The organism is Eubacterium sp. BL-380-WT-2B (genome assembly GCF_009696115.1).
GTDB lineage: Bacteria > Bacillota > Clostridia > Eubacteriales > Eubacteriaceae > Eubacterium > Eubacterium callanderi.
Genome location: NZ_VUMP01000004.1, coordinates 344,403 through 402,073, shown reverse-complemented (window position 1 = coordinate 402,073; position 57,671 = coordinate 344,403). Strand labels below are relative to the sequence as shown.

Annotated in this window: 44 protein-coding genes and 1 tRNA gene (2 of these 45 cut by a window edge); 4 read left to right on the top strand and 41 right to left on the bottom strand. The window is 49.2% G+C overall.

Going from position 1 to position 57,671, the window contains the following annotated elements; genetic code table 11:
* On the top strand, positions 1–1,513 hold the 3' portion of the coding sequence (locus FYJ53_RS10100) for a bifunctional UDP-sugar hydrolase/5'-nucleotidase (protein WP_148427656.1). Its footprint begins 398 nt before the window's first position; only the last 1,513 of its 1,911 coding nucleotides appear in the window; the start codon falls outside the window, past its left edge; the stop codon is at positions 1,511–1,513.
* 56 nt (positions 1,514–1,569) lie between these two features.
* Here the strand turns inward: FYJ53_RS10100 and FYJ53_RS10095 are convergent, their stop codons facing one another.
* From FYJ53_RS10095 to FYJ53_RS10080, 4 genes are all read right to left on the bottom strand, one after another.
* Positions 1,570–2,610 carry a DUF2804 domain-containing protein gene (locus tag FYJ53_RS10095; RefSeq protein WP_090410776.1) on the bottom strand — a complete coding sequence of 347 codons (1,041 nt, stop codon included), beginning with the start codon at positions 2,608–2,610 and terminating at the stop codon, positions 1,570–1,572.
* A gap of 135 nt (positions 2,611–2,745) precedes the next feature.
* Entirely contained in the window at positions 2,746–4,761 is a 2,016-nt protein-coding gene (locus FYJ53_RS10090; RefSeq protein WP_148427659.1) for a hypothetical protein, read from the bottom strand.
* A gap of 115 nt (positions 4,762–4,876) precedes the next feature.
* Positions 4,877–6,979 carry a hypothetical protein gene (locus FYJ53_RS10085; protein ID WP_148427661.1) on the bottom strand — a complete coding sequence of 701 codons (2,103 nt, stop codon included), beginning with the start codon at positions 6,977–6,979 and terminating at the stop codon, positions 4,877–4,879.
* Between the two features lie 527 nt (positions 6,980–7,506).
* The gene (locus tag FYJ53_RS10080; protein ID WP_154557293.1) at positions 7,507–13,182 is read right to left on the bottom strand and encodes an InlB B-repeat-containing protein; all 5,676 of its coding nucleotides are present in this window, start codon (positions 13,180–13,182) and stop codon (positions 7,507–7,509) included.
* Positions 13,183–13,811: 629 nt separating this feature from the next.
* Between FYJ53_RS10080 and FYJ53_RS10075 the strand changes: the two genes are divergently transcribed.
* Positions 13,812–14,636 carry a response regulator gene (locus FYJ53_RS10075; RefSeq protein WP_148427666.1) on the top strand — a complete coding sequence of 275 codons (825 nt, stop codon included), beginning with the start codon at positions 13,812–13,814 and terminating at the stop codon, positions 14,634–14,636.
* Between the two features lie 47 nt (positions 14,637–14,683).
* Here FYJ53_RS10075 and FYJ53_RS10070 read toward each other — a convergent pair whose 3' ends face one another.
* Together FYJ53_RS10070 and FYJ53_RS10065 are read right to left on the bottom strand one after the other, a co-directional pair.
* Positions 14,684–15,058, bottom strand: a complete 375-nt coding sequence (locus FYJ53_RS10070) for a PepSY domain-containing protein (RefSeq protein WP_148427668.1) — start codon at positions 15,056–15,058, stop codon at positions 14,684–14,686.
* Between the two features lie 95 nt (positions 15,059–15,153).
* On the bottom strand, positions 15,154–15,336 hold the full coding sequence (locus FYJ53_RS10065; protein ID WP_013379026.1) for a hypothetical protein: 183 nt from the start codon (positions 15,334–15,336) through the stop codon (positions 15,154–15,156).
* A 348-nt stretch (positions 15,337–15,684) separates the two neighbouring features.
* Here FYJ53_RS10065 and FYJ53_RS10060 point away from each other — a divergent pair, with 348 nt between their 5' ends.
* Complete coding sequence (locus FYJ53_RS10060) at positions 15,685–16,527, top strand: response regulator (RefSeq protein WP_090410770.1); 843 nt, start codon at positions 15,685–15,687, stop codon at positions 16,525–16,527.
* Positions 16,528–16,756: 229 nt separating this feature from the next.
* Here the strand turns inward: FYJ53_RS10060 and FYJ53_RS10055 are convergent, their stop codons facing one another.
* A complete protein-coding gene (locus FYJ53_RS10055) occupies positions 16,757–17,395 on the bottom strand; it encodes a hypothetical protein (RefSeq protein WP_148427670.1) in 639 nt (212 codons plus the stop codon).
* 1,000 nt (positions 17,396–18,395) lie between these two features.
* Between FYJ53_RS10055 and FYJ53_RS10050 the strand changes: the two genes are divergently transcribed.
* On the top strand, positions 18,396–19,232 hold the full coding sequence (locus FYJ53_RS10050; RefSeq protein WP_013379017.1) for a response regulator: 837 nt from the start codon (positions 18,396–18,398) through the stop codon (positions 19,230–19,232).
* A gap of 42 nt (positions 19,233–19,274) precedes the next feature.
* Here the strand turns inward: FYJ53_RS10050 and FYJ53_RS10045 are convergent, their stop codons facing one another.
* The 34 genes from FYJ53_RS10045 to gshAB form a co-directional block, all read right to left on the bottom strand.
* A complete protein-coding gene (locus FYJ53_RS10045) occupies positions 19,275–19,850 on the bottom strand; it encodes a hypothetical protein (protein WP_013379016.1) in 576 nt (191 codons plus the stop codon).
* Positions 19,851–19,879: 29 nt separating this feature from the next.
* Positions 19,880–21,754, bottom strand: coding sequence for a glycerophosphodiester phosphodiesterase (locus FYJ53_RS10040; protein ID WP_013379015.1), 1,875 nt, complete (start codon positions 21,752–21,754; stop codon positions 19,880–19,882).
* Between the two features lie 18 nt (positions 21,755–21,772).
* Entirely contained in the window at positions 21,773–22,702 is a 930-nt protein-coding gene (locus FYJ53_RS10035) for a polysaccharide deacetylase family protein (RefSeq protein WP_013379014.1), read from the bottom strand.
* 41 nt (positions 22,703–22,743) lie between these two features.
* Positions 22,744–23,241: a hypothetical protein gene (locus FYJ53_RS10030; protein ID WP_090410765.1), complete on the bottom strand. Its 498-nt coding sequence runs from the start codon at positions 23,239–23,241 to the stop codon at positions 22,744–22,746.
* Positions 23,242–23,255: 14 nt separating this feature from the next.
* The gene (locus tag FYJ53_RS10025; RefSeq protein WP_148427674.1) at positions 23,256–24,539 is read right to left on the bottom strand and encodes a hypothetical protein; all 1,284 of its coding nucleotides are present in this window, start codon (positions 24,537–24,539) and stop codon (positions 23,256–23,258) included.
* Between the two features lie 195 nt (positions 24,540–24,734).
* Entirely contained in the window at positions 24,735–27,887 is a 3,153-nt protein-coding gene (locus FYJ53_RS21485; RefSeq protein ID WP_154557292.1) for an Ig-like domain-containing protein, read from the bottom strand.
* A 159-nt stretch (positions 27,888–28,046) separates the two neighbouring features.
* On the bottom strand, positions 28,047–28,853 hold the full coding sequence (locus tag FYJ53_RS10015) for an alpha/beta hydrolase (protein ID WP_090410762.1): 807 nt from the start codon (positions 28,851–28,853) through the stop codon (positions 28,047–28,049).
* 176 nt (positions 28,854–29,029) lie between these two features.
* A complete protein-coding gene (locus FYJ53_RS10010; protein WP_148427677.1) occupies positions 29,030–29,182 on the bottom strand; it encodes a sodium:alanine symporter family protein in 153 nt (50 codons plus the stop codon).
* A gap of 185 nt (positions 29,183–29,367) precedes the next feature.
* Positions 29,368–30,690 carry a D-serine ammonia-lyase gene (locus tag FYJ53_RS10005; RefSeq protein ID WP_148427679.1) on the bottom strand — a complete coding sequence of 441 codons (1,323 nt, stop codon included), beginning with the start codon at positions 30,688–30,690 and terminating at the stop codon, positions 29,368–29,370.
* Between the two features lie 148 nt (positions 30,691–30,838).
* Complete coding sequence (locus FYJ53_RS10000) at positions 30,839–33,133, bottom strand: HAMP domain-containing sensor histidine kinase (RefSeq protein WP_148427681.1); 2,295 nt, start codon at positions 33,131–33,133, stop codon at positions 30,839–30,841.
* The gene (locus tag FYJ53_RS09995) at positions 33,099–33,794 is read right to left on the bottom strand and encodes a response regulator transcription factor (RefSeq protein WP_090410759.1); all 696 of its coding nucleotides are present in this window, start codon (positions 33,792–33,794) and stop codon (positions 33,099–33,101) included. Before FYJ53_RS09995 ends, FYJ53_RS10000 begins: the two co-directional genes overlap by 35 nt.
* Positions 33,795–34,417: 623 nt before the next feature.
* Positions 34,418–35,812, bottom strand: coding sequence for a serine hydrolase (locus tag FYJ53_RS09990; protein WP_148427683.1), 1,395 nt, complete (start codon positions 35,810–35,812; stop codon positions 34,418–34,420).
* Between the two features lie 126 nt (positions 35,813–35,938).
* Entirely contained in the window at positions 35,939–37,909 is a 1,971-nt protein-coding gene (locus FYJ53_RS09985; protein ID WP_090410757.1) for a sodium-translocating pyrophosphatase, read from the bottom strand.
* A 40-nt stretch (positions 37,910–37,949) separates the two neighbouring features.
* A complete protein-coding gene (gene secG, locus FYJ53_RS09980; RefSeq protein ID WP_013379001.1) occupies positions 37,950–38,180 on the bottom strand; it encodes a preprotein translocase subunit SecG in 231 nt (76 codons plus the stop codon).
* Positions 38,181–38,312: 132 nt separating this feature from the next.
* Complete coding sequence (gpmI, locus tag FYJ53_RS09975; protein WP_090410756.1) at positions 38,313–39,845, bottom strand: 2,3-bisphosphoglycerate-independent phosphoglycerate mutase; 1,533 nt, start codon at positions 39,843–39,845, stop codon at positions 38,313–38,315.
* Between the two features lie 122 nt (positions 39,846–39,967).
* Complete coding sequence (tpiA, locus tag FYJ53_RS09970) at positions 39,968–40,708, bottom strand: triose-phosphate isomerase (RefSeq protein WP_090410755.1); 741 nt, start codon at positions 40,706–40,708, stop codon at positions 39,968–39,970.
* 70 nt (positions 40,709–40,778) lie between these two features.
* On the bottom strand, positions 40,779–41,966 hold the full coding sequence (gene pgk / locus FYJ53_RS09965; protein WP_013378998.1) for a phosphoglycerate kinase: 1,188 nt from the start codon (positions 41,964–41,966) through the stop codon (positions 40,779–40,781).
* A gap of 123 nt (positions 41,967–42,089) precedes the next feature.
* Positions 42,090–43,103 (bottom strand): type I glyceraldehyde-3-phosphate dehydrogenase, encoded by a 1,014-nt coding sequence (gene gap, locus FYJ53_RS09960; RefSeq protein ID WP_090410753.1) that lies wholly within the window; start codon positions 43,101–43,103, stop codon positions 42,090–42,092.
* 28 nt (positions 43,104–43,131) lie between these two features.
* Positions 43,132–44,220, bottom strand: coding sequence for a sugar-binding transcriptional regulator (locus tag FYJ53_RS09955; RefSeq protein ID WP_227929794.1), 1,089 nt, complete (start codon positions 44,218–44,220; stop codon positions 43,132–43,134).
* 183 nt (positions 44,221–44,403) lie between these two features.
* Entirely contained in the window at positions 44,404–45,816 is a 1,413-nt protein-coding gene (gene rpoN, locus FYJ53_RS09950; RefSeq protein ID WP_090410751.1) for an RNA polymerase factor sigma-54, read from the bottom strand.
* A gap of 156 nt (positions 45,817–45,972) precedes the next feature.
* A tRNA-Leu gene (locus tag FYJ53_RS09945) sits at positions 45,973–46,059 on the bottom strand.
* A gap of 217 nt (positions 46,060–46,276) precedes the next feature.
* Positions 46,277–46,789, bottom strand: coding sequence for a shikimate kinase (locus tag FYJ53_RS09940; protein ID WP_090410750.1), 513 nt, complete (start codon positions 46,787–46,789; stop codon positions 46,277–46,279).
* Between the two features lies 1 nt (position 46,790).
* Complete coding sequence (gene aroD / locus FYJ53_RS09935) at positions 46,791–47,507, bottom strand: type I 3-dehydroquinate dehydratase (protein WP_148427685.1); 717 nt, start codon at positions 47,505–47,507, stop codon at positions 46,791–46,793.
* 80 nt (positions 47,508–47,587) lie between these two features.
* Complete coding sequence (locus FYJ53_RS09930; protein ID WP_090410748.1) at positions 47,588–47,980, bottom strand: hypothetical protein; 393 nt, start codon at positions 47,978–47,980, stop codon at positions 47,588–47,590.
* Positions 47,977–48,474: a type II secretion system protein J gene (locus FYJ53_RS09925; protein ID WP_180492732.1), complete on the bottom strand. Its 498-nt coding sequence runs from the start codon at positions 48,472–48,474 to the stop codon at positions 47,977–47,979. Before FYJ53_RS09925 ends, FYJ53_RS09930 begins: the two co-directional genes overlap by 4 nt.
* On the bottom strand, positions 48,452–48,817 hold the full coding sequence (locus FYJ53_RS09920) for a type II secretion system protein J (RefSeq protein WP_090410746.1): 366 nt from the start codon (positions 48,815–48,817) through the stop codon (positions 48,452–48,454). The genes FYJ53_RS09925 and FYJ53_RS09920 overlap by 23 nt, the downstream gene beginning before the upstream one ends.
* Complete coding sequence (locus FYJ53_RS09915; RefSeq protein WP_148427690.1) at positions 48,810–49,274, bottom strand: Tfp pilus assembly protein FimT/FimU; 465 nt, start codon at positions 49,272–49,274, stop codon at positions 48,810–48,812. Before FYJ53_RS09915 ends, FYJ53_RS09920 begins: the two co-directional genes overlap by 8 nt.
* A gap of 6 nt (positions 49,275–49,280) precedes the next feature.
* Positions 49,281–49,664, bottom strand: a complete 384-nt coding sequence (locus FYJ53_RS09910) for a competence type IV pilus major pilin ComGC (protein ID WP_090410744.1) — start codon at positions 49,662–49,664, stop codon at positions 49,281–49,283.
* Positions 49,665–49,677: 13 nt separating this feature from the next.
* Positions 49,678–50,760, bottom strand: a complete 1,083-nt coding sequence (locus FYJ53_RS09905) for a type II secretion system F family protein (RefSeq protein ID WP_187367893.1) — start codon at positions 50,758–50,760, stop codon at positions 49,678–49,680.
* A complete protein-coding gene (locus tag FYJ53_RS09900; protein WP_148427694.1) occupies positions 50,738–51,979 on the bottom strand; it encodes a GspE/PulE family protein in 1,242 nt (413 codons plus the stop codon). The genes FYJ53_RS09905 and FYJ53_RS09900 overlap by 23 nt, the downstream gene beginning before the upstream one ends.
* Positions 51,980–52,153: 174 nt before the next feature.
* Positions 52,154–54,031, bottom strand: coding sequence for a 1,4-alpha-glucan branching protein GlgB (glgB, locus tag FYJ53_RS09895; RefSeq protein WP_148427696.1), 1,878 nt, complete (start codon positions 54,029–54,031; stop codon positions 52,154–52,156).
* A gap of 144 nt (positions 54,032–54,175) precedes the next feature.
* Positions 54,176–55,027: a patatin family protein gene (locus tag FYJ53_RS09890; protein ID WP_013378984.1), complete on the bottom strand. Its 852-nt coding sequence runs from the start codon at positions 55,025–55,027 to the stop codon at positions 54,176–54,178.
* 2 nt (positions 55,028–55,029) lie between these two features.
* Positions 55,030–55,770, bottom strand: a complete 741-nt coding sequence (locus FYJ53_RS09885; protein ID WP_154557291.1) for an acyl-ACP thioesterase domain-containing protein — start codon at positions 55,768–55,770, stop codon at positions 55,030–55,032.
* A 41-nt stretch (positions 55,771–55,811) separates the two neighbouring features.
* On the bottom strand, positions 55,812–57,671 hold the 3' portion of the coding sequence (gene gshAB / locus FYJ53_RS09880) for a bifunctional glutamate--cysteine ligase GshA/glutathione synthetase GshB (protein WP_148427700.1). 456 nt of this gene lie beyond the right edge of the window; only the last 1,860 of its 2,316 coding nucleotides appear in the window; its start codon lies beyond the right edge, outside the window; the stop codon is at positions 55,812–55,814.

Genomic DNA, 57,671 nt, shown 5'->3' with positions numbered 1-57,671 from the left:
CGCCGCACTCCGCTCAGCCTCTAAAGCGCAGAAACGGCCAGCCATGCTCAACTCAAACATGGTCTTTGGCAATGATCCCGAATCAAAGGAGATCAAGAACGCCTTTGATGCCTATGGCAGCAGCGCCACAAAAATCATCGAGCGCGGCGGCCTGAAAATCGGGGTCTTTGGCATGCTCAGCCAGGTCGCCCAGGATTACACGGTCAATTACGCCCCTCTGAGCTTTGCCGATACTGCCGAAACCGCCCGGGACTGTGTGGACAGCCTGAAAGCACAGAACGCGGATGTCATTATCTGCCTGTCCCACGGCGGCACCAATCCGGATATTGAAAAGTCTGAAGACCAGCAGCTCGCAAAAGCCGTGCCCGATATTGATGTCATTGTCAGCGGACACACGCACACCACGCTGGATACGCCAATTACCGAGGGCAGCACCACCATTGTGGGCTGTGGCTGGCGCGGCGAGCACCTGGGTCTTCTGGACCTGAAACTTGAAGCTGACAACACCGTGAAGGTGGACAGCTACCAGCTGATTGAAAACAGTCGGGACGTGACCATGGATCCGGACATCGCATCGTCCATCAACACCAGCAAGGATGTTGTTCAGCAGGAATTTTTAACACCGCTCGGCAAGAGCTTTGACGCCACCGCGGCCGTCTCCGACCATAATTTCGCCACTGTGGATGATCTACTCGGGCACTTTGACAACTCCGATCTCGGCGATATTATCACCGACGCCTACCGCTACGGCGCTGCCCAGAACGGTGTGGACGCAGATATTTCCCTTGTCAACGCCGGCCTTGTCCGAGACACCATCTATAAAGGAAACCTGAGCGAATCAGGCGTTTATAATATCCTTTCGCTGGGCTCAGGCTCTGACGGGAGCGTCGGCTATTCACTGGTGGATTTTTATCTCTACGGCTCAGAGCTTAAGACATTGTGCCAGATTGACGTCTTCATGTATCCCATGATGCAGGAGGTTCAGTTCTCTTTTTCTGGTCTGCGCTACACCTACAATGACAGCCGTCTCCCGCTGGATAAGGTGACAGGGGTAGAAACCCAAAACGCTGACGGCGCCTGGACCCCCTTGGATGAGGACCGGCTGTACCGCGTGACCACCAGCCAGTATCTTGCCAACATGACCGGGCTCATTACTAAGATGTCCCATGGCATCATCACGCTGGCGCCCAGGGATAAGGATGGCAATCCGGTCTCAGACACCAATACACTGATTATCCATACACCAACCGGCACAGAAGCCAAGGAGTGGATCGCCCTGTCCGATTACATCCACTCCTTCCCGGTGGGCGAGAGCGGACTGCGGACCATTCCTGCCAGCTACAATATTGCCCGGGAAGTCAAAACGCCAGTGGATAAGACCCTCGTCACCTTCTTCGCAAACCCATCCTCCATCGCCCTGGCGGTTTACGGTATCATCGCCGGCCTTATTGTGTTGCTGATTGTCATTATTCTCCTTATACGCCGCCATCATATTAGAAAACACAGAGTCTGAGATTAAAAACGGAGAATTTTCAACCCGTATCACGGCGATACGGGTTCTCTTTTTCATCAGTACATATTGTGGATCACCTCGACTGCGCAGAGGAAATCTCTGATGTCGAGGACGGTGCCATCGTCCAGAGTCACCTTTCCGCTGAAGCAGCCAAACACCTGGTGCTGCACACTTCTGACGGCCAACAGGTTGATGTTGGCCTGACGGTCCATTCCGGGAATAAAGCTTCCCACGAAACGGCCATCATTTGAGGTCAGATACCAAGGCTCCATAAAAGCATAGCCGCCCTCATCGTTCCTGGGAATCATAAAGGTGACCTCGTCCAGCTTGTGGGCACGGTTGCGGTAAAAGACCATATTCTCGCTGGCACTGCTGCGGTCCGAAAAGCCATAGCCCAGGTTAAAGCCAAAGGGCTCGCCATCATGCCACCCGCTGCCCGTTCCCCAGTACCAGGTATTGTCATAGGTCCAGACGCCTCTTCCCCAGTCCAGCACACCCATGGCGCTGTCCGGCGTAAAACGGTGTTTTTCTTCTCCAAGTTTTACCCAGCCGCAGGCGGGCATACAGTTGATCTTCTGATTATAGTAAAAGGCCGTTGGCTTTTCAGCCCAGGGCGTCGCAATGCACATGGTATCCATATCCGGCTCGTAGAGCACAATATCCGCCTCCAATGCTTTCCCTTCCAAAAATTCAGGGAAACGGCAGTATATACGGCGTTTATTCTTCTCTGCCGTGTAGGACAACCGGATTTTGGGGTGCGTAACACCGCAGCTCCCTCTTCCCGAGCAGCAGCCTAACCCGTACTTTCCTCTTGGCAGCGGTTCCACAATGGTTTCGGTATGCTCTGTCCAATCCATATAATTCAGGAACGATACGCTGGCCATGCCCGCGTAGCCCAGATCCGACAGAGTAAAGGCCACGCCGGTCTGACCGTCACCGACCAGATAGTAATCCCATTCCTTGCGCCTGTACCAGGGCGCCGCAATACAATCACGGTTATAGTTCCACACCAGCTGCTTTGCCCAGCCCGGCTCTCCTATCCGCCCATTTGCGTTTAGCAAGGGCTGCTTCCTTGTCACTTCATGCTGTGTCCCCATGCCTGTCACCTCTTTTCTTGTAATCGACTTAATGATACACCACAAAACTTAAATCCAGGTTTTATCGTTATGGCCGGCGTCGCTTAATCAAACTAAAAGATCGGCGCAAAGTTGCACCGATCTTTTGATCTGTTTTTAATCTTTTTTTCGCTTTATCCCATAAATGACAGCGATGGCGGCCACTGCCAGACACAATCCTGACGCCATCATGACTGCGCGGTCCGGGCCGTTTTTCAAAAGCCCTGTCGACGGGCCATTTTTAACAGACGGTTGTGGTGTCGGGCCAGGTGTCGGGCCAGGCTTCGGGGTCGGGGACGGCGTTTCCACACCGATAACGACCGTCTTGGCCGGAGCGCTTGTATCCGCTTTGCTGTAAGGGGTTTCAAAAACCTGGTGCAGCTCCTTATTTACCTCGTCCGCTGCTCTTACCAGCAAACTGCCAGTGCTTAAGACCGTGTCCGCCGGCGTCCGGAATACAGCCTTGCCCGTAAGGCTGATCCGGTTTGCCTGGTAGGTCTTATCAAAACCAACAGCCACTTCAGAATCTCTCAGATACTGGCCCAATGCCAGCCCCTGGGTGGTGGTGGCGTTCACCTTGTTATCCGGGCCTGTCAGGTTAACCTTGAGGTGCTGAGCTCCAAGAGCAAAAGAGAAACTGTCCTTCTTCAACGAGTCGATGCTCGTATTGATGCTGGCGTCATCAACCGTCATAGTGTCATAGGCTATAACCCCCATGACGCTGCCATCCGCCCGCACATTCGCAGTCATATCTGAGCCATTTTTTAATGCCAGATTAGACGCTGTATTGTAGGCCAGAGCGTCAAGGCCATCCGGCATATTTATCTGAATATCCAACGCCGTATTGTCAAAAATATCAATTCCTTTTTTGTTGGTGCTGTTAATGCCCGAAATACTTCCCAGAGCCGTGCGGTCCGGGTTATCCCCCTTAGATGTCAGATTAATTTTAAGGCTGCTCCCAGCCGCGTACAGATGTTCCTGGCTTTCCTCACAGTTACCGGCTATTTCCAGCGCTGTGAGCGGCGCTAACCGCGTAGAGTCTTTCCCTACGTTGACTGTAATCTCCATGGCAGCTTGATTCATGAATAAGCCTCCCTGTATCCTCACCGCGGTAACCGAAGCAAAACCAGATCCCTCATCCTTTGGCGTAAGCTGCGCGATCAGGCTGCTGCCAGGCTCTAAAGACACGCTTCCCCCTACGTTTAGGGCGCTGTTGGTTCGATTGATATTCAGGGTTTTACCTGTTTTTAAGGTGAAATCATGGCACCGGATGCCTGTGCTCCACTCATCCGACGCTGTTCCCAATTCCATATTTGCGTCCATAATCAGATTACAGTTGGTTCCTCCGGTGCGGCCGCCCACATTAAAGCCAATTTCACCGCCCTTCAGGATCAGAGTATCACCCGTTACAGTGACGTCCGGCATATTATCCGAGGCAAAGTAAAGCATCGTGTTGACGCCATTGCCAACATCATCACTGTAATTAGTGGTCAGCGTATTTTTTCCAATGACTTTAATCGTCAAAGGTTTTGGCGTTTCTTCAAGATTGGTATAATTGAGACACCCCTGAAGATCTCCTACCAAAACAGGAACCTCCCGCTCTGCCAGATCGACATTATCCAGCGTAATAATAGTGCCATCCTCAGATAAGGACATGGCTCCACCGCCAAAATTCCTGGTCTGTCCCGGCGCTATGCCCTGCCCCGCTGCAATGACATAGTTTTTAATTTCCTCTACGTTATCTAAAGTCAGTGTTGCTTTATCGGATTCGTATATCTTTTCCGGATCGCTTTTATCCTTTACTAAACAGCGCACCTCCTGAGTGTTCATTGTAATGTTTGTGGCTGAGAATTTTAACACAGGTACTTTAGCGCCTTCACCCATATAATCACGCCAAAAACCTTCTCCATCCTGAAAATACTGCCATTGGTAGGTGTAATTTTCCGGATGGTCAACCCCTACTTCAAAAACGGCCTCATTTGGGATAGAAACCGAGATATCTGCCGGTTGTTTAATAATTGGCGAAGCAGCAGCGCTTTCCTCCGCGAAAACACCGGACGGCAGGGCCAGCAGCACGGCAAATATCAGGCTGAGAACCAAAAGCAATGGATTTTTAAAAATCAGCTTTTTCATTTTTTACTCCCTTCTGCTACAATATATTTACATATCATTATAACGAACCCGTATCCCAAAAAAGGACAACAAACAAGCCGCAAAATCTAAAATTAAGTTTTTATTCCCCAGTCCCCTACTGGCGCCTTTTTCTTACATAAACCACCACACCGATGATGATAGCCGCCGCGACGATCAGTCCTGCCGTCCAGTACAGTCCATTTCCGGCGCTCTGCAGGCCGGTGTTGGAGTTGTTATTGTGCGGGGTAGGTGTGGGGCCTGGGGTTGGGGCAGGCTTCACGGTAGGCGTTGGTGTTGGCTCTGGAGTTTCTGCTTTTTCGACGACAACTTCTGCCGCAGCTATGGTCTGTCCCTTGGGCAGAATGGTGCTGCCAGCCCAGGGTTCGGTAATACGTCCGACAACGCCACCGGCCGGGGTGGTGACTGCGTTTCCCTTTCCAATATTCAGAGTACTGTTTTCAAAGGCCAGCACAGCAATGCCGTCTTCTCCGGTGGTTGCAGCATGAACACGGCTGTCTCTGCTCAACGGGCTTATGTTGATATCATAGTAGCTGTAAATACCCAAGTCATTGGCTGTGGCGTTGACAGTGGCATCGCCGATGTTCAGGGTTCCGTTGGCGTATATGCTGCCCGCGTAAGCCTTTGGTGCGCGGGATTTATCCACACTGACGGCTTTGGCATTGACAATACAGCTGTCTCCAATGGTGACCGCACCAAATTCGGGCCGCCCCTCTTGGCCGGCGCTAAACAGTCCGTCTGCGTTAAGTCTGGCTTTCGGGTCAATGCTGAAACCGCTTCCCACCTGGACGTGGCTGTTTAGATCAAGTTGGCTGGCGCCGGAAAAGGCGGCGCTGCCTGTTGTAAACAAAGCGGTGCTGGCCTGCGGGGCATCATTTTCATCTGGCTCAGGAATATCCGCGTTGATCAATGCTCCAGCCCCGATGTCCAGCTGGCTCTTATTTTCAACGGTGAGGCCTGTCACCAGCTCATTATAAAACGGATTTTGCGCTACCGCCATTCCCATAGCATCCGCATACGGTTGGAGGCACTCTGCCTGAGCGTCAATACTCACGTCCGCTGCCCCTGTCTTCCCAATACTGGCATAAAAGGTATGGATCCCCCGGGCCAGCAGGCCTGTTTTTACCTTAATATCAAGACTGGCGCCTTTGTCAATATAACAGTCCGCCTGAGGCTTTTGCGCCATATAGCCTGAAGCCATAAGACCCACACCCAGCCGGCATCCGCTGATGTCCAGCTTCAGGCTGGCGTCGCTCAGGTTTAAAGCCGGCGACTGAAGGCCCACCAGGTAGCATAAAGCATCCTCATTATCTTTTTCTACCGGGTTAGAGGCTCTAACCGTAACATCCGCGTTATTGACAATGCTGATCACGCCGTCGGCATGGGTGCTGTTAACCTGGGGGACCCCCTGGAGACTTTTATCGAGATGGGCGCCGCCGCGCGTTCCATTGATCTGCTCGATGAGCGCCGCATCACCGCCGGTCTCTGGCGGACTGTGGGGATTTGCCCGGTCAAGGTAAACGGCAGCGTTGTCAATAGTCAGATCGCCGCCGACAGTGACGCACTGGTTGTTTCCATACACACTCAAGCTGCCTCCGTCCACAGTGCAGTTGCCGTATATGACGGCCAGGCCGACGCCGGCCCGTTTTTCATCACTTCCGATGGTAACCTGTCCGCTGTGCTGTGTGTAGCCATTATGGCATTGCATTGCATAGGATTCATTGGGAGATTCTGCAGATGCGCTGGGCACAAGGGTCAGCGCGCCGGTCCCGTTCATGACCAGGGAGTCTGTGTCGATGATCTGCACGTTCTCCTTGGTGGTATCTGCCTGAGCCATGAGGCTTCCCTCTCCGGTGAGGGTCAGCGCGCCGCCGCAGTAGATGGCTTTTTTATCGTCTCTGTCAGGAACCAGTCTGTTTTCCCCAGTCAGTTTAACGGTAAGCGCCTTATCGGACAGAATGACGGCTACGATGCTGTCATCCCCGGTTACTGTAAGGTTAGCACCGCTCAAGGTAAGAACATTGGCAGCCTTGTCATAGCTCCAGCCCTCTCCCGAGGGCGTCTCATTGGCATTGACCCCTCCCACATACAATCGGCTTTCCTCGGCCCGGGCGCTGTGGGGCGCCCACATTCCCATAAAAAGCAATAGGGACAGAACCATCATAAATGTGATTCCCATCTGAATTTTCTGTGTTTTCATATACACTCCTTTCAACCGCTTTTACCGCGGTTCACTCACTGTTTCACGAGGTCACCGAGCTTCCGACGAAGCTCCGGGTGTTTTCTTTCATAAGAAACCTCCTGTTATAATGATTATACCGGACAAAGAACAACAAAAGGACAACAAGCACGTCCTATAGGTAAAAAATAATGACATTCTGGTTTAAAACGTAATTCTCGCAAAAATACATTTCTGAAAATTTAAGGCTTTAAAAAAATGCTTCACTCTATTGCCCGTGGCTTTCTCTGGTACCTGCCATCAAACCAGTCCCCGGATTTGCAGCTTATTTGGACGGATTTACGGGTTTTACCGGTTCATCCTTGGCCTTAATTTTATAAGAGATCTACACAGACTGTACTGATCCTTTTTTTAAATCTTTTTCTTAATCGTCAATATCAGTATTCTGTTATTAATAAGACTATGTCTTAAAGAAAAAACTGGCTCTAATCAGACGACTTTTTAATTGTCTGAGACCGGCACAATATTGTGCCGGTCTCTTTGTTTCATTAAATTTTGCGTTTTTTCTTCAGATAGACCGCCAGTCCAAAGGCTGCCATAAGCATCAAAAGAATGCTTATAAGCACAGCCCAGTTCTGGGTGGTAAGACCTGTTCCCGGCCCGTCTGGTTTTTGAGGATCTGTCTTTTTCTGAAACTGCACTTCCACGGTGTGGTTTCTGTCCACCTTATTAAAGGTGTAGCTGTCTGCCGTACTGCCCGTGTCCTGCCCGTCTACTTTCCAGTTTTTGACCACATACCCCTCTTTGGGAACCGCCTTAAAGGCCATATCGCTGCCTGGAGTTACATTTATTTTTCCTGCCGGTTCGATACTGCCTCCGTTCCCCGCGCTGGCCTCAATGGTAAACTGCGTATCCGGCAGAGCCGTATACCTGGCGTAAAGAGTATAATCCGTCTGGAATACCGTTTCCGGCGTTACCTGGCTGCCTTCTTCGATATTATCAAACCAGCCGTCAAAAAGGTAGCCTGTCTTTTCGGCTGTTGGCAGCTCGCCGGTTATTTTTCCGCCCTCATCCGTCTGGAGGGTGGCCGTACCACAGTCTCCGCCTCTGGCGTCAAGCCACAGAGTATGACCCACATCCGGTACAAAGACTGCCATGAGCCGGATTTCCCGATCCACCGCAAAGGTATAGGAAGCCTCTCCGCTCAGAGCGGCTCCGGTCGTGCCTTCTGTGTCCAGCTCGACCCACTCCTTAAAGCGATAACCCGGATAAGCCGTGGCCTCAACGGTGATTTCCTGTCCATGACGGGCCATATAGCTTTTCTTTAAGAGCGCATCGATATCGTTGGCGTCCGAGGCGTCCACCAGCCCTTTATCGGCTCCGCCGGCTTCTCGATCTGGAATCAGCACAACCTTATGAAGACTGCCGATCTCCTCAAAGACCGCTGTCAGGCTCACACCCTCATCGCCAACCTTAAAGCTGTAGGAAGCCGCATCGCTCACGGTATTACCCGCTTCATCGATCCATTTAACAAAGCGATAGCCCTCCCTGGCCTCTGCCTTCACCGTTGCGGTTTCTCCCGCAATGTAATAGCCGTCGCCTTCAAGGCTACCATAGGTCTCGTCATTGGCTCTGGTGGCAACCATCATGGGCACCGGAAAGCCAGGATTTTCTATCTTGATTTCTGTCACAAAGGGGCCGATGTCTTCCATATTGGCTGCAGTGATCTCAATAAGAATCTCCTGGGTTTCATCCATTTTCCAGCACTCATCCAGCGGTATCTGGAAGTTATAACTACATTCTGTATAATCCTCACCATAAGCCTCGCTGAGCTCACCGATATTATAAGTGTAATCCGGCTTTTTCTCCTGTTTCTGGCCGCTTTTCAGTTTATAAACATTAACTTTGGCGTCCTCAACGGGCACCATGGACTCATTGCTGATATTGATGGCCCCATAGTACCTGCCATCGATTATGGCCGGCGCGGCCTCAATGAGAACAGCAGGCTTGTCATATGGCCCGGTCGAGGCAATATCACCCTCAGCCACTGGGTTGTCCAGTATCGTACCGCTTTCCAGTTCCGTTATCTCACCGTTTTCTGCCACCGCGGACATAGGGTGAACACTGATCTTCGTTACCTTGGCAAACAGGGTCTCACTGCCTGGCTGCCAGCTTTGGTGCGGCTTAAAAGTCATCTTTACACTGTTGCCTTCGCCAGGATAAAGTCTCTTCTCAACCTTTTGTTCACAAAGAACATTATTCTGTTTGTCTGTAATCTGTACCGTCACATCATCCAAAACGCGCACGCCGTTGTTTTCATACTTCACCGTTGCCGTCAGACTGCCCTGGGATTTCTTGATATAAGGCTCATCCGTACCGATGGCCGTGGCCTTGGCCGATGCGCTGAGTCCTTCATTCCAGCGGTACAGCGTGCAGGCCTCTATCACTTCGCCCGGCTCGTAAGAACCATCATTTCTCATAGTTCCTTCTTTAATCACCTTGCTCTCAGTATCCGCCGTGTATAAAAGCCGCAGTCCGGAATTGGGAGCGTCTGGATGATCTTTGTGATAGTAGTACATCCCGGTCACGTTGGCAATGTTCCGATTTGCTAGACGGGTGGTTCTGGGGCCATGGATTTTGACATGATGACCAATGCTGTCATCCGGCGCCAGATCATACACATGAATGAGACTGTCCGTAACATCTTTGCCGTTTTCGGTTCGGATTTCCTTGGTGACTGTGACCAGCTTAGCCACATCTAGGCTGTTATTCAAATAAATATCATAAACCTGCGTATTCTTAGGCAGTTGGAAAGGATTATTCCCGGTATCCTCTACCGGATACACCTGGCCATACTGGTTAATCACCTTAAGCATCCCGTCTACATTTACATAGGTTCCGCCTTTCACCACATTGCCCAGTGAAGGCCCCACAAATATATTGGTGATACTCTGACCCGAGAAATATTGCTTTTCAGGCTTTTGTGATCTATGATTGGCCATAGAGTACACATCGTATGGCGCGCCATTCCCATCGGTTTTACGCTCCACAAAGCTCATGTTCAAAGAAACCTCATTATACCAGTCTTGCAGGCTTTTATTCTCGGTCCCAAGCTGGAGACTGATATAGTTTCGTCTGCCCGGATAAGGCGTCACCGTAAGCTTGCCGTTACCCGCCATATAATTGTCTGCTGTATACAGCGCGATATTCTTGTGCTGCTGGGCGTCCTCCATGCTGTCGGCCTCCAGCCAGCCTGCTATCAGCCTGTTTTCATAGCTGTAGACCGTAGGGCTGTGCTTGTAAGTGCCGTTTTTATCGTCACGCACAACTTCGTTCATGAGTATCTTATTATTGGTCAGATCCAGCTGAACAACTCGGCTGATCGTATGCTTTGCACAGTCCTTATCGCTGTAACCATAACCCCGGTAGCCGCTGATAATGTTGAGGGCCGTCAAGTGCTTGCCACTGCCTTCCTGCTGATGGGTGTAGGCCGCGAAGTCATAGTCATAATAGTAATTGCCAAAATAAGGGATCTGATAAAACTGATTCTCAAACCCATTGCCGTCTTCTTTTTCTTTCTGGTAAACCAACGCCGGATACGTGTAGCCCAAAAAGCTGTACTTAACCAGCACAATACGGAAAGCATAGGTTTTTCCATCCTGGTCAATATACGCCAGGCGGGAGTTTCCGCTGGTGGCATCGGCGGCTTTAAAGCCCGTGCCGTCCGCGCCATCGCTAAGGCCGTTAATGTTTTCCGGTGTAGCGTCTTCTTCAGACACCTGCTTATCGGCCTTGATCTCCGTTGGTGACAAGGTGCCGTCGGCCGATGCCGCGGGCAGGTTGTCGGCAACAGCTTCCTCCTGGCCTTCAAATTTAATCTGGTAAACCCGGGTCGTCTCCTCCATGGCTTTTTCGAGGGCGGTTTCCTTATCCTTGAGGTGCCAGCTGTCATAAACCGTCCAGGTTTTTCCCAGAAAGTCCTTATGGTACTTAAAGAACAGCGCCACCGCCGTCACCCCTACATTATAGCCCAGATCCACCGTTGCCCTGGGGTACATCTTATTCTTGGGGCGGTCGGTTTCATTTAACCTGAAATCCAGTGTTCCTTTGGCTAGTATGCCACCATCGGCCTCAATACAGAACAGACCATGGAGGCCAACGCCGGCGTATACCCCCAGCCCCAGCGCCAGATCAATGGTATCGAGGAGACCAGCGTTACTCATAGTCGCCGTATTGATAAAATCCTTGGGCTTAAAGCGGATGCCCACACCGCCGCTGGCCGACAGACTGGCCGAGGCGTTAAAGCCCGCATAAACCGATGGCGGGATAATGGCATAGAAGGTCATGCCGTATTTTCCTTCCAGCGCCACCATCATGGAAGTACTCAGAGTAATATAACCCGTTTTACAGTCATAGCTTCCGCTGCCCATGGCCATAAAGTTGACCTTGACGCTGTGGGATCCGTCGATGGGGAACCTCGATTCGCTGTCCCCGGTCATTAACCCCTTGCCCTCGCTGAAAGCTTTCATCTTGGCATTAAAGGCGTTCTGAACCTTATCCCGGATCGTTTTCGCCTTTTCCTGTTTACGCGGGATAAAATCACTGGTAAGAAATTCTTTTTGATCAATAATCGTCTCAATATCTGCTTTATAGCTGAAAATGGCCGTTCCGTCAAGACCGATGATCAGCGTTATAGGCAGTTTTAAAAAGTCGACGTCCAGTTTAGAATTCCCAATAGCAGGGACACTTTTAGGAATGGTAAAGCTTCCTCCAGCGCCCACAATACTAAATTTAATATTATTCCAGGTAGCCTTCTCAACAACCGCATCCTTGACCTTCATATTAATTTCCACTGGTTTGATTGTTGCATGCGTTTCCTCAATTGTCAATACGTCCTTAGCCTTAAGCACCGTATCAGGATCTAAAAGTTTTTCCGCCCAACGTTTGGTGTAAGTAAACTGAATGGTTTTTTCACCTAGCTCCGTCTTGCTGCTTTCCTTAAACTCCCGATCACCGCTGGACGGGTTTTTGGCTTTAATGCGCAAATCTTGCATCCGAAGATGATTCATACTGCCGCCGGATAAAAGCACTGTCAGGTTTAAATCTCTGGTTGTGTTAGGCGTCAGCGAAATGGTGTTGGGTTTGTTTATCAGATCGGAGCCTTCCAGATCCGCGCAGCGGACATACACATCCTTTGCATTGGTGGGCGTAAGCTTATGTATGAGGATACTCCCTCCGTCCAGATCTGCGTCCAGCTGTGTCAGTACCCGATAGCCGTCCTTTTCAATATTTAAAAAGCCCGACCGGGTACCCGCCATATCCGTAATAATGGCAAAGCCATCCTTTCCGTTAGATGTTCCCGTCACTGCGTTTTTGGTAACATCCCGGTTATCCTTATCCTTAAATTTAAGGGTGACGGCCGCGCCGTTAATGCCCTTGCCATTCTGGTCCGTTACACGTATTACCACTGTGCGGTCATCGACGATGATAATATCCTGGGAGGGATCTCCCGTTGGCGATTCCGACACCATTTTAAACAGCCCGGTAGGCGTGTCCACCCCTAGCTTCGCAAGCTCTTCGGGGCTTTTCAGCTTCTCGGCCACCGTCCGGCTGAACCCATCGGCTTCATTCACAGCAGCTGTGAGAGCATCGCCGGCAATAACGTCGGTTTCATAGTAACGCTTAAGCGACTCTGTTTTGTCCTCTTCCATAATGGAGGTAAAAGGAGTCGCGTCGCTTCGGGGCGTGATCTTATAAGCGGAGAGATCTGTGCCGACAAAGGTACCCTTGTACTCCATATTTTCGTTGCCCTCAGCAGCTGCTGCCGCTTCGGCGTCATAACGAATGTTCGGCTCCGGAAGGTCGGGCGCAACCGTGATGTCGTTTCCATTTTCAGTTACTTCCACATCCATAGTCTCGCCGCCCATAAGATCCACCGGCTGGTTTTTATCCTCCTCCGCCTTATCCTGATCCGGGCCCACTTCCTGATTCGGGCTTTCCCCATTATTTGAGATTGTCGCCTGACCGTTTTGCCCTATTGTAATGGTATCCCCCTGAGTAATGTCTGCCAGCCCATTCTTAGTATCCAACTGAATGGACTGGGGCAAAATCGTTCCGGGGCTGCCCGGAGCCGATTGGCTGGCTTTCAATGGTGGACCACTGTCCATCGCCTGAGCAAAAACTTGCGCGCAGGTACCAAATGGCATCAAAAAAGCCAGGAACATACACAACAGTCTTCCTAAAAATCTTATTTTTATTTTTCATCTTTCCTCTCCTTACAATTTTCCTTAGTCTATATGATAACATTCGTAGTTCCTCAAAAAAACCACAAATCAGGACTCTGATTCCATGTTTTACTAATTTTTTTAATACATAAAAACAGCGCCCCTGGTTCAAATATGAACCAGAGGCTTCGCTTCGACGGACTGGTTTTTATATTCCAAGCGCAGGGTATAGCTTCCGACATTCAGTCTATCCAGATAACTTACCTTTAATTTCAGTAAGGCGCTCCCGGATTTCAGGCTATAGTTGAACGGATCCACAAGCTTGCCATCTATAACAATGACAGAGCAAACCGATATTGGGATGTCTTTAAACCTGGCCCGACGATAATGTCACGATCTGGCATTTCAAAAGTAGTTACTGCTTTGGCGACGTCGGCAAAGGTCGTATCGATTCCATCGCGCAATCATCCTTTTCCGCCTGTAAATTTTTTTGGTGTGATCTGACTATTATAACAGGACGACCTCAAAGCATGGATATTTTGACATTTTTTGAATGAAATTTTTTATTCGGTTTTGAGTGAAAAACATGGTATAATCAATGTAAATAAATTACGAGGAGGTTCTTTGCCATGCACATACTGGCCACAGACGATGAAGCTTTATCGCTGGACAGCCTGACCGTTACTTTACAGAAAGCTTTCCCCCACGCCGAGGTGCACAGCTTTCAGCAACCTCGAAAGGCCCTTGATTTTGTACGATCCCTTTGCCAGCGCCAAAACACCTCCCTTGATTTCGCCTTTCTGGATGTGGAAATGCCTGGGATGACGGGCATTGAGCTGGCCGCCGAGCTCAAAAAGCTCTGTCCCGATGTGGGGATCTTTTTTGTGACTGGTTTTGCCGATTACGCCTACGAGGCTTACCGTGTCCATGCCAGGGGCTATATCCTGAAACCGGTCACAGGGGAGCTCATCGAGGAGGAAATGGCTCATCTTGCCACCACGCCGCCCTCTGATCCGTTCCATACCCGCCGGGTCCGTCTTCGGACCTTTGGCACCTTCGACGCCTTCATGGGGGCGAAGCCCATCGCCTTTTCCCGCACTCGGGCCAAGGAGCTCCTGGCCTATCTGGCAGACCGCCAGGGCAGTGGCGTTACCCTGGCCGATATCTGCTCGGCGCTCTTTGAAGATGAGAGCGGCAGCAAGACCAGTAAAAAATACGTTCAGAACCTCATCTCAAGCCTGAAGCAGGGGCTGGAAGCCGTGGGCGCCGGGGATATCCTTATTAAAAAATGGAACTACCTGGCCCTGGATACCCAAAAGGTGGACTGCGACTATTACCGGTTTCTGGAAGGCGACATTGACGCCATCAACGCTTTTCACGGTGAGTATATGTCGAATTACAGCTGGGCAGAGTTTACCGTCGGCTACCTGAACCGGGCGAAAAGCAAAAAATAAAAGACCGGCACAAAACCATGCCGGTCTTTTTTGTTCTAAATCATCTTTTAATCGTCAATATCAATGTCCTGTTTTACAATTTCTCCGGTGGCGGCGTCAATGTCGTAATCATATTCTTTTCCGCCATATTTAAAATTGACTTCGTAGACATGCCGGCCGTTCTCGGTTCCCTGCTCTACCTTTAACGCCCAGGCATCGGTTTCGGCAATGCCTGCCTGCTGTAAAGCGATGGCCTTGGCCTGTTCGGGTGAAATGGCCGCCGCGTTATTATTGGGGGCTGTCGTCTGAGTGGTTGCGGTTGGGGTGGCGGTCGGGGTGGCAGTCGGGGTAGCGGTTGGGGCGGGAGAAGCGGTTCCTCCGCAGCCTGCCAGGAACATTACGGTCATTCCCAGCATCAGTGTGAATACAATTGTTTTTTTCATTGGTTGCTCCCTTCTTTCTTTACTTGTTATGTGTATTATATCACCTCATGTTCCACAAATCATCCTCAAACCTCCATCAAAAATTAAGGTTCTCATCAGACTTCCACATGCGCTTTCAGCACTTTGCCGTTTTTCACGATTACCCCAGTGATAGCCGCGGTCCCATCGGTGGTGACGCCGCCGATGGTCTTTAATTTTTTCTTGATCTTGCCGCCGACTTCGCCGTAGTTCAGGTTCATCTTAAGCTCGTTTTTAATCGCGGTTCGTTCATAAGCCATCTGTATCTCTCCTTTCGTTTTGATGTTCTCAGTATAGTATCATAAAACCGTCCTTTATAAGGACAGTACAAAATGCCTGGTTTGACCGGTGCGTTTCGGGCCCAAGCCGTCCATGCAGGAAGTGATCCGCTCCCGGGTATAGGGGCTCGCGTCTTTCCGTGGAAGCACTCGGATAGGCTTCAGGCCTGGTACAAAGAGGGTGAGGGCATCTCGCTATAAACTGCCTTAAAGGCCCAACGTTTACCGGGGTTTTGGGAGAATTTTTATCTTATGTCTGCATTTGTTGGTCTTTTGTGGATCTCCGTCCTGTAAAATAGTATTATACTAAGTAAACAAAGGATAAAGCATATGTATGTACTAGCAACAGATGATGAGCAGCAGTCGCTGGAACGGCTGATACACATCTTAAAGGAGTTTCTCCCAACGGCAGATATCCATGGGTTTAAAAGTTCTAAAGAAGCTTTGAGCTTTGCGGAAAAATGGATCTGGGAATCGGGCAAACGGCTGGACCTGGCTTTTATGGCGATTAAAATGTCGGCCATGTCTGGCCTTGAGCTGGCCTCAAAACTAAAAAAACTCTGTCCCGAGGTGCGTATTGTCTTCGTAACCCATTACCGGGATTACGCTTATGATGCTTTCCAGATCCATGCCCAGGGTTATCTCTTAAAGCCTGTAACCCGACAGGCCATCGAAAATGAGCTTTTACATCTCCATGTTCTTCCTTTAAGCCAGAAGTCTGATCCTTTTAAAAAACGTGTCACCCTTCACACTTTTGGTACCTTTGACGCTTTTGTGGATCAGAAGCCCCTTGTTTTTTCGCGTACCCGGGCTAAAGAGCTGCTCGCCTATCTGGCGGACCGCCAGGGAAATGGGGTGACCATTTCGGATATATGCGCTGTTCTCTTTGAGGACCGGTCAGGTACCAAGTCCAATAAAAAGCATGTCCAGAACATTATCGCGAGCCTGAGAGCTGCCCTTGAGAAGGCCGGCGTCGATGATATTCTCATCAAACGCTGGAACTATCTTGCTCTGGATACCCAAAAGGTGGACTGTGACTATTACCGTTTTCTGGAGGGAGACCTTGACGCCATCAAGTCCTTCCAGGGGGAGTATATGAGCAATTTTAGCTGGGCTGAGTTTACTTCTGCCTTTTTAAACCAACAGAGTGGCATAAAAAAGAAAGGTTCCTGAAATTATAAAAGCCCATGACGTCATCACACATCATGGACTTTTTTATTATTTATTTCTGGGAGTGGTATCTCAAAAGCAATGCCTTTTTCGGGATACTGCCGGCGCGCCAGTTCCTCGGCGCTAATGGCGTTCAGTCGATTCAAATCAATGGCTTTAACCAACTAAGTAAATAAAAACAGTAAAAATATGTTCCTGATATCTGATTTCTTGTTCTTTATTCAGAAAAGCACTATTCCTCTTCTCCATTTTCTTGCTCCTTATTCTGCCGTTTTAAAATATAGCTTTTCAACTCGACTTGCTTCAGCCGAATATTCTGAAAGTAATCCCCCATCAAAATTCCTGCAACCAGAAATACGCCACAAGTCACCATATCCGCAATCAAAAGCGCGCTGGACTTCACCAAAATATCAAACACCATATTAATGAGATAACAGGCAGCTGTAAAAATCAAAATCCTCCAGGACTCATCCATAATGGTCAGAGGGATGAGCAGGAAAACACCAATAATGGCTGTAGCGGGCAGCAGCGGTGATTCTACAATATTGAGATAAATACAACCAACTACCATTACACTCCAGAACAGGTACATACCGAGCAATACATTCCGCCTTTTTCCGAAGATAAAATAAATCATGGCTCCCGTCAGATACCAGACCACATAAACAGGTAAAAGCTTTCGAAATTCATCGGAAACCAGGCATATTACCAAAAGGAGACCGAAAACTGCCTGGGCTATGATTACGAGTCTTGTAAACATATTCCGGTTTGCAAGGGTTATTGCCTTTTTATTCCCAGACAGCGTTTTATTCCGCCACCTCTGCTCATTCTGCCATCTGCCCATTTTTTCTTTTGCTATTTTGTTAATCATTTCTCATCCTTTCCAGACGGGTTTATTTATCTTTTGCTTATTGCAGGCAAAAATGACCTGATCTAATGTATTTTGAAGAAAAGACTCCCAGGATGGTTTTGGTCAGCCACGGCCAGAAACATCAGGGCTGTCGCCTTGTTTTGATTGTAGGTATCGCTGCTTTATAAGTCACAATAACCTTTTAGCTGCCCGGGATTCGATTGTAGCTGAGAGCAATATCGGCTGCTGTCCGTTAAAAGGCAGCAAATTATTTCTTATAAAACGATTATACACCTCAAGTACTACAAAATTCTCACAAGCTTAAACATTTTATTTGAAATTTTATTACTTAGCCTATACGGCTTAAAAATAGCCACAGGTGCATCTGGGCCAGATAATGAGCTCTGTCATCCGGAATCGCTCAGTACACATACCACAATGGTGGGTTCACATATCCAAATCTCATTTTCATTTACTGGAGGAAAGCTGTCTAAATTATGATATAAAAACCCCTCTTTTCTATTTTTCACAAAAAGAGGGGAATAGGACTTTCCCAGTATGGTTGATTCATATGGATGCTGGGACCATTATTTCATTTTTATCAGATGGCTGCTGCTGCCCTTATTTCTTTTTACTTTGAGGATAGAAGAAATGACGGGCAGGATGATGCCCAGCCTCCTGGCCCATATTTCCCGGAGGCAGTTTATGCGTAAAGCCTTTGTATGGATGAGGTTGTTTAGAAGGCCTTATCTGACTGACAGCAGCAGCCGTGAAACAGATATTGCAAAGGCAGCCTTTATGTTCTCATACCTTTGCTGAATCAGCTTCTTCTGATCACTTTAATTATAACAAGGCAAGCTCCACAAAAGCGCCACAAATATCTAATTTTCTTAAAAAATTTTTAAATATTGCAGTGAGACAAACATGCCGAACTTTTCTCTCTTCTACTATACTTTTGGTGTCCTTTTGTTGTTGTTCATCCTGTAAAATAATACTATCATATTGATAGAAGGTGAAATTTATGCATGTATTAGCAATTGACGATGAAAGACTAGCGCTTGAAAACCTTATTTTTTCGTTAAAAGAGGCCCTGCCCGATGCCACAATTCATAGTTTTATAACGCCCGAAAGCGCTCTTGAATTTACTCAAAATTTATATAAGGAATCAAACCAGTCGTTGGATTTCGCCTTTCTGGATGTTGTCATGTCCACCATGTCTGGTCTGGAGGTTGCTGTCAGTATCAAAAAGCTTTTTCCAGAGGTGCGCATTATCTTTGTGACTGGATACTCCGACTACGCTTATGATGCTTACCGACTACATGCCAAGGGCTATATCCTTAAGCCTGTAAGCAAAGCGCTAATTCAGGAGGAGCTCGACCACCTGGACATTCCCCAAAAGGTCAAAGGGCCTCAGAAACGGGTACAGATCCATACCTTTGGCACCTTTGACGTTTTTGTAGATCAACAGCCACTACGCTTTTCCCGCAGCCGTGCCAAGGAGCTTCTGGCCTATCTGGTGGACCGCCAGGGCAACGGTGTTACACTTTCCAATATCTGTGCGGTTCTGTTCGAGGACTCCTCTGGCTCCACCGGAAATAAAAAACACGCTCAAAATGTTATCTCAAGCCTGAGACGCGCCCTCGAAAGTGCTGGAGTGGAGGACATCCTTATTAAAAAATGGAACTACCTGGCATTAGATACCAAAAAGGTGGACTGCGATTACTACCGTTTTTTAAAGGGAGACATTGACGCCATTAATACCTTTCATGGGGAGTATATGAGCAACTACAGCTGGGCAGAACTTACCACCGCTTTTCTACACCAGCAAAGCAACTATGAAAAAATCAAACAAAATTGAAAAATCCCGCAGGAGTCGCAAAAACGACGCCACGGGATTTTTTTAGCGGGCACCGAGCTTATCCTGGCGTATAAACCAGTGCCATAGGATTATCAAAAGCACCAGCACTAAAAGCATGCCCGCAGCCAGCAGGACCGATCCCTCATCCGCCAGGGCAGCGCCAGTAATCAACCCTGCCGGCCCGGCACTGGAATCGGTCATGCTCAGGACGATCCTTGTCTCAGAGCCTGAGTAACCGTCCTCTGCAGCCCGGTATCGGGCGATAAGGGTATAAGTCCCTGCCCTGGCAGGATAAAAGCTGCTTCCCGGTTTTAAACTCGATTTTGCCACACTCTCCTGTACTGCGGCTACCCCCACAAGCCTTTCGGTGTCGCTGTCATCGTCGATCAGGTAAAAGTCTACACGGCCGCTCTCTACCACTGCCAGGGACTGGGCGCGTATTTCCGCGTTCAAAAAAAGGGCCTGTCCAAGTTCTGCTGTTCCGGGGCAAACGCTGACACGGACGGATGTCTCTACCGGGTTATCCATATCCGCCGCCCATACCGCGGGCATGCCCCATAAAAACATTAATGCTGTCAGCAATACTGGTATTTTTTCCATAAAGTAATGTCTTTTCATTGGCCTACCTCTCGCAGCCATTTTTTATTTTACAGCCCGAAAATGACCTGCTGTATGGTATTGTTCAGCATTTCCTCCCGGGTAGGGTGATTTTCATCCGTCACTCTCATGGCAGTGCGTACATCATCAGTAATGATGTTGTCTACACCGCAGTCGATCATTCTCTGCATGCTGTCCGCATCGTTGACGGTCCAGGCATGCACATCCTTGTTTTTTTGATGGACGCGCTCCACCAGCGCTTTATTGATAAAAGTTTCCTCAATACTAAAGGCATCCACGTTTAAATTTTCGATGTCTCCATAGGCAATGGGCGTAATATACAGGGTCTTGATTTCTGTTGTCAAACCCTTTACTTCCTCAAGGATTCCGTAGTTTAAGGACGCCAGATAGCACTGGCTCTCAAACTCGTGCCGGCTGATGCTGTCCACAGCCTTCCGGGCAAAACCCTGGTCATAGGGCGTAGGCTTAAGCTCAATGTTCATACGGATTCGGCCCTTGCACATCTCTATGGCTTCATCCAGGGTCATAAGCCGCTCATCCTTATATTCGGGAGAAAAAAAGCTGCCAATGTCCAGATTTTTGATCTCCTCGTAGGTGGACTGCCAAATATAGACATTCCTGCCTGTGGTCCGCTTCAGGTTATTGTCATGAGACACGACCAGCACCCCATCCTTGGTTTCAGCCACATCGATTTCCACATAATCCGCACCAAGCTCAATGGCTTTTTCAAGCGCCGCCCGCGAGTTTTCCGGCGCGTCGGAAGAATTTCCCCGATGGCCACTGACCTGCGCACCGTGCAGCAGGGTATCGAAATCATCTGCATCAAAGGCGGTCACAATGCGTCCGGTTTTAACACCTACAGCAGCCAGCACCATCACCAGGGACAGCACCATGAGCTGTCGTTTCTTTAAAAAGGGAAAGGCTGTTTCGGGCACACTGCACACCAGCGTATTTTCCTCTCCTCTCTCTTCCCGGTAGGTTTCATAAAACCGTGATATAAAAGCATAATTCATCATGGTTCCCAGACAGGTTTGAATAATGTTAAAGGACGAAACCGAAACAGCCAGAACCCCGATGAGAATCATCAGCCCCAGAGATGGGCCTCCTCCACCTGCGAGACGCCCGGTTATTGTGCCAATGACGGTTCCTGAAACCAGGGACAGGGCCCCGAGAAACAGCACGATACCAGCAAAGACCAGCAGCAGCAAAAGCGTCCAGAGTAAAAAACTGCCCACGGTTTTAAAGAAATACCCTTTTAGAAGATGGACACTCTTCCGGCAGGCTGGTACAAAATTCTTGCCCTCCACGGCAAAGACGTTAAAAGCGAACAGGGTCAGCGCCATGACCAGCAGCAGGATAACGCCCAGTCCAATGTAGGCCGCGTAAAGAGCAGGATTGCCTTTGATGTACTCCAGAATAAAGCCTGGCACCGAAAGCTCTGCGATCAGATCAGAGGAAATACCGATGTGAAGCACAGGCATAATAAGCACGAAAAACAGAACTGCCAGATAGTTTCTGGGGTTAAAAATGCGGACAGCCTGCCGGAAAGCGGCGGCCGCCAGAGGGATCAGCTGTACCTTCCGACGGTTCCTGCTCTCGTGGAAACACAAAACCAGCACTGCGATCTCAAAAAGACAGTAGAACGCCAGCAACAGCAGCAAAATAAAAACAGATAAGAGCACTAACGGATTTTTTAGCGCTGCTGCCACACTATCTCCCGAAATAACAGGAAAGCCCTCAAAAGCCAGAAGCCTGCGCAGCCCAAAGTTTAACAGAGGCAGCACCACAAGGGTACCGCCTAATTTATAAACCAGCTCAAACACCGCCAGTGTCCAAAAATTAAAACGCAGGAGCGCCAGAGATTCTCTGATAAAGGCGCCCCTGCCAGTCTTCCAGGGTTTCATTTTCTTTTCTCCCTTCTCCTACAGTTGTCTTGGCAGTTCCATGTCGTATTCCATGGGCAAAAAAGTGTAGCCTTCCTTCAGCAAGGTTTTAAATGTTTTTTCCAGTGCCTTGCGGGTATTTTCCTTCTGCTCGGCATGGCAGAGCACGGTTGAAACATTGTGCTTATGGACACCGTCGATAAAATTCTGCGTCAGCTGATCCACGCTCAGGCTGTTGCTGGTGCCGTCGCCGCACACCACGTTCCAGTCCACATAGTTGTAGCCCCGGTTCACAATTCCCTGAGTACAGGTAGTATTGGCATTTGCAGAACCGCCCGGAAAACGAAACAAATGGGAGGTCTGCTTGAGCCCTGTGACCTGTTTCTGATAAGCATCCAGCTTTTCCACATCGGCGTAAAAGGCGTCCGGGCTGTTATAAAGGCTGTACTGATGGCTCCAGGTATGGTTGGCCAGCGTATGCCCTTCCTTCACAATACGCTGGTAGGCTTCCTCCATAACTTTTCCCTCTCGACCATTGGTAAAGAAGGTGGCCTTGATATTGTACTTTTTAAGCAGGTCCAATATCTCTCCTGTATGCTCGCTGGGTCCATCGTCAAAAGTGAAAAAGACGACCTTCAGATCAGCGGTGTCATCCGCTGCCAGCTTGGCCTTAACTTCATCCATCTTTGCCCTCAGCTCAGCGTCTACCTTTGGCCCTCCAGCCTTTTTCTGCTCATTGACCGCCATCTGCATTACACCGGCCGCAGACGGCACCTGAAAACCGCTGCTGAACCCGGACATTTTATCGGTGAGCTCAGACTGGGCTGTCGCTTCCTTTTCAGTATTATGTCTTCCGATCACTACAGAAGACACCGCGACGCAGACCAGCACCACTGCTGCCAAAATGATAAAAAACTGCGGTCTTAAATGAATTTTTCTTTTACTTCTGTAATAATGTCCTTGTCCCATCCTATCTGTCCTTTCCTGGATGTCTTGGCCTTTTAAGGCCGCTATTGATTATTAACCGTGTCGATCACTGCTGCAAATTCGCTCTTAAAGGTATCCTTATCCAGCCCAGTCGCGGACATGGAGTAGGTCATGTCTCCCTTCGTAAAATACGCAATAAGATCCTTACCTTCAGCGTTTTCAGCCATGTTATAGGTAATGCCGTTATAGGTTTCCGGGCTGTAAGTCAGCTGCTGATAACCACTGATGTCACCCCCGGCATTCTTCTGGCTGCGGACTGTCGCTTCCGCTCCACCTGTTTTCTGGTATCTCAGATCCACCAGCTCATCGCCGATAATATACATCTCTTTTAACTCAAAGCCAGAGTAGGCCGGCAGAATCGCCGGTGAATACCCAACTTTTTTCTCAATCTGATCGATTGTATCATAACGCACCATGGGATTCGGAATTTCTTCCTGCTTCTGTCCGGCATTTGAGCAGGCGGTAACCACCAGCACCGCAAATACCAGAACGCTTAAACATAACGCTGCTTTACGTTTCATTTTTGCTTCCTCCTTTATGAATACTTTTTTCTATGGCGGACAATCGCCACAATCACAATAGCAGCGATGGCCAGTACAAGAATGCCTGCCCCAATGCCCATCCAGGTATAAATGGTCTGAACCGACGGCCCGATATGCACCGTGGCCTCTGCTGTGCAGGGCTGGTAATCGTCGCTGCCGGCAAAGCTCACCTTTACCGTCTGATCTCCCTCGGCATGATTGTAGTCGAGTTTCAGCTCATCGCTTCTATACTTGATGGGTTGATTGTTATGGTCCACCAGGCTCAGCTTAAGGCTTTCCAGCACTGCGGTGTCCAGCTTCGCACTGTTCTTATCATAGGGCACGCTGTGCGGGTTCTGGGTGAGCACCACTGCGCAGGGGGCGGCATCAATAATCTTGACATTGGCGGTGACCATGGCGGGCTGGTAGTTGCTGTTGCCCAGATATTTCACAGTGACATCCTGTTTTCCCGCTGTATGGTTATAGCTGAGCTGTAGCTCACTCAGTGCAAAACTGACATTCTTTTTAGCATTGTCAGTAATGGTAATCTTGAGCGCGTCGGCTATGACTTTATCCATTCCTGCCTTGTCATCGTGATAGGCAACCTTCGGCGTTTCTCTGGACAGGGTAATGGTAACCTTTTGAGGATTTTCCACCGTAACCTTTGCCTCGGCCACCGATGCTGCGTACTCGGTATTCCCCTTGTACTTCACTGTAACCAGCTGTGTACCCTCATCGCGGTTATAGCTGAGATCCAGCTCATCTGTATTGTACTTGATATTTTCTCCGTGGCTGTTTACCACCCGCACCTCCAGCGCTTTGATAATCGCGCTGTCCATGCCAGCCTTATCTGCAAACAGCTTGACCGAGGGCACGCTGCCCACCAATAGAACGCTCGTGCCCTCCAGGCTGTTAATCTTAATCATGGAGGTTGCTTCGCTTTCGGCATATTTCTCATTGCCTTTATAGGTTACTGTTACTTTCTGATTCCCCGGGCTCCGGTTATAGCTGAGTACGATGTCCTCCCGGCTGCTGTTGATCTTCTGGCTTTTTTCATCCATGACATTGATGGCCAGGCTGTCGTAAACCATTTTGTCCAGGGTTTCCGGGTTCGCGCTGTAATTTACCACCGCACCGGAGGCTTTCAGATTAATATAGGTCGACTGCGGCGGCAGCACGCTGGGCATGGGCTCATTGCCCGCAGCAAAAGCCGGGCTGCTCCCCCAGAGCATAAACATTGTCAAAAATACTGCCAGCAGGCACCTCAGACCTTGCTGTCTCAAAATTGAGCACTTCATTTTCCTCTCCTTTTCCGGAATAAATTGAATATTCCACTTTAATTAAAATTTTATTTCTAAAAGGATTATACATGATGAAGTTCCACAAAAGATCCCCAATCAGCGCTCTGGGAGCCCCTGCCCTTCTAGTTTCTTTCAGATTAATGCTACCACCTGCAGCACCTCAGAAACACAACTCACAAATCCGGACGCCTCCTATCTTCTCCGGGCTGCCACAGCTGTGAGCGCTGTAAAACCGGCCAGCAGAATCAAGGCTGCCGGTACAGAAGTCTGCTCGGAAAGAATACCCGTATGCGGACCATCCCCGCCGCCCTTTTTCACTGTGATGACCGCGCTGGCGGTTTTTCCGCCATCCTCAGTGGTGACAGTAATGGTGGCCTTTCCAACGGCTATGCCTGTGACCTTACCCTGATTGTCTACCTTGGCGATCTTAGAATCTGAGGATTTCCAGCTCATCTTTTTATTGGTGGCATTGGCCGGTTCGATGGCAGCTGTCAAAGTCAGGCTTTTTCCCTGAGTCAGCTCAGCGCTGGTCTTATCAAGCCTGACACCTGTCACATGCACCACTGGCTCTGGTTTATCCGAGACCAGCACTGCCCCAAAGGTCCGTAACCTGTTCTGAGCTTCCAACTCCCTGACAGTACCGCTATAAGACGCCGCAGTGGTCGCAATCACTGCTTTCTGTCCTTCTGGCTCTGGAAGGTAGAGGTACAGGTTTGCAGCATCATCGGTCAACGCATCCTTGAGGTTCAGTGTCTTTTCGCCTACCTTACCCTCCAGGCTGCCTGTATTGGCTGCTGTTCCCACAGTCAGTGTGGTTTTATAGGCCCGCGCTCCTGCAGCGTCTACCGGTTCAGGTGCAACGGTATTGTGCACTGCGTTCAGACTGCCGCCATCTACTGTGATAATGTGTTCTCCCGCTGCTGCTCTTTCCAAAGTCTTACCGGTTGACGGCAGCGCCCTTTCCTGGATGGCGGTTTCTGCCAGAATGTCATTGGTATTTCCAGATACCCAGGTGGTACCCCCATTTACATGAATGCTGCCATTGGCGTACAGTCCGTATACATACTGGTTATTGTCGTTTTCCGCCAACAGGTGGTGTGTACCGCCGCTGATGGTAATATTTCCATTTGCGCCGACTGCGTAGCTGCCGCTTTTCACATCCACACTGCCGCCGTTAAAGCTAATATCGCCCTTGCTGCCGACAACCAGGGTTTCTGTATCACCCTCATCTGTGCCGGTCACCTTACCACCATTGATGGTAATATTGTTTCCATACAGCCCAAAGGATCCCTTCACATTCACATCTCCCCCATTGACGGTAATACTGTCCTCAGGATTTTGCGATTCAGAAAAAACAGCCGTGCTGGATGCGCTGTGAGCTGTAATGGTTCCGCTGTTGACCACAATGTTCCGCATGCTTATGATAGCCCCATACCGCTTGTCCGACGCCACCTCGCAGCTCAGTCTTCCGCTGCCGCTAAAGGCCAGTGTATCAATATCACCGCTGTCTGAAATGAATCCCGCGAAAATAGCGTGATCATCGTCCGATACAATGCTGTTGTCACCTCTGGCGATAAGCTCAGTGTTATGGTTGTTGACCTGGATTCCGATATTCTCGGAGTGTATCTTAATATTGTCAAGGGTCAGACGGTAATAATCCGCAGTAATATCATCCGGCGGCGCTATATATGTCTTGCCGACCATGATTTTTTCATCGGTTTCGTTCTGACCCTCTCTCATGGACGCAGTGCTGTTTCCCGGCTCCAGAATGTAATGGGTTTTAAAATAAAAGGGTGTGTGGCCGTTCTCAGAGGTAACCGCCATTTCCGGAATTGATTCTTCCATCTTGGCTTCATATCCATTACTTCCTTTTACTGCCACTCCCTCATAGTCTGTCCCGTTTATTGTCACACCAAAGGGACTTCGTTCAAGCAGCGAAGCATAAACACACAGCTGTCCCTTGTCGTTGGTATCCATATCACGAATACCATATACGCCGTTTTCCGGGTCTGCCTTGTCCTCGCCAAAGTAGCCGACCTTGAAAAAAAGGAATACGCTGCTGTCAGCCGGCAGGCCGCTCATGACCACCCGCTCTACTTTGATCTCAGCACCACTATCCTCATCGACATAGCTGATGGGCTCCGGTTTGATTTTATTACTGCCAGTAAAGATACTGCCACCCTTCAGATAAACCCGGGTAGGTATCTCGACGCTACCAAAATCGCCGCCATAAATATCATACTTATCACCACGGGCGTAGACGGTTCCTCCGGTAATGGTCACGTTATCTTTTTCCTTGTCTTTGGCACAGGCTCCGCCGTGAATACCGACCTGAGCTCCTGAGGCATTGACTTGACCGCCGTTGATGGCCAGTATATTGGTAGCGTCCAGTCCGACATATCCATTCTTGGCTGTTACGCTGCCGCCGTTGATGGTGATGTTTCCAATAACAGAAATGCCTGAAGTACCGTAGGACACGCCCCTTTCAACCGCGTCTCCGGTAACCGTACCGCCGTTGATCACACAGGCACCGCCCTTGCCTTCACCGTCTCCGGTGGAAATACCAGCGCCGGGAGCCTTTCCTGAAAGGGTGCCGCCGTTGACCTCCAGGCCATTATAGCAGTAAACCGCCCCAGCGTAAATCGGTGTCTCACCGTTATCTACCTCCGCGGTAAGACTGCCGCCGTTCATAGTCAGCTTTTCGGCAAAGTGTGCACTGATGGCATATACCTCTTTAGCGCCGGCCTGGATGGCTATAGCCTTTATACCCTGGCCATCCACAATGGCGTTGGAGGCGTGAATCTGGCCGCCCTCCATAAAAGTTCCGCCCAGCCCTAAATTTTCAAAGGCAAAGCTGCTGCCTGAGCGCAGCGTCAGTGTGCCGCTGCCGGCCACAGTCAGCTTTGACGCGTTGGTACCGCCGCCCTCATCACCGATGAACAGGGCTGAGGTCTTCTCTGATTTCAGATTGCTGCTCCCTGCCAGCGTGAGGCTGAGGTCACCCTGCTGTACATACAGGGGCATTCCCTGCTGTCCCTCGCTGTCTGTGGCAATCTGCACACTGTTCAGGGTAAGCGCAAAATTCCCATCGCCCTTAACCATAATCACATCTGTGGTCACCGGGGTATCCGGCGCCATACTGACAGTATAGCTCCCTCCCTTGATAAAGCACAGAGTGCCTTTCTCGTAGGTGTAGCCCTCCGGGCTTCCTTCGACCACCAAACCCTTCCCGGCCTGGATGGCGGATGACGCGGCGGCTTCCTCCGCCTTTACCATAATGCTGCCTCCTGCTGTAAGCAGCAGGAATGCGAGAATTGTGGTAAGAAAAACATGAATCTTTTTCATTTTAGTTGCTCCCTTCTTTTTGCATCTTTATACTGTTTCTTATCCTATCTTACACCCCAGAGTACAACAAAAGAACAACAAAACCCGGCTTTATTCCATTTTAGAGCAAATAAAAATCCGCGGCGGCGTATTTCGCGGCACCGCGGGATTCTGTACGTGTTATCCCAGGCGGTATTCTATCCATGCCAGAGCGTCCTCGATGACCTCGTCACGGATATACTCGTTAAAAATTTCATGACAGGCATTGCCATAGATCTTCATCTGCTTATCCTCAGAGCGAATATCCGCAAAGAAATCCTGTGTGTCCTTCGGTGACACCAGAGCGTCTTTTTCACCGTGCAGCAAAAGAACCGGATAGCTGAAGGTTTTATTATCCATAAGCCAGCGCAGGCCCTCAGCGATGCTCTGGCAGAGACCAGCAGTAAAGAACTTGCCGTTCAGAGGGTCCTTTCCATAAGCCTCTACCACGGCCGGGTCGCTGCATACGCCGTCGCCAAGCTCATTGGGGAACTCCGTCTTCGGATCAAGCCCCATATCCACATTGATGATGAGCCCGGTGTTGTCGCGGGTCAGCCCGCCGGACAGCACGATGCCGTCCACTACATCCGGATACCTGGTGCCGAATGCCGCTGCCGCGAAGCCGCCCATGCTGTGCCCGATGACATAGACTGGCAGCCCTGGATTTTCTTCTTTGGCCAGCTCAACAATAAAGTTGGTGTCATCGATGATTTCATCCTTATTTGTGTAGAAATAGCGGTCCCCGGACGATTTTCCATGGCCTCTGTGGTCAAAACGATACACCTTAAAATCACGGGCAGTAAATTTGCCGGTAATGTAGTCGTACCGGCCCTGATGCTCGCAGAGCCCGTGTACGAAGACCACGACCGCCTTGCATACCTCTGGAGTATCTACGGTCATTACCAGCTCCATGCCGTCAAAGGACGCAACGGTTAATTCTTTTCTCATGATATTCCTCCTTAAGGATTGAGTGACGTTTGCATTTAATTTTATTGTAATGGGGAATTGCCTCCATGTCAACACTTTCAGATTTAGCCTTAAGAAAACCCACAGGGGGAAAAAGACCATCGCAAAGGCCTGGAATGGTGTAATTCCATCTTTGCCGCCCTTCTCCTGGTGGACATTCAGGCAGACCATATCCTTAAAATAAAATGACGAATTTGAGGAAAGCCCAGCCATATTGAAAAAACAAGTCCCGCGATCAGGCACAGTACCACCAGCGGTATGCTCCATACCACACTGCTGACAACATTGATCATATTATTAAAAGTTTCCAAAAGTTACCCTCCTAATTTACAAATGGAGAATGCAGAATGGCAGGTACAAATTTGATTGTAATGCGGCCATAGGCCGCCTCCCAATCGTTTTTGCGCCAGCAAAAGCGTTCATTTCGCCCCTGTCCGTCGCAGTAAAAAAAGCTGCTCCTCTGTTAAACTCAGAGAAGCAGCCTTTTATTCCTTCACTATTCTTGCATCAACTGGCAGCCTTTTTGGTAATAGGCCTCCATTTCCTCCTCAGGCACCATATTGCCGCCGGTAGCCCAGACCAAATGCACCGCGTTTTTCATCCGCTCCTCTGCCAAGCCTTTTTTCTCAAGATAAGCGGCGTCGCTCAGCACGCGGGACGGCCCAGGGAACCCCGCACAGCCTGAGGGTTCAATGGTCAGCCGCTCTGTGTCCATGACCAGCCCCAGCAGCCGGTACATTTCCTCATCCTCTACGGTAAACGCGCCGTCGATCAGGGTTCTCATCACCCGCCCAACCAGACGGGAGGGACGGCTGACTGCCAGACCGTCAGCGGCGGTTTTGCCATCCAATCCAATATCTGAAACACTGATACCATCATTCAGTCCGGTCATCATCCCCAGGAGCATGCAGGGCGCATGGGTTGGCTCTGCAAAAAAACAGTGGGCATTTTCGCCAAAGACGGTTTTAATACCAAAGGTTACACCGCCGGGCCCGCCGCCTACGCCGCAGGGCAGGTACACAAACAGGGGATGCTCCGTGTCTATGGCAATTTTCAGCGCGTCAAGCTGCTTTTTCAGGCGCGCAGCCGCTGTGGAATACCCCAGAAACAGGTCGGCTGAGCCCTCATCATCCACAAAGTGGCAGGTGGGGTCACCCTCTGCCTGTCTTCTCCCTTCAGCCACAGCCTTCTGATAATCCTCAGGGTACTCGATGACGTGCACGCCCTTTGACCGCAGCATGTCCTTTTTCCAAGGTCTGGCATCTGCCGACATATGCACTGTGACGTCAAAGCCCAGCTTTGCGCTGATAATGCCTATACTCAGCCCCAGATTGCCCGTGGAACCAACAGCTACCCTGTAACCAGAAAACAGGTCTTTAAAGCGTTTTTCGGCCAATATGGCATAATTATCCCCAGCACTCAGCATCCCTCTCTCAGCAGCAATGGTTTCTGCCAGCTTCAATACCTCGTAAATGCCCCCCCGGGCTTTGATGGAGCCTGAGACAGGCAGATGGCTGTCGCATTTAATCAGCAGTTTTCCTGGGATCGCTCGTCCGTACCGTTTTTCAAGGGCGGCCTGCATATCCGGCGCTTGCTTTAACGGTGATTCTATAATGCCGCCGGCCTCTTTGGTTTCGGGAAAGCTGGCTTCGATATAAGGTGCAAATCGCCGTAGTCTTGCCTCCGCGTCGGCTGTGTTCTCCTGCGTAAAGGGCAGTTCACCGATCTCGCCTGAGTCCGGATTAAACCAGATAACCTCCTCACCCCGCTGCATACGCCGGGTCAGTGGATAATCCTCATATAACTGATTCACGTCCATTTTGTTTCCTCCATGATCTCATAGTTACTTTAAAGTATACCGTTTTCCAGAAAAAATTCCATTCTATATTCTGCCAAATTTTATACCAATCTTGACAAAAAATGAAAAGCCGGGGCGCTGTAAATCGAGCCCCTAGCTTTCGCTTTGTCTATTCGCCCTTTTCTTCAGATTCTGCTTCGCCGGCTTCCTCCGCCATTACCGAATCGTCATCCGCAACCAGCTCCAGATAAACGGTCGCCTTGAACAGGTCGCCGTCGATGGTCAGATCAAACTGGCCGTTCTGCAGCTCAGTCAGGTCCTTGGCAATGGCAAGCCCCAGTCCGCTTCCCTCGCTGTGACGGGTATCGTCGCCGCGCTTAAAGCGCTCCAGCAGTTCTTCAGCCGGAATGTTCAGCGGATCGGCTGAGATATTCTTAATGATAAAAACCCCACGGTCTGTAAACAGGTCCCGGTCAATGGTCATATAGACCCGGGAGCCGGGCAGTGCGTATTTGAGCACATTGGACAGCAGGTTTTCAATGACCCGCCAGAGCAGGCGGCCATCCGCATGTACCATCACTTTTTCCTGGGGCCGGCTGACAATGAACTGAAGACCGGAATCCTCAATCTTGTCCTCAAGCTCTCCCATCCCCTGGTTTACCAGCGCTTCCACGTTTACGGTATCCCAGTGCACCTCCATATTGCCTGTCGAGGCCTTGGCGGCCTCAAAGAGGTCATCGGTCAGCGCTTTCAGACGCGCAGCCTTCTGTTCCAGCACCCCAATGTAACGCTCCCTGGATTCCTCGTCGATGTCCTCCTTTTTCAACAGGTCGATATAGGTGATAATGGATGTCAGCGGGGTACGGATATCATGGGAAACATTGGTGATCAGCTCAGTTTTCAGCCGCTCACTTTTCAACTCTTTTTCCACCGCGTCTCTGACCGCTGTCGACAAGCCCTCGTTAATATTATTGATGTTTTTTGCCATTTCCTCCACCGGTCCATGCCCTTCAACCTCAATCTTATAGCCTGTATCGCCCTCATAGATGCGTTCCACACCCTTGATGGTCTGATCCAGAGATTTCGCCCGCTTTGCGCCAAACCACAGAGCCACACCCAGCAGAATAATGCCAATGGGCGGCAGCGCGATGATGAGCATGCCCACAATGGCGATGATGATAATGGCTGCGCACAGCAGCATCACCAGGGAGCGGCCCTTGATCACATTCCGGTAAAAATCCCGGATGCTCCGGCCGAAGCGTTTGATCAGGCGTCCGCACTTTTTGCACAGCACAACCGTGCCAAACCGGTCCATAAAGCGGTGTGCCTTGACAACACGCACAATGCTCAGCACATAGTTGTAGGCGAGAGCCACTGCGAAGATCAGCAGGATCGCGGACATGTAGGCAGGCAGTCTGTACATAATGCAGGCCACCCCTGCCGCAATGAGCATCCCCTCAACCCATGCCAGAATAATCAAATGCAGATCCCAGTACATGCGGTCAATGGCCAGCAGATGAATGTCGTTGTCTGTCTCGCGGCGTCCGGCACCAATACAGGCCACCACCAGACAGATCAATGATAACAATCCGCAGACGAAGAAAACCTGAACGGCCAGTACTGCGTCTGCGCGGTCCTGGCTGTAAATCTGAGCCATGGTGTCGATCTTCTGATCATCAAAGGCCATAACAATACGGTTGTCCGTATTGCCGTTTCCGCCGTAGTCATAATTCCTTACTTCCTGGGAAGCGTTGATCTTCCCCTTGTTATTTTCGAGGTAAACCTTGGACTGCATCAGGGCCTCAGGCGTCACGCCTTCGCCGCTGGTCTTTTTCTGCCCGTCCCGCTCAATATACCATTTCAGGCCAAAGTTTTTCTGAGCGTTTTCCAGATTATTAAGCGTGTTCGCATAGTTCTGGAGCTGCTTCTGTATCTGATCCTCCCGGTACTTCTCGATTTCCTTGCCGTGTCTTTCCATAAAAGCATCGGAGTTGATGACATCAATAACTGTTTTGGGCACCGTGCTGTCGGAACGCTCGCTGTAGTAATAACTGCTGACATCCCCAAGCTCTTTCTCCCACAGCCCGAAACGGCTTCGGTCTTCTGAAAGCAGCGAAAGCTTGTACTCCTCAATGGCAGCGTCCTCATCGAGAAGGGCCCCGCTTCGGATATACTCCTCGGAGCGGTAGGTATCGGCCAGAGCAAACAGGTCATGGTAAACACTGTAGACCTCTGAGCGCAGTGAGCTGCTCTTCAGATAATCCTGTTCATCCCAGGTTTCTGAAATACCAAAGCCCTCCATCTTGGTTGTGGCTGTCTGCTCCAGCACAAAGATGCCGGTGCTCAGAAGCAGCACCGCCAGGATGAACGCAATGAGTTTTACGCCTGTATTGCGGAGCAGATGCTCACTTTTTATCACGATCACTCCGCTATTGCGGAGGGTATTTTTCGACTTTGTATCCAATTCCCCACACCACCTTTAAGTATTTGGGCTCCTTCGGATTGATCTCAATCTTTTCGCGAATGCGCCGCACATGGACGGCAACGGTGTTATCCGCATTGTACGAAGGCTCCTCCCAGACATTTTCATAAATTTGCTCGATGGAAAAAACCTTTCCCATTTCCCGCATCAAAAACTTCAAAATTTTATATTCCACCGGGGTCAGCTTAACCTCTTCCCCGTCAACTGTCACTTTTTTATAGGCGTCGTCCAGCTCCAGTCCGCCTGTTTTGTACACATCTGTCCGTTTCACATAGCTGCCAAGGGTCGTGTAGCGCCGCAGCTGGGACTTCACCCGGGCGATCACCTCCAGCGGATTAAAGGGCTTTGTGATATAATCGTCTCCGCCGACAGTCAGTCCCATAATTTTATCGTTGTCCTCGGCCTTTGCCGACAGGAAAATAATCGGAATGTTCGCGGTCTCACGGATTTTCAGGGTTGCGTGAATCCCGTCCATTTCGGGCATCATGATGTCCATCAGTATAAGATGAATGGTATTTTCAGAGACAATTTCCAGCGCTTCTTTTCCGGAATAGGCCTTGAAAACAGCATATCCCTCGTTTTTCAGGTAAAGCTCCAGCGCGTCGACAATTTCCCGCTCGTCATCACATATTAATATGTTCATTTCTTACTCCTTCTGTCCTTCAGTATCGATCTGATGGTATTATAATACCATAACATTCTTACAAAGAAAGTGCCCATTTTATTAAGAATTTATGAAGCAAAAAAAGATCGGCGCAAAATCGCGCCGATCTTAAAGAGTGTCGGAAAACTTATTAGCAAGAGACAAGGCGTTAAAAAAGGCTTGTTAATGGAGATTTACAGGAACAAAATGCTACGCATTTTGAGTAGATAGCGGCCGCAAGACGCTGCAGGCTGTCGAAAAAGTGGCGCAGCCCGAGACTGCGCCTTTTATCCAGATAAGAAAAAAGGTCCAAACGTTGAGAAAAACGGCCGGGAATCGTGCCGCTCTATCCCTACAGCCGGACACAGGCGAGATAAAACATCCACTTTAGTGAAGAAGCTGCTAATGTGAGGGTAATGCCCGCAGGACGCTTTTTTCTTCCTTAGGTAAAAGGCTTCGTCTCTCAGGTTTTTTTACACACTGTAGCGGCCGCAGGCCGCTCTATAATCGCTTTTTCATTAGAAAAAGGGTTCGTGAATTTTCCATTCTCCATTCTCAATTTTCCATTGAAATTACTTCTTGCTTTAACTTTAAATCAAACTTTTAACTTTTTCAATCCTTTCCTACGCCTTACTTCTCGGCAGAATCCTGGAGCCATAGCGCATGCCGAAAATGCCCCGGCGCTCATCTGCGATCATCTGAATAAAGGTGTCGCCATACTCTCCTGCGATCATCCCATGTCCAGGCTCGATCATCGTAACCGAAGAGGTCTTATCCCCATTTTTTAACAGCACTTCTCCGTCTTCGCCCATAAAAAGTTCTACCTTTGTGCCTTCATCAGAAGCGTAAACGCCGCAGGCAGCTTTGAGGGTTTCGGCATCCCAGGGCTTATTTTCATAATGATGAAGGATTCTTTCTGCCTTGAAGCCCATGCCCATGCTCAGGGCTGCTTCCGCCACGCCGCTGACCGGCACATCCTCTGTATTGCACAGCACAATAACGCCCAGACCCTTTTCACGGCACCACAGCAGGTGTGAGGAAACGCCGGGCAGGCTTCCACCATGTCCAGTTACCTGTAAACCGTTCAGCTCCTTGATATCCAGCCCGTAGCCATAATCTGTCACGTAGGAGTCCATCTGGCGCTTTGTCGTCATAGCTGTGATGGTCTCTGGCTTTGCAATGGACGTTCCGTTAAGGCCTGTCCCATCATTCAGATACATGGCAATGTATTTCTTCAAATCCTTTAAGGTGGATTTCATAGCGCCTCCACCGTTTAATACAAAGGCGTTGTCATGATAATCCCTGACCTTTGTCAGCTCACCCGCGACAACCGCATAAAGAGCCGCATGATTTTCATCCTTCAGCGGACGCACAAAATCGCAGAAGCTCCGTTCCATTCCCAGAGGCTTCAAAATATGCTCAAGCAGATAATCCGCGTAGGAGGCGGAACCGCCGTGATGGTAAATAATATCGGACAGCAGTCCATAGCCGTCATTGCAGTAGCTGAAATACTCGCCCGGACGGCCGATAAATTCTTCCTGGGCATCCAGCCTTCCTGCCACCTGGCGGCATCCTTCCTGAGCCAGCTCTGCATTGTATGCCAAGTCACCCACGACAGCTTCATCTAGGCCCAGTTCTGCCGCCACTGTGTCCACTACAATGCGTGACTGAGGAAAATACCCGCCGCTGTGAAACATGAGATGCTTGATCAAAACCGGTTCTCCCTGGTTCATTCCCTTAAATTCCGGAATATAGTCACTCACCGGGTCCTCAATGCTCAGAATACCGTCCTCCTGCATTTTTAAAATGGCCAGGCAGGTAAAGGATTTTGTCAGGGACGCGAGGCCAAAAATCGTTTCGTCGTCAATGTCTTTTCCGGTTTCCTGATCCCGTTTCCCGAAAAAGCGTTCATATTTTGTCACTCCCTGCGCGTCCACAATGGCCACAGCCATCCCCACAGCCTGGTGGTCTTCCATGCATTTTTTCACACTGGTTTCAAATTTCTCTTGCTCTGTCATCTTGGTTCTTTTCTCCTTTAAGGCTTTTGTCTTTCCATAGTATACAGCTTATCTGTCAATAAATAAAGCCATAAATAAAAAAATCCCGCAGTGCCGAAGGACGGCGCCGCGGGATATGTTTTTTTCTTAGAGACCCATGAAGATTGGCGCGAATACCAATGCAACGATGGTCATTAATTTGATTAAAATGTTAATGGATGGTCCGGAAGTATCTTTGAATGGGTCACCAACGGTATCCCCAACAACAGCAGCTTTATGTGCTTCTGAGCCTTTGCCGCCATGTACACCAGATTCGATGTATTTTTTGGCATTATCCCACGCACCACCGGCGTTTGACATCATAATTGCCATGAGGACACCAGAAGCCAGAGCACCAGCCAGTAAACCACCAAGCGCTTCTGCACCTAACAGGATACCCATTAAAAGCGGAGCAACAATGGCCAGAAGGCCTGGAGCAATCATTTTCTTCAAAGCAGCAGCGGTTGAGATATCAACACATTTTGCATAGTCCGGTTTGCTGGTACCAGCCATAATACCGGAATCTTCTTTGAACTGACGGCGAACTTCTTCAATCATGTCATTGGCAGCATCGCCTACAGCTTCCATGGTTAAAGCGGAGAATAAGAATGGCAGCATTGCGCCGAGTAATAAACCGATGATAACCATTGGGTCCAGTAAGCTGATCTGGCTTAAGCCAACTGTTTCAGCATAAGAAGCGAACAGACCAAGAGCGGTCAGCGCTGCAGAACCAATAGCGAAGCCTTTACCGATGGCAGCAGTGGTGTTACCAACAGCATCCAGCTGGTCCGTAATGCTGCGGACTTCTTCAGGAAGTTCAGACATTTCTGCAATCCCGCCGGCATTATCAGCGATAGGGCCATAAGCGTCAACGGCGATGGTCATACCACAGGTGGATAACATACCAACAGCAGCTAAGGCAATACCGAACAAGCCAGCAGCCCAATAAGCCAGGAAGATCGCAATCGCGATCGCGATCAATGGCAGCGCTGTAGATTTCATACCGACAGCCAGACCAGAGATAACAGTGGTTGCGGAACCTGTTTCAGACTGCTGAGCAATATGCTGTACTGGTTTGTATTTTTCAGAGGTATAGTATTCAGTCAGCTGGCCGATAGCAATACCAACGATTAAACCAGAGATAATTGCAATGAATGGATAGAAGCTGCCTAACATATAAGTAGACAGGAAGTAGGAAGCAATGATGACCAGAACCCCCGATACATAAGTACCCATATTTAAGGATTTCTGCGGGCTTCCGCCTTCTTTGCCGCGCACGAAGAAAGTACCGATAATTGAAGCGACGATACCGATAGCGGCTAATAATAATGGGAATAAAATACCGACAACGCTCTGGGTAACAACAACACCCAGGGTCATTGCTGAGATTAAAGAACCAACATAAGATTCAAACAGGTCAGAACCCATACCGGCAACGTCACCAACGTTGTCACCAACATTATCGGCGATAACTGCAGGGTTTCTCGGGTCATCTTCAGGGATACCGGCTTCTACCTTACCAACAAGGTCAGCCCCAACGTCAGCAGCTTTTGTATAGATACCACCGCCAACACGGCCGAATAAAGCCATAGAGGAAGCACCCAGACCAAAGCCAGTTACAATGGCTGTATCCTGGAAAATAATGTAAAGTACGCTAACACCGATTAAGCCTAAGCCTACAACACACATACCCATAACGGCACCGCCTGAAAAGGCTGTGCTCAGGGCCTTGTTCATGCCTTCTTCCTTAGCGGCATTCGCAGTTCTTACGTTTGCTTTGGTAGCGACGTTCATGCCGAAGAAACCAGCCAGAACTGAGAAAAGTGCACCGATTAAGAAGCAAACAGCTGTCTGCCATCCGAGGCCGGGTGTCACACACAAGATAATAAATAAAATAACAATAAAGACGGCCATCATTTTGTACTCTCTGGTCAGGAAAGCCATGGCGCCTTCATGAATGTAAGAAGCGATTTCCTTCATACGGTCTGTGCCTTCAGCGACTTTATTGACACGGGCAGTATAGAAAACTGCAACTAACAATGCGATTACCCCAATAACAGGAGCGATCCATAATTCCATTTTGCAAATTCCCCCTTCGTGAAATTTTCAGATTTTTCGATTAAGCTAAAAGTGAATAAATGAAAGCAGATAACATAAATACAATAGCGGAACCAATCGTGATCTTTTCAAGAATGGCTTCAAGACCTCTGGCTTTCTTACGGCCGAATAATGTTTCAGCGCCGCCTTCAATCGCGCCACCCATACCTGCAACCTTTGCCGGTGACAGCAGAATGCTGATAATCAGTGCAAAACTTGCAATCACTAAAAGAACGATTAAGAATGTTTTCATTGTATCACCTCCGTTTTAATCGTAAGATAAATCTTATCATAACCTTAAGATTTTTTCAATAATAAAATAGGCCCTGAAAAGGAATTTCAGGGCTTTTTTTGCATGTAATCGGTTTTCAACCGCAAATTTTTCTTATTTCTTAATAAGTGATGTCCCGGTCATTTCCGCGGGAACATCCATGTCCAGCAGATCCAAAATCGTCGGTGAGATGTCCGCCAGACGTCCATCGTCTCTCAGCTCAATCTTACCCGCGCCGGCGATCACACATTCCACCGGATTCGTGGTGTGGGCCGTCCATGGCTTCTTGGTATCATAGTCAATCATCTTTTCCGCATTGCCGTGGTCAGCGGTCAGGATCACATTGCCGCCCTTGGCTAAAATGGCGTCAATCACCTTTTTAGAGCATTCATCCACTGTCATGACGGCTTTTTCAGCAGCTTCCATCACACCGGTATGCCCGACCATATCGGTATTGGCGTAGTTGAGGATAATAACCTTATATTTATCCGAATCAATGGCTTCCAGGACCTTTTCAGTTACCTCATAGGCGCTCATTTCCGGCTGTAAATCATAGGTTGCCACCTTTGGCGACGGTACCAGAATACGGTCCTCACCTTCATACTGTTTTTCAAGGCCGCCGTTAAAGAAATAGGTGACATGGGCGTATTTTTCTGTTTCGGCAATACGCAGCTGCGGCACACCATTAGCGCTCAGGTATTCGCCCAGGGTATTGGTGACTGTTTCCGGTTTAAAAGCAATTTCAACACCTTCAAAGCTGGCGTCATACTGAGTCATGGAGATATAATGTACAGGAATATAGCCGCGTTCACGGTTAAATTCAGCAAAATCCGGTTCGATAAATGTCCGTGACAGCTCACGGGCACGGTCCGGACGGAAATTGAAGAAAATAATGGTATCATTAGCCTGGATACGCTTATCCACTTCCGGCTTAATGACGGTTGGGATAACGAATTCGTCATTAACGTCTTCCTTGTAGCTCAGCTCCATGGCTTCTACGGCCGAGTCCGCAGCGTTGCCTTTGCCCAAAGCAATGGCGTCGTAGGCTTTTTCAACCCGTTCCCAGCGGTTGTCACGGTCCATGGCATAATAGCGGCCTTCAACCGTTGCGATTTCGCCCACGCCGATCTCCGCCATTTTTGCTTCCAGTTCCCTGATAAATCCAAGGCCGCTGGTCGGAGCAGTATCACGGCCATCCATAAAGCAGTGGACATAGACCTTCTCAACGCCTTCCTTCTTAGCCAGCTCCAGCAGACCGTACAGGTGTTTCAAGTGGCTGTGAACGCCCCCGTCAGACACCAAACCCATCACATGCAGGGCGGTGCCGTTTTCCTTGACGTTTTTAATGCCATCCATAAACACCGGATTTTCAAAGAAATCCCCGTCCTCAATGGATTTCGTGATGCGTGTCAGTTCCTGATAAACGACGCGGCCTGCTCCCAGGTTCAGGTGGCCGACCTCGGAGTTGCCCATCTGCCCTTCAGGCAGACCAACGCCTAAGCCGCTGGCTACAATGTGGGTGTGGGGGTATTTTTCATAAAAAGCATCCAGGTTTGGAGACGGCGCTTCAAGTACAGCGTTGCCCTCCGCAATGGGCGTATAGCCGTATCCGTCCAGGATAATTAACGCAGTTAAATTTCCTCTCATAAATATCAATCCTTTCTTTGTATCGCTCAATGTCAAAGCAATAACGGGAGCTCGGAGCTGTTATTTTTCTCCTCGTCTCCCGTTATCAATCACAATTTCCCGGTCTTTATCAGTGGCCTTTGTTAAAATTTAACAATCTTAGCAAAATCAGCTGTCAGGCTGGCACCGCCAACCAGAGCGCCGTCGATGTTTGGCATGTCCATCAGCTCTGCGACATTGGCAGGCTTCACACTTCCGCCGTACTGTACACGGACAGCTTCAGCTGCATCTTTACCGTACATCTCTTCAATGGTCTTGCGTACCCAGCCGCAGGCTTCGTCTGCTTCTTCCTTAGAAGCGGTTTTTCCGGTTCCGATGGCCCAGATTGGTTCATAGGCAATGACGACCTTGGAAATATCGTCAATATTTTTGCAGCCTTCCTTGATCTGTCCAACGACCTTGGCTTCTGCTTTTCCGCCTTCGCGTTCTTCAAGGGTTTCACCGCAGCAGACGATTGGGGTTAATCCCAGTTCCAAAGCTTTGATGGCTTTTTTATTAACAGCCTCATCTGTTTCGTTATAATATTCACGGCGTTCGGAGTGGCCGATTACCACATATTTCACGCCGATGGCTGTCAGCATTTCGCCAGCGATTTCGCCAGTGAACGCGCCGCTTGTTTCATAGTGCATATTTTGAGCGCCGATACCAATATTGGTGCCTTCAGTCAGTTTAACAGCTTCTACTAAATCAACATAGGGCGGACAGAAAACAACTTCTGCTTCAGCGCCTTCTACTAAAGGTTTTAATTCATTTATTAAAGCGGCAGCTTCATTAATATCCTTGTTCATTTTCCAGTTGCCGGCAATGATTGGTCTTCTTGACATAATAATCTCCTCTATATTTGTATATTATAGTTATAAAAAATGGCAGTTTTTTACAAAACCGGACTCAGCATCATTTGTTTTCTAAAACGTCGATGCCTGGCAACACTTTGCCTTCCATAAATTCTAAGGAAGCGCCGCCGCCAGTAGAAATATGGCTCATGCCGTCTTCAAACCCAAGCTGTTTAACAGCCGCAGCGGAATCCCCGCCGCCAATGATGGTCACTGCGTCCGATTCAGCCATCGCTTTGGCAACCGCAACGGTTCCTTTGGCGAATTCAGGGAATTCAAAGACGCCCATCGGCCCATTCCAGATAACGGTTTTAGCGCCCTTAATGGTGTCTGCAAAAAGCTTCTGAGTTTCAACCCCGATATCCAGACCCATCTGATCTGCCGGAATCGCGTCAACCTTCACGTTTGTAGCCGGAGCATCTGCCTTGAATTCAGGCGCTACGACCACGTCGATTGGTAATAACAGCTTGACACCCTTTGCTTCAGCCTTTGCCAGCAATTCCTTTGCAAGGTCGATCTTATCTTCTTCCAGTAAAGAAGTACCAATTTCATAGCCCTGCGCTTTTAAGAAAGTGAAGGCCATACCGCCGCCGACAATTAAAGAATCAACCTTTTCAAGCAGGTTGTTGATGACACCGATTTTGTCAGAAACCTTGGAGCCGCCCAAAATCGCAACAAAAGGTCTCTTGGGATCTTCTAAGGCACCTCCGATGAAATCCAGCTCCTTCTGAATCAGGAAGCCTGAAACAGCTGGCAGGTAATCTGCAACGCCGGCTGTGGAAGCATGCGCGCGGTGGCTGGAGCCAAAAGCATCTTCAACAAAAACATCACCCAGGCTTGCCAGCTCTTTGGCAAAGGATGGTTCGTTTTTCTTTTCTTCTGGTCTGAAACGGGTATTCTGTAACAACAGAATCTGGCCCGGTTTAAGCGCTGCAGCTGCATCCTTGGTTACCTGGCCAACAACCTCGCCGTCATCGTTAAACACAACTTCGGTACCCAGCACTTCGGACAATCTCTTCGCAACTGGCAATAAAGAGAACTTCGGGTCGGGTTCGTTCTTTGGACGTCCAAGATGTGACATTAAGATAAGAGAAGCTCCCTGATCCAAAATATACTTGATGGTCGGCAGAGCTGCCTGGATTCTGGTATCATCTGTGATAACGCCGTCTTCATTAAGCGGAACATTGAAGTCCGCGCGCATCAATACCTTTTTGCCTTTTAAATCGATATCTTTTACTGTTTTTTTCATAAGTTTCCTCAACCTCGTTTCAAATTTCATTAAAAAAGGGGGTCGCGTGACCCCCCGTTTTAAAATCTACCGGTAGGGGCAGATTTAGTACTTGTTATTATGTAGTTTTATAAATAAATGGAATTAAGCAAGTTCAGAGAAGTATTTGATTGTTCTTACCATCTGGCTTGTGTAAGAGTTTTCATTGTCATACCAGGAAACAACTTTTACTAAGGTTTCGTTGTTGCCCATGTCCATGACAGTGGTCTGAGTAGCATCGAATAAAGAACCATAGTTGATGCCAATGATATCAGAAGATACTAATTCTTCTTCAGTGTAACCAAAGGACTGGTCAGCAGCTTTTTTCATTGCTTCGTTAACCTGTTCAGCTGTTACAGCACCTTCAACAACAGCAACTAACTGTGTTAAAGAACCGGTCGGAACTGGAACACGCTGTGCGCCGCCATCTAAAACACCCTTTAATTCTGGGATAACCAGGCCGATTGCTTTAGCAGCACCAGTAGAGTTTGGAACGATGTTTACAGCTGCAGCACGAGCTCTTCTTAAATCGCCTTTTCTCTGAGGTCCGTCTAAGGTCATCTGGTCGCCGGTGTATGCGTGAACGGTAGTCATGTAGCCTTTTCTGATCTTAGCTAATTTGTTTAAGGTATCCGCCATAGGAGCTAAGCAGTTTGTTGTACAAGATGCAGCAGAAATAACCTGATCATCTTTCGTTAATGTTCCTTCATTAACACCGAAAACGATGGTTGGAAGATCGTTGCCTGCCGGAGCGGAGATAACAACTTTCTTGGCGCCTGCATTTACATGAGCCATTGCTTTGTCTTTAGAAGCGAAGAAACCAGTACATTCCAGAACAACGTCTACGTCTAATTCGCCCCATGGTAATTTTGCAGGATCTGCTTCTGCATAGATTTTGATTTCTTTACCATCAACAACGATCGAATCTTCCTTAGCTTCTACCTTATCAGCTAAAGCATAGGTACCCTGAGCTGAGTCATATTTTAATAAATGAGCTAACATTCTTGGGCTTGTTAAGTCGTTGATAGCTACTACTTCATAACCTTCAGCACCAAACATCTGTCTGAATGCCAGACGACCAATTCTACCAAAACCATTAATTGCAACTTTTACAGACATTTTATCTGCCTCCTTAAAAATATAATACTTATTTATTTAACTTACGGATGATCTCTTTTGCAGCGCTTTCATCCGTTATTAACACCATATTCGGCTTAACACGGCTGACCCCTATAATGGCGTCGGCTTTGCTCTCGCCGCCCGATATCGCAATCACATGCTGGATACGGTTATAATTTTCAATGCTGATCCCGATGGTACTGGATGGGGAAACCACGTTTCCGTCAATATCGAAATAATGTCCGAAGGCTTCGCCCACAGCGCCCTTGTCAAGCAGGGTCTGCTTTTCGCTTTCCTTCATGTTCCGCCAGTCCGCCAGAACATCTGCCCGTCCGATGCCAAAGACAAAAATGTCAATGTCATCCATTTTATTAAATACCCGTTTAATCTCCGGGTAATCCTTCAGGGCTTCCAAAAGGCGGTTATCAATGTTATCGGGTAAATGCAGCAGCTCATAATTCGCGTGGAGCTTAAGCCCCATTTCAGCAACGACGTTGTTGGCCTGGGTGGAATGGCTTTTGCCAATTCCGCCCCTTGCCGGAATCACATAGACATCCGGGTAGAAGGCTTCCTTCATCTGTTCTGCGATGGCTGCTGTGCTGGCGCCGCCAGTCAATGCCAGGATGTCCTTGTATTTCATGATGGACAACACATAGCGGGCGCCTGAACGGCCCATGAATTTCAGAACCTGATAGTTCATATCCATGTCGCCCGGGGAAACAATGGCTTTTTTCAGATGCAGCTTTTCCTCCAGCTCGCGCTCAAGCTGCTCAAGACCGTTATAGGTGTAAAGCATGCGTTTGAGCTGAATGATGATCTTGCGTCCAAGCTCTGTCAGGACAACGCCCTGGCGTTCTACCTGGACAAGCTTCTGGGCCTGGAGAAAATCAATTTCGTTCCGCACCTGGCGCTCACTCATATCGAGGACGAAAGCAAGATTTCGTCGCCCGATCGGCTCTTCGCTTTTGATTGTTGACAGAATGTTGTAGCGCATCTCAATCAGTGAGCCGATTTCCGGCACAACCAAACGCTGCAGGTCAACTAACTCTTTGCTGATTTTTATGTTTTCGCTTGACAACTTTTCACTTCCATTCCGTCTCTGAACTTGTCTGTTCATTTTTGTTCCCGCTGGGACAAATTTATTATATACCAATTCTGAAGATATTTCAAGTTAAAAAAAAATTAAAATGAAAGCCTTGAAAAATCCTTAACTCAGCCCATAAAACATTCTTTTTTTACATTGTTAAATGCTAAACATAAAAAAACCGGCTGTATCCTCTACAACCGGTTTATGATGTCTTTATCGAAACTGCTTTCGCTTCGAAGATGGAAGTATGTTTAGTGCTTCCCGGTATTTGGCAATGGTCCTGCGGGCCACATCAACCCCCTGCTCCTTGAGCATTTCAACAATTTTCTGGTCGCTCAGCGGCTTACGCTTATCTTCAGCGTCCACAAAGGCCTGTATTTTCTGCTTGATGGCCTCTGATGATACATCGTCCGCTCCCTGGGAGAATCCCCGTTTAAAAAAGAACTTCAGCGAGAAAGTCCCCTTTGGCGTCTGGACATATTTTCCACGGATGGCACGGCTGACCGTGGATTCGTGCACTTCGATCATGTCCGCAATGGCCTTAAGCGTCAGCGGCTTAAGATCCTCTACCCCTTCCCTGAAGAAATTTTCCTGGTAGTGGGCAATGGCCTCAATGACCTTGCGGATCGTATCCCGGCGCTGCTCGATGCTTTTAATGAGAAAAGCCGCTGAATCCAGCTTTTTCTCAATATATTTCTTGGTATCTTCATTTTCATTCCGTGTCTTCAGCATTCCCTGGTAAAAGGAGTTAATCTGAAGGCGCGGGGCTGAAATATCATTAATCTGAACCACCAGCTCATTGTCAATCCACTCAATGCTGCCGTCCGGAATAATGTACTTCACACCGTCAAAATTGGTAAACTGCCGTCCTGGCTTGGGTTCCAGCGTTTTTATCAGCTCTTTGAACTCTGCCAGTTCCGAGGTGGAAATGCCCGTTTCCTGGCTGACCCGCTTAAACTGGTTTTCGGCCAGATCGGTCAGATAATTATTGACAAGATTTTCATATTCCTCCTCGTCGTAGCCCTCCTGACGCAGCTGGATCAGCAGACATTCCTTGATGTCCCTGGCGCCGACCCCGGCGGGATCAAATTGTTGTATAATTCCGATGAGCTTTTCGACCACATCCTGTGTTACGCCCAGAATGTCGCAGATATAGTCCATATCAATGAGCAGATAGCCGTTATCGTCAATGCAGTCGATCAGATATTCCCCGATCAGGTTCTCTGTTTCTGTCAAATCTTCAGAAAGCACATGAAACTGAAGCAGCAGATACTCGTTGAGTGTGGTCTCATAATAGGAAAACTTCTCAAAATTAAACTCATCGTCGGGATCATAGGTGGATGATGGCGTATTTCTGAATTCTGTGGACTGCATATTCTGGAAATAGTCGTCCCACTCAATCTGGTCCTTGCTTTCCTCTTTTTTAGCCGCATCGTCTTTGACAACCTCCATGGATTCCATCGGACTATCGTTAAATTCCAGCATGGGGTTTTCCAGAAGCTCCTTATCAATAAGGTTGTTTAGCTCCATGGAAGTCAGCTGCAATATCTCGATCGCCTGCTTCATTTCGGTTGTCATTACTAATTTTTGTGTCTGTTTTAAATTTAAATCAACCTTAATATTCATTCTTTATCCCCTCTTCTCCTTCAAAGTATATCATCTCAGGTAAAAAAGTGCAATCGTTCTTACAGCACCTAGGCGGTCCATCCCAAAACACAGTAAAGGCAGGCCATAAAAAAACAGACCCGCAATAAATCACAGATCTGTAAGTCATAGACAAAGTGGTGCCGAAGGCGGGGGTCGAACCCGCACGGTATTGCTACCACTGGATTTTGAGTCCAGCACGTCTGCCAATTCCATCACTTCGGCTTATAAAATAAAAGTTGAATTTTATCTTCAATAGCGGCTTCTGCAATGTCCCCGACTAAGCGATTCACACCAAATCACAGATTTGGGTTCTCTGCTTATGCCAATTCCATCACTTCGGCTTATAAAGCATGCTATTACAAAGAATACCCGCACAGCGAGTACGCTTAATATAATAGCATACTCTAAATTAAAATTCAAATAAATTTCAAAATAAATTTCAACTTTTTTGATACGCCTCTACAATCCGTTCAATACAAATTTTCTCTGATAATTCATCCGTTGGGATAATGATGTCGCCGATCTCATAGTAGGGCTTTCTGGCTTCCAGCATATCCACAATCTTCTGGTAGGGATCTGCCTCCTGAAGCAGCGGACGGTCCGTATTTCCCCGCACCCGGCTGTAGATCGCTCCCGGCGACGCGGTCAGGGTTACCAGGAAGGTCCGCTCTTTTAGCAGCTTCCGGTTCTGTTCACTCAAGACAATCCCGCCACCAGTCGAAATCAAGAGGTTCTCTTCTTCCGCCAGAGCCGCCAGCACGCTCTCCTCCATCCTTCTGAAGGCTGGCTCTCCCTCCTGCTCAAATATCCGGGAGATGCTTTTTCCCTGCTGCTTTTCAATATAGGCGTCGGTATCCACAAAGGACAGGCCCAGTCTCCTGGCCAGACGTTTACCAATGGTGGTCTTGCCGGTTCCCATATAACCGATCAGCGCAATGTTTTTCTTTTCCATCTTATACGCCAAGGGTCTTCCGCAATTTCAAGATGTCTTTCAGTGTAACCTGTCCCGGCGCGGTAGCCTTGACGCCTGAGGCAAAGGTCAGGCAGCCCCCCATCACTTCCGGCAGGATTCTGGACAGGCGTCCCTCCTCGCCCATGGAGATCATAATCATGGGCTTGTCTGTTTTCAGGCTGTAGGTGCCGCCGGCCGCTGAAGCGGTCTTAAAATCGACTTTATCCCTTGCGTACAGGGCCAACTTAAAGGCGTCCGCCCCTTTTTCCTCCATTTTGTCCAGAATAGAAATGATTTCATCATAGGAGCCGGTTTTGTCAAAATCATGATAGGAAACCATCAGCTTGTTCTGCGCGGACTTTACCACCTGCTTAACCGCTTCAAAATATTCCTCGCTGCTGTTGAGCTCAACGTCAATATAGGTGACCGCGTTGGATTTGGCCGCATTGGCGATGTGCTTCCAGCGGTCCTCATTTAAAACATGCCGGAATCCGCCTTCCTTCACATCTCGGAAGGTATAGATAAGGCTTACACCCAGGTTCCGGATTCTTCTTAAAATCCTCCGCTCCTGTTCATAATCATCTTCCAGAAAATAATCACGGCGCCATTCCAGATAATCTGGCTTCTGGGTCAGCGCCTCGTCAATTTCGCGGTACAGGTCCTCTTCATTATCCGATACTAACGGAATACAGGTAACAAACTGGTTTTTACTTAGCATTTTTCTTCCCTCTAAATCATTTTAGATTCACGGATACGTGTTACCTCTATTATAGATGATTTTGCGCAGTGTATCCAGCACTATTTCTCCATATAATAGCTCATGCTGCTGAGCTTTTGGGTGTTTTTGTCGATGGTTCCTTTTCCCTGAAAGACCTTTTTATAGGTCTTGACCTGGGCGGTTACCCTCACCGACCGTTCCTGTCCTGATAACGGGGCCACCTCAATATTGTAGCGTCCGCCGTTATCTTCATTCCTCCAGCCGCCTGTTCCTGTATAGTCAAAATCCGCGTTGAGCTCAGCCTCCGCTTCGGCAAAGGCATTCTCCACCACCAGGATACAGATCTGATAATCACGGTAATCCTGATTGGCCTCCAGCTGATTCCGCATCTGCCCCAGCAGCGCCGCCGCAACAGTAAACAACAGCGCCAGAACGATGAGTACAAGGGGGAGCGCGTAGCCTTTATGATTCATCTCAACAACACCTCATTCGGATAATAAAGCCGGACATCCACTGCCGGTTCTTCCTTAATAAATTCTATGATTAGCCGCACTGCGTTTTTTTCCTCGAGCTTAAGCTCGAAACGGACAGCATTGTGGATCAGCTGACTTTTTCCGCCCGCCCTGATGGGTTCCAGCTTCACTTTGTCCACCTTGTTCCGGTAGACCGTTCCAGATGCCTCAATGGTATAAAAATTATAATACTCCGGGTTTTCCATATCCTGCAGATACACCCTGCCATCCTTCACAAAAATTTCCCTGGATTTTGAGAGCTGTTTCTGCAAAAACAGGCAGGCCCGTCTGCTCTCCTGGCCGCGGATCATTTTGCCTGTGATTTTTCCAGTTACCTCCCCTCCGAATTGAAGCGAGGTGACAAGCAGCACCAGCACCATCGACATAATAAAGAGCCCTGTCAGCACTTCGACCAGCGTATAACCCTCCCTGCTACGGGTAAACCACTTTCGCATAAAAAACCTTTTTCTTTCTGCCGGCCGCCTCATAGCTCAGCTGTAACTCATAAAGCCCTGAAACGCGGGTGGAGGGGTGCACTTCAACCTGCCAGCCCGGATGTTTTCTGACAATCGCTGCGATTTCCTGCTCAAAGGCCTGTTCTGTCTTCCCGGCAGGAATCCCGGTGCGTATTTCGTTTACAATTCCATTGATATTAAGGCTCTGCTCCAGTATCCCCTCGGAAACCCTTTGCCCGATGATCACTGTGTGGTAAATGGTAAAAACAGACACAATTCCCACCCCGAGCACTGCAATGGCTACCACTGCCTCAATCAGGCTGAAGCCGCGCGTATCAGACATTTTTATCACTTAAATAAATCCTCCCTGTGACTGGCTGTATAATCAGGTACTTCTCTGGCCGGCCATTGCGGTAAAAGGTGACTGTGCCGCCGCGGTTAACCACGCCCGACCCGCTGAAAACAATCTCGTTCTGGACCAGATTCCAGGTAATCCGGCACTGCATGAGGCGTACAGACTGTGTAACCACCATCTCACGCCTGTCCGGATCAAACGCTATCGTATCCACCCGGTCTTTATAAAGTTTTACCGACGTGCCGTATGGATCGCCGGACATCATGGCTGCGTCACGGCTTTTTAAGACCGCGTCGAGCACCTGCTCATATTCTGCCCCGGCAGCCCGCTTCGCGTTTCCCTCTGTCACTGAATATCCCAGTCCTGCGGTCACCGCCAGAGCAAAGCCCAGAATGGACAGAGTGATGATCAGCTCGATCAGGGTGTGTCCTCGTTGATGCGCCATTTTATTTTACTGACTGGCAGAAGGCGTTGCTGCTGGTGTAAACTCGACCTCACCGTTTTCATAGGTGAAGCTGCCGCCAGACTGTTCTTCGATTTTGTCTGTTTTCAGGTATCCGGCCTCCTTCAATGCTGTGACCAGCTGGTCGAAGCTGTCGCTCCCTCCACCTGCCAGCGTGGGCAGGTTTCCATTGTTATCCGCCTTATAGACCTCCAGAGCAGTTTGGACCACCGCCAGGTTTGCCTGGTCTGTTTTCAGGCCTGAATTATCCAGTACCTTCGTAAACTGCGGAATGGCCAGCGCTGCCAGCATTCCCAGTATCGCCAGCACAATGATCAGTTCAATGAGGGTGAAGCCATATTTTTCCGCGATCTGTCTCTTTAGTTTTTTCATTTTTCCCCTTTACTCATACTAACTCGGAATAGCCCGAATAGATTTCAAATACCGGCTGCATAACCGACGCCATTATAAAAAACACCAGTCCGCCAACCACAAGCAGTACCACTGGTTCCAGCAGTGCGGTCATTTTCCTTATTTTCCGATTGATCTCGTCGTTATAATAGACCGAAACCTTTATGAGCACCTGCTCCATGGTTCCCGAGCTCTCGCCAATGCGGATCATCTGGACAAAGCGCCGGTCAAAGATTCCTGCCTCTGCCAGGCTGTCAGACAAAGCCGCCCCACGCCTTACCGCTTCCCGCACTGCGTTTATTCTACGGCGCATGACACGGTTTCCCAAAATTTTACCGGCGATTTCCAACGCACTGATCATATCAATACCGCTGCTTACCATAATGGCCATAGCATCCGCAAAACGCACGCCCTCCATCAGCCGCATAAACTCCCCGACCCATGGAAGCCCCAGCAAAAAGCGATCTCTTGCCAGCGCACCAGTCTCCTGTCTGACCGCGACCAGGCCCGCTGCCAGCAGCAGTAAAACTGCCAGCAGTATCCAGCCACCGCCGGACATCAGCGCTGTACTGACCCCCATAAGTATCTCGGTGGTCAGCGGCAGCTCTGCCTCCATGCTTTCAAATATTTTCACAAAGGCCGGCAGAACGCCTGCCATAAGGTACATCACCACCCCTGCAGCTACCACCGTTACCAGCGATGGATAGAACAGGGCCTGGACGATTCTGCTCCTCAAGTCAGCCTGCCCTTCATAGTAAATCCCCAGATTTTCCATGACCAGATCCATACAGCCGCTCATTTCACCCGAGCGCACCATCTGGACCATAAGCTCCGGAAACATCTCTGGAAACGGACGCAGCGCTTCGGAGAAGCTGTTGCCCTGCTTCACCAGTGTCTTAACCTGCAGGACTGCTTCTCCAAAGCCTCTGTTTTTATGCTCCTTTCCGGACAGCTCCAGAGCGTCGATGATCGAAACCCCTGCCGAAAGCGTAATCGCCATCTGTCTGCAGAAAAGTCCGAGCATCCGCGCGCGTCCTGATTTAAACGCCACTGCTTTAAGCCATGCTGGTTTCATCATTTCCATAACTCATCACCCTCAGCCCTTCTGTCACATCGGTGACACCGTTTAAAATTTCATTTCGGACAAGCTGTGAAAACTGAACCAGCCCGTTCCCCCGCGCAAGACTGTGGAACTGCTCATAGGAAGCGCCGGAATGAATGGCCTCTCTCAGGCTCTGGTTAAGACACAGCACCTCGAAAATTCCCTTTCTCCCCAGATAGCCGGTGTGCCGGCATTTTTCACAGCCAGCCGCGCGGTACAGCACCTGTTCTTTTTCAAAGGCAAAGAGCCCGCGCTCCGCCTCAGTTATCGTATAGGCACTCTTGCAGTGCGGACACAGCTTTCTCAAAAGCCGCTGGGCGATAATGCCCCGCAGAGCCGTGGACAGCAGATAGTCTGCTGCGCCCATATCCAGCAGCCGGGTAACCGTTGACAGCGCATCGTTGGTGTGGAGGGTCGACAACACCAGATGGCCGGTAATGGCCGCGCGCACAGCGGTAGCCGCAGTCTCCTCGTCCCGGATTTCACCGACCATGATCACATTGGGGTCCTGCCTCAAAATGGCCCGCAGCCCTTCGCTGAACCCGAGGCCAACCCGCTCATTCACTGGTATCTGGTTAATGCCCTCCAGATGAAATTCGACCGGGTCCTCAATCGTGATAATGTTGAGGGCCTGGGTATTTTTCTCTTTTAAAAGACTGTAGAGTGTCGTCGTTTTTCCACACCCTGTCGGACCGGTCACGAGTATCAGTCCGTTAGCCTGATTGAGCATTCCCCTTACTCTCTGCTCATTTTCAAAGGAAAGGCCAAGTTCCTTCACTGGAATCAGAAATGTCTGGGCGTCCAGAACCCGAAGCACCACTTTCTCGCTGTAAACAGTCGGTACCACCGACACACGCAGGTCGATCTTCCTGCCCTCGGTTTCAAAGCAGAAGCTCCCATCCTGCGGCCTTCGTTTCTCTGAAATATCGAGCCCGGATAAAATCTTTATCCGGCTGATCATACCAAAATAATCCTTTCTGGCAACCTCCATGGTTGTGACCAGCTCGCCGTCAATACGGATACGCACCCGCATTTTTTCCGGGTTGAGCATCTCAAAATGAATATCCGAGGCTTTTTTCTGTACCGCAAAGCGGATAATGCTGTTGACAAGTTTTACAAAGCGATTGTCCTGAGCTTCATCCTGTCCCTGCTCGGAGACTGCTTTCTTTTCCACACTCCAAAATCTGTATTTCACATCGACCCTCTTGTTAAAATATAATCATTTCTCAATTATTTGACTGCTTATATCTCATCATACAGGATATTCTATTTTTTGTCAACGATTTTATTATATTACATAATAGTTTATTATTTTATCAAACTAAAAAAACAGCCAACAGAAGTGGTTATTCCCCCTGTTGGCTATTTTCTATTTTATAATCTCAAAAACGATTCCCTCAAAGCCTTCCAGTGCCATTTTCAACGGATATGAATGCTCCGCTCCTGGCTTTACATCTGCGCTTTTTGTTTTTTTTACTTTTTCAATGTGATGTGGTTTAGTCATCAAACTGCCCTTCTGTGTTTTTAACTCATAGGCGCTTCTTTTACTATTATTGCCAGTGTTAAAAATTTTTTTAATTTTTACGCGGTCTGTCAGCTCAAGGACCAGCTCCTCAATGGGCTTCGCGGCAAAATTGAGTACTGTCAGCAGCTCCTGTCCACCAGCGGCGCGCCGGTAAGCCAACACAGCCGTTCCTTTTGTTTTAACCGGAACAAAGGAAAAACAACCGCTGTGGTAGTCATTTTCATAGAGTGCCGGGCACCTCTTGTAAAACTGGTTTAAGGCTGAAAAGTAGTCAAAGAATTCCTGATGAGCAGGGTACTTAAGCAGGTCCCAGTCCAACTCGCGGGCCTCGTCCCACTCTCTGAAGTGTCCCAGCTCATTCCCCATAAAGTTCAGCTTTTTGCCAGGGTGGGTAAACATATAGAGATACAGCAGGCGTGCCTGCTCAAATTTTTCTTCATAGCTGCCGTTCATTTTGTCCAGAATGGTGCCTTTCCCATGTACCACCTCATCGTGGGAGAATGGCAGCATATAGAGTTCATTGTAGAAATAGTGCATGGAAAAGGCCAGCCTGCCCATATGGTCTTTGCGGTCATCTGGATGAATCTTCATAAAATTCAGGGTATCGTTCATCCACCCCATGTCCCACTTGTAGTCAAAGCCCAGCCCGCCGTATTTCACCGGGGCTGTTACCTTTAAAAAATTGGTGGAATCCTCCGCCATGCGCAGCACGCCGGGATAGCGCTCTGCCAGGCCCTCATTCATGCCCTGGATGAACTCAACCGCCCCCTCATTGGCTCCGCGGGCGGCGTCACCCTGCCAGTACAAGGCATTGCTGATGGCGTCCATCCGCAGGCCGTCAAAATGATATTTCTCGATCCAGAAGGCTGCCGCCGACTGAAGAAAGCTCCGCACCTCTCCCCGGTAAAAATTAAAATTATAAGAGCCCCACTCACTGTAGCCTGTATCTGCATCCGGATACTCATACAGCGCAGAGCCATCAAACTGCGTTAAGGCATAATCGTTGGTGGCAAAATGCACCGGGACGAAATCCAGGATCACTCCGATACCCGCCTGATGAAAGGTATCAATGAGGTACTGCAGCTCTGCCGGCGCGCCGTAGCGGGAGGTCGCGCTGTAAAAGCCTGACACCTGGTATCCCCAGGACTCGTCAGCGGGATACTCGGTCAGCGGCAGGAATTCCACATGGGTAAAGCCATGCTTCTGCACATAGTCAAGAAGCTGGCCGCACAGCGCCTCATAGCTGTACCAGCCCGCCGGACCCTCCTCCGCCTTGCGCCGCCAGGAGCCAAAATGCATCTCATAAATGCTCATCGGCTCGTTATAATGCGGGCGTTCCGCTCTTCTTTGAAGCCATGCCGCGTCTTTAAAAGCATAGTCCAGGTCTACTAAAACCGACGCGGAATTTGGTCTCAGCTCCATGGCGTAGCCATAAGGGTCTGCCCGGTCGAGCACACGCCCGTCCGTCTGGTGAATCCGGTATTTGTAGAGCATGCCGGCTCTGGCGTTTTCCACAAAGCACTCATAGACCCCTCCTGTGCCAAAGGGCTCCATGGGTGTATCCTGCCAGCCGTTAAACTCCCCGATCAGCGTTACCGCCTCTGCCCCCGGCGCGTATACTCTGAAAACAAAGCCCTCACGTCCGTTCTTCTCACAACGGTGCGCGCCAAAATAATCGTAGGCGTCAAAGGCCTTCCCAATATAAAAATCATGCATTTCCATGATGTTGCCCTCCCCTGTTTATTACTTACAATTATATTGGAAAAACAGCGGCCCGTCTACTGTCAAAACGCCCGAAATGTCAAAAAAAGGCAGCGCCAGAGTGTGTTCTGGCGCTGCCTTTTGCAGGGTTCAATCTGCGTTTTCTTATTTTTCCAGATAGGCCATGAGCGCATCCCACTCCGCCTTTGCCTGGTCATAGCCAATTCTATAGCTTTTCTGGACACCCTCAGGGTTGCGGTCGATCACCTTTGTCTCAATGGGGTTCTCTGGACGCAGCACATAAATTTTCCCCTCGGCCTCCAGCGCATCAATCAAATCCATGGTTTCATTGTAGAACAGGTGGCGGTTTAGAATGCCCTCAGCAAAGGCCGGGTGCTTCCGGTAATAGGAGCGCACCATCCGTTCGTGGCCATAGGGCTCCTTGCGGTAGCCCTTTTCACGGGTTAATACCAGAACAGCCTTCTCATTGCCGTCTGAAAGGGCCCGCTGGACCGGGACAGAATCAGCGATCCCCCCATCCATGTAGGGCTTCCCGTCGATTTCCACCATCTGGCTCATGAACGGCAGCGAGGTGGACGCGGCAATAAGCTCTGCCACATCGCCCTCCATCTTCTCAAAATAGCGGGCCTCCCCGGTCTCGCAGTCGGTGGCGGTCAGGTAGAAGGTAACGTCAGCGCTGTAATAGGTCTTCATATCAAAAATATTATAGCGTCTCGGCAGCTCATTATAGGCGAAGCTGCGGCTGAAAAAATTACCCTCCTTCAGCAGGTTCCCCATCCCCATATACCGTTTGTCCGGCATAAAGGTTTCTGCGATGGCAAAGCTGCGGCCGGGCTGCTCAGATATATAGTTCGCGCCGTTGATAGCGCCCATGGAAACACCGATAATGTACGGGAATTCCAGTGATTTTTCCATAAAATAATCCAATACGCCGGAGGAATAAATGCCTCGGAAGCCACCGCCCTCCAGCACCAGCGCTGTTTTCTCAAATTTCATGCTCAGTCCTCCCTTATCCTCATGGTCATTTCAATCTGGCAGAGGAGGATTCCCTCCTGGTTTTCGATGTCCATCCGGTAGGTGTTTTCATCAATCTCAGCAGATTTCACGGTGATCATGTCGCCGTAGAAGCCCTGGTTTTTGTAGATAATCTTCGCGGTTTCTATTTCGCCTGCCTTTACCTTTTCCAGGGGCAGCGTCTCCAGCGCCCACGCCAGGTATTTGACATGGTTGACGTGGCTGTTAAAATCAATGTCCAGGTAGCGGACCTGGAAATTTTTGGACTCGGTCCATTCCTCCACCTTAGCGACCCGCTTGAGTTTAAAATGGTTTTCATGGCCGCTTTCATAAACGTCCAGCTCCGGCACATTGCTCATCCGCTCCAGACGGTTTTCCCTGCGGTTTTGCAGCATCCATTCCGTATCGCCCTCCACCATCATCCTGCCGTCCAGCGATTTGATGGCAAAACGGCGGTGGGCGGCGAATTTATCAAAGGCGATGGCCTCGGTCTCCACCATGACCTCATCGTTAAACTTCGGGTACTCATGAAACTGCAGCTTGTATTTTACCAGAAACCAGGCCAGCCCCATTTCATCCAGAACCTCCGGCCCCACGCCGAGCTGTTCGCTCTGCTCCTGGCTGGTCTGCTGAAAATAGTTCAGCGCGGCTGTGGGCTGCAGCTGGTAGTTATAGGTGCATTCGTAGCCGTTGATTTTCTGCTTTTTCTCGTAAATAATTCCCACTTCTGTTGTCTCCTTATCCTTATAAAAATTAGCCGAATGATTTAATTTTCAATGAGTCCAAGCGCGCGCAGAATAAACTCACCAGTACGCCGTTCCGTCCCCTGGTAAGGGTAAGCGTGCATATCTGTACTCGGGTTAAAATTCAGTTCAATGATGCCAAAGGGTGATTTTTCGTCCCGGTAGTCTTCAATGATGATATCCACACCGCAGAACACAGCCTTCACCGATGCTGCCGCCTCCACGGCAACGCGTTTAAAGAAGTCCGGCATTTCGTCAGTCATGTCAATGCTGTCGCCGCCAGTGCTGATGTTCGAGTTGCCCCGCAGATAGACGGTTTTTCCATCGGGCAGCACATCGCCGAATTTCAGCTCCTGCTGTTTTAGATAAAGCTCGGTCTGTTCGTCCAGCTCAATCTTTTTAAGGGGTGCGGTGTAGCCGTAGCCTCTGAAGGGGTGCCTGTTTTTTTCATCGACCAGCTGAGTGATGGTGTGGATGCCGTCGCCCGTCACATTGGCCGGAACACGCTTCAGTACAGCGACCACCTCCCCGCCGATTACCAGGAACCGGTATTCCTGCCCCGGTATAAATTCCTCGATGATGACGGTCTTGTCGTATTCAAAGGCAATTTCAACCGCCTCAAGAAGGTCTTTCTCGCTGCCTCCCTGGTCAAAAATACAGATTCCCAGCCCATAATTTGTGGATTTTGGCTTGATGACTACCCTTTTCCCGACATAGGGCCCTATGCGCCGTGCCGCTTCATCATAGCTTGAGAATTCCTCTCCGGCTGGTACCGGGATACCCCGCTGTGCCATGATTTTTTTGGTAACCACCTTGTTTTCCATAACGAGGACTGTAATATAATTGTCCAGCTCTGTCTTGGTCGCCTGCTTGACATAGGTTTTTTTATCTCCTTTGCCAAGGCCGATAAAGTTATCCTGGGGGTCGATCTCCTCAACCGGCACACCCCGGGTGATGGCTTCCTTGATGAGAATCTGGGTAGAGAGCTCATAGTTATCAAAGCCCTTTAAAAGATACCGGGTGTCGTAGCTTTCTTTTTTATAAGCCTTCGCCAGACGCATCATCCCTTTTAAATAGCCTTCTTTTTTTACCATTTCAGCCATCCGGAAGGCATAGGTATGCTCGGGATGGATAACCCGGTCGATCATCACCTTCAGCACACCGCTGTTTCCGAGCTCCAGCTCAATGTCCATCTTCTGCATTTTTTCGAGGATATCAAGGGCCCAGCGTTTCATGGAGACCTCTTTGCCATTCTGACCGATCATAAGATCAGGATCCAGACCAAAAGCTGCGACCTTCTCTTCATTTTCAAGGCCTTCCTTCTGCCAGTCTGCATAGTCTGATTCTTCCTCAACCAGCAGGTAAAGCATAAACTGATGAAGAAACACCAGATCCTTTTCAGCAATACCGCATTTATCAAAGACATTCAGGTCGACCGTCCGGATTTCAAGATACTTAATGCCGTCCTCTTCCAGAGATTCCAGAATATTGTCCACACCCTTTGCCTTCATGCGTATCTGGGCGTAAAGCTCTTTTGGAGCCGAGATCAAACCTTTATCCACAAAGCTTTGAACATCCTCAGTGTATTCTTTAACCGTACGATAGCTTGGAAAAAGAAATATTTTATTTTTATAGCCATAGACTGAATTTCTAAAGGAAGTACCCGTTTTTAAAACATAGGCGTCATCGCCCACAGCCTCCATCTGCCTCACACATTCGGGACCATAGCTTTTATGCAGGGCTGAGCTGCAGCCTAAAAGATAGATGACCATCCACCGGTAGCGCAGATAATTCCGGACCAGCTTGAGGTACACGCCATCCTTAAAATCTTTGCGCGGTTTCTCAGGTGCAACTGCGTCATGCAGCTTATCAATAAAGCGTTC

Bases quoted from the DNA above. Each gene is read 5' to 3' on its own strand.
- FYJ53_RS10060 (WP_090410770.1), top strand. From the start codon at position 15,685: ATGTATGTACTAGCAACAGATGATGAGCAGCAGTCGCTGGAACGGCTG.
- FYJ53_RS10095 (WP_090410776.1), bottom strand. From the start codon at position 2,610: ATGGGGACACAGCATGAAGTGACAAGGAAGCAGCCCTTGCTAAACGCA.
- FYJ53_RS09905 (WP_187367893.1), bottom strand. From the start codon at position 50,760: ATGATGAAACCAGCATGGCTTAAAGCAGTGGCGTTTAAATCAGGACGC.
- FYJ53_RS09985 (WP_090410757.1), bottom strand. From the start codon at position 37,909: ATGGAATTATGGATCGCTCCTGTTATTGGGGTAATCGCATTGTTAGTT.
- tpiA (WP_090410755.1), bottom strand. From the start codon at position 40,708: ATGTCAAGAAGACCAATCATTGCCGGCAACTGGAAAATGAACAAGGAT.
- aroD (WP_148427685.1), bottom strand. From the start codon at position 47,507: ATGCTAAGTAAAAACCAGTTTGTTACCTGTATTCCGTTAGTATCGGAT.
- FYJ53_RS10025 (WP_148427674.1), bottom strand. From the start codon at position 24,539: ATGAAGTGCTCAATTTTGAGACAGCAAGGTCTGAGGTGCCTGCTGGCA.
- FYJ53_RS10005 (WP_148427679.1), bottom strand. From the start codon at position 30,690: ATGGACGTGAATCAGTTATATGAGGATTATCCACTGACCCGGCGTATG.
- FYJ53_RS09925 (WP_180492732.1), bottom strand. From the start codon at position 48,474: ATGCGAAAGTGGTTTACCCGTAGCAGGGAGGGTTATACGCTGGTCGAA.
- FYJ53_RS09995 (WP_090410759.1), bottom strand. From the start codon at position 33,794: ATGAACATATTAATATGTGATGACGAGCGGGAAATTGTCGACGCGCTG.
- FYJ53_RS09940 (WP_090410750.1), bottom strand. From the start codon at position 46,789: ATGGAAAAGAAAAACATTGCGCTGATCGGTTATATGGGAACCGGCAAG.
- FYJ53_RS10090 (WP_148427659.1), bottom strand. From the start codon at position 4,761: ATGAAAAAGCTGATTTTTAAAAATCCATTGCTTTTGGTTCTCAGCCTG.
- rpoN (WP_090410751.1), bottom strand. From the start codon at position 45,816: ATGAATATTAAGGTTGATTTAAATTTAAAACAGACACAAAAATTAGTA.
- FYJ53_RS09990 (WP_148427683.1), bottom strand. From the start codon at position 35,812: ATGACAGAGCAAGAGAAATTTGAAACCAGTGTGAAAAAATGCATGGAA.
- FYJ53_RS10085 (WP_148427661.1), bottom strand. From the start codon at position 6,979: ATGAAAACACAGAAAATTCAGATGGGAATCACATTTATGATGGTTCTG.
- gpmI (WP_090410756.1), bottom strand. From the start codon at position 39,845: ATGAGAGGAAATTTAACTGCGTTAATTATCCTGGACGGATACGGCTAT.
- FYJ53_RS10030 (WP_090410765.1), bottom strand. From the start codon at position 23,241: ATGAAACGTAAAGCAGCGTTATGTTTAAGCGTTCTGGTATTTGCGGTG.
- FYJ53_RS10065 (WP_013379026.1), bottom strand. From the start codon at position 15,336: ATGGCTTATGAACGAACCGCGATTAAAAACGAGCTTAAGATGAACCTG.
- secG (WP_013379001.1), bottom strand. From the start codon at position 38,180: ATGAAAACATTCTTAATCGTTCTTTTAGTGATTGCAAGTTTTGCACTG.
- FYJ53_RS09920 (WP_090410746.1), bottom strand. From the start codon at position 48,817: ATGTCTGATACGCGCGGCTTCAGCCTGATTGAGGCAGTGGTAGCCATT.
- FYJ53_RS09955 (WP_227929794.1), bottom strand. From the start codon at position 44,220: ATGAACAGACAAGTTCAGAGACGGAATGGAAGTGAAAAGTTGTCAAGC.
- FYJ53_RS09930 (WP_090410748.1), bottom strand. From the start codon at position 47,980: ATGAATCATAAAGGCTACGCGCTCCCCCTTGTACTCATCGTTCTGGCG.
- FYJ53_RS10055 (WP_148427670.1), bottom strand. From the start codon at position 17,395: ATGATTAACAAAATAGCAAAAGAAAAAATGGGCAGATGGCAGAATGAG.
- FYJ53_RS10045 (WP_013379016.1), bottom strand. From the start codon at position 19,850: ATGAAAAGACATTACTTTATGGAAAAAATACCAGTATTGCTGACAGCA.
- FYJ53_RS10080 (WP_154557293.1), bottom strand. From the start codon at position 13,182: ATGTTCCTGGCTTTTTTGATGCCATTTGGTACCTGCGCGCAAGTTTTT.
- pgk (WP_013378998.1), bottom strand. From the start codon at position 41,966: ATGAAAAAAACAGTAAAAGATATCGATTTAAAAGGCAAAAAGGTATTG.
- FYJ53_RS09915 (WP_148427690.1), bottom strand. From the start codon at position 49,274: ATGGCGCATCAACGAGGACACACCCTGATCGAGCTGATCATCACTCTG.
- FYJ53_RS10035 (WP_013379014.1), bottom strand. From the start codon at position 22,702: ATGGGACAAGGACATTATTACAGAAGTAAAAGAAAAATTCATTTAAGA.
- glgB (WP_148427696.1), bottom strand. From the start codon at position 54,031: ATGGAAATGCATGATTTTTATATTGGGAAGGCCTTTGACGCCTACGAT.
- FYJ53_RS10070 (WP_148427668.1), bottom strand. From the start codon at position 15,058: ATGAAAAAAACAATTGTATTCACACTGATGCTGGGAATGACCGTAATG.
- FYJ53_RS21485 (WP_154557292.1), bottom strand. From the start codon at position 27,887: ATGAAAAAGATTCATGTTTTTCTTACCACAATTCTCGCATTCCTGCTG.
- FYJ53_RS10050 (WP_013379017.1), top strand. From the start codon at position 18,396: ATGCATGTATTAGCAATTGACGATGAAAGACTAGCGCTTGAAAACCTT.
- FYJ53_RS09890 (WP_013378984.1), bottom strand. From the start codon at position 55,027: ATGAAATTTGAGAAAACAGCGCTGGTGCTGGAGGGCGGTGGCTTCCGA.
- FYJ53_RS10075 (WP_148427666.1), top strand. From the start codon at position 13,812: ATGCACATACTGGCCACAGACGATGAAGCTTTATCGCTGGACAGCCTG.
- gap (WP_090410753.1), bottom strand. From the start codon at position 43,103: ATGTCTGTAAAAGTTGCAATTAATGGTTTTGGTAGAATTGGTCGTCTG.
- FYJ53_RS09910 (WP_090410744.1), bottom strand. From the start codon at position 49,664: ATGAAAAAACTAAAGAGACAGATCGCGGAAAAATATGGCTTCACCCTC.
- FYJ53_RS10040 (WP_013379015.1), bottom strand. From the start codon at position 21,754: ATGAAACCCTGGAAGACTGGCAGGGGCGCCTTTATCAGAGAATCTCTG.
- FYJ53_RS10015 (WP_090410762.1), bottom strand. From the start codon at position 28,853: ATGAGAAAAGAATTAACCGTTGCGTCCTTTGACGGCATGGAGCTGGTA.